General features: G+C 71.7%; 51 protein-coding genes, 1 tRNA gene and 1 pseudogene (2 of these 53 cut by a window edge). 32 read left to right on the top strand and 21 right to left on the bottom strand.

The genetic code is table 11. The annotated features are described in order from the left end of the window. From ACIBAE_RS22620 to ACIBAE_RS22605, 4 genes are all read left to right on the top strand, one after another. Positions 1–656, top strand: partial view of a type II secretion system F family protein gene (locus ACIBAE_RS22620; protein ID WP_399288450.1) — the 3' portion only. The gene continues 139 nt to the left of window position 1, outside the view; 656 of the gene's 795 nt are visible here — the last part of the coding sequence; its start codon lies off the left edge, out of view; its stop codon occupies positions 654–656. Positions 657–753: 97 nt separating this feature from the next. Continuing rightward, on the top strand, positions 754–960 hold the full coding sequence (locus ACIBAE_RS22615) for a DUF4244 domain-containing protein (RefSeq protein WP_399288447.1): 207 nt from the start codon (positions 754–756) through the stop codon (positions 958–960). Continuing rightward, positions 947–1,432 (top strand): TadE family type IV pilus minor pilin, encoded by a 486-nt coding sequence (locus ACIBAE_RS22610; RefSeq protein WP_399288444.1) that lies wholly within the window; start codon positions 947–949, stop codon positions 1,430–1,432. The genes ACIBAE_RS22615 and ACIBAE_RS22610 overlap by 14 nt, the downstream gene beginning before the upstream one ends. Beyond that, entirely contained in the window at positions 1,429–1,848 is a 420-nt protein-coding gene (locus tag ACIBAE_RS22605; RefSeq protein ID WP_399288441.1) for an Rv3654c family TadE-like protein, read from the top strand. Before ACIBAE_RS22610 ends, ACIBAE_RS22605 begins: the two co-directional genes overlap by 4 nt. Here ACIBAE_RS22605 and ACIBAE_RS22600 read toward each other — a convergent pair. Further along, positions 1,814–4,279 carry a DEAD/DEAH box helicase gene (locus tag ACIBAE_RS22600; protein ID WP_399288438.1) on the bottom strand — a complete coding sequence of 822 codons (2,466 nt, stop codon included), beginning with the start codon at positions 4,277–4,279 and terminating at the stop codon, positions 1,814–1,816. The two genes, ACIBAE_RS22605 and ACIBAE_RS22600, sit on opposite strands and share 35 nt — an antisense overlap. A gap of 79 nt (positions 4,280–4,358) precedes the next feature. On the opposite strand from ACIBAE_RS22600, the gene ACIBAE_RS22595 reads away from it, so the two are divergent. From ACIBAE_RS22595 to ACIBAE_RS22550, 10 genes are all read left to right on the top strand, one after another. Further along, positions 4,359–4,712, top strand: coding sequence for an STAS domain-containing protein (locus tag ACIBAE_RS22595; RefSeq protein ID WP_003967428.1), 354 nt, complete (start codon positions 4,359–4,361; stop codon positions 4,710–4,712). Between the two features lie 104 nt (positions 4,713–4,816). Further along, a complete protein-coding gene (locus ACIBAE_RS22590; RefSeq protein ID WP_399288436.1) occupies positions 4,817–5,263 on the top strand; it encodes an ATP-binding protein in 447 nt (148 codons plus the stop codon). Positions 5,264–5,591: 328 nt separating this feature from the next. Then, positions 5,592–6,191 carry a small secreted protein gene (locus tag ACIBAE_RS22585; RefSeq protein WP_399288433.1) on the top strand — a complete coding sequence of 200 codons (600 nt, stop codon included), beginning with the start codon at positions 5,592–5,594 and terminating at the stop codon, positions 6,189–6,191. Between the two features lie 224 nt (positions 6,192–6,415). Continuing rightward, positions 6,416–7,921, top strand: a complete 1,506-nt coding sequence (locus ACIBAE_RS22580; RefSeq protein WP_399288430.1) for a methyltransferase — start codon at positions 6,416–6,418, stop codon at positions 7,919–7,921. Positions 7,922–8,179: 258 nt separating this feature from the next. Next, on the top strand, positions 8,180–8,377 hold the full coding sequence (locus ACIBAE_RS22575) for a hypothetical protein (protein WP_399288427.1): 198 nt from the start codon (positions 8,180–8,182) through the stop codon (positions 8,375–8,377). A gap of 375 nt (positions 8,378–8,752) precedes the next feature. Then, positions 8,753–11,590 carry a type I DNA topoisomerase gene (topA, locus tag ACIBAE_RS22570; RefSeq protein WP_399288424.1) on the top strand — a complete coding sequence of 946 codons (2,838 nt, stop codon included), beginning with the start codon at positions 8,753–8,755 and terminating at the stop codon, positions 11,588–11,590. A 294-nt stretch (positions 11,591–11,884) separates the two neighbouring features. Further along, positions 11,885–15,301: a dTMP kinase gene (gene tmk / locus ACIBAE_RS22565; protein ID WP_399288421.1), complete on the top strand. Its 3,417-nt coding sequence runs from the start codon at positions 11,885–11,887 to the stop codon at positions 15,299–15,301. 226 nt (positions 15,302–15,527) lie between these two features. Then, entirely contained in the window at positions 15,528–16,733 is a 1,206-nt protein-coding gene (locus tag ACIBAE_RS22560; protein WP_399288418.1) for a DNA polymerase III subunit delta', read from the top strand. Positions 16,734–16,849: 116 nt separating this feature from the next. Then, positions 16,850–18,379, top strand: coding sequence for an alpha/beta hydrolase (locus tag ACIBAE_RS22555; protein ID WP_399288415.1), 1,530 nt, complete (start codon positions 16,850–16,852; stop codon positions 18,377–18,379). Positions 18,380–18,478: 99 nt separating this feature from the next. After that, positions 18,479–18,552: transfer RNA gene (locus ACIBAE_RS22550), tRNA-Thr, on the top strand. A 214-nt stretch (positions 18,553–18,766) separates the two neighbouring features. Here ACIBAE_RS22550 and ACIBAE_RS22545 read toward each other — a convergent pair. From ACIBAE_RS22545 to ACIBAE_RS22505, 9 genes are all read right to left on the bottom strand, one after another. Further along, complete coding sequence (locus tag ACIBAE_RS22545) at positions 18,767–19,183, bottom strand: hypothetical protein (RefSeq protein WP_399288412.1); 417 nt, start codon at positions 19,181–19,183, stop codon at positions 18,767–18,769. Between the two features lie 5 nt (positions 19,184–19,188). Then, positions 19,189–20,454: an amidase domain-containing protein gene (locus ACIBAE_RS22540; protein WP_399288409.1), complete on the bottom strand. Its 1,266-nt coding sequence runs from the start codon at positions 20,452–20,454 to the stop codon at positions 19,189–19,191. Between the two features lie 2 nt (positions 20,455–20,456). Further along, complete coding sequence (locus ACIBAE_RS22535; RefSeq protein WP_399288406.1) at positions 20,457–20,780, bottom strand: hypothetical protein; 324 nt, start codon at positions 20,778–20,780, stop codon at positions 20,457–20,459. A 201-nt stretch (positions 20,781–20,981) separates the two neighbouring features. Beyond that, complete coding sequence (locus ACIBAE_RS22530; protein WP_399288403.1) at positions 20,982–21,650, bottom strand: response regulator; 669 nt, start codon at positions 21,648–21,650, stop codon at positions 20,982–20,984. A 12-nt stretch (positions 21,651–21,662) separates the two neighbouring features. Beyond that, complete coding sequence (locus ACIBAE_RS22525) at positions 21,663–22,910, bottom strand: sensor histidine kinase (RefSeq protein ID WP_399288400.1); 1,248 nt, start codon at positions 22,908–22,910, stop codon at positions 21,663–21,665. Further along, positions 22,907–24,028: an acyltransferase family protein gene (locus ACIBAE_RS22520; protein WP_399288397.1), complete on the bottom strand. Its 1,122-nt coding sequence runs from the start codon at positions 24,026–24,028 to the stop codon at positions 22,907–22,909. Before ACIBAE_RS22520 ends, ACIBAE_RS22525 begins: the two co-directional genes overlap by 4 nt. Beyond that, positions 24,025–25,050 carry a D-alanine--D-alanine ligase gene (locus ACIBAE_RS22515; RefSeq protein ID WP_399288394.1) on the bottom strand — a complete coding sequence of 342 codons (1,026 nt, stop codon included), beginning with the start codon at positions 25,048–25,050 and terminating at the stop codon, positions 24,025–24,027. Before ACIBAE_RS22515 ends, ACIBAE_RS22520 begins: the two co-directional genes overlap by 4 nt. Beyond that, positions 25,050–26,264, bottom strand: coding sequence for an alanine racemase (gene alr, locus ACIBAE_RS22510; RefSeq protein WP_399288391.1), 1,215 nt, complete (start codon positions 26,262–26,264; stop codon positions 25,050–25,052). Before alr ends, ACIBAE_RS22515 begins: the two co-directional genes overlap by 1 nt. Next, positions 26,261–26,899 (bottom strand): M15 family metallopeptidase, encoded by a 639-nt coding sequence (locus ACIBAE_RS22505; protein WP_399288388.1) that lies wholly within the window; start codon positions 26,897–26,899, stop codon positions 26,261–26,263. Before ACIBAE_RS22505 ends, alr begins: the two co-directional genes overlap by 4 nt. Before the next feature lie 361 nt (positions 26,900–27,260). Between ACIBAE_RS22505 and ACIBAE_RS22500 the strand changes: the two genes are divergently transcribed. The 5 genes from ACIBAE_RS22500 to ACIBAE_RS22480 all read left to right on the top strand — a co-directional run bounded on the left by ACIBAE_RS22500 (position 27,261) and on the right by ACIBAE_RS22480 (position 31,944). Next, positions 27,261–27,707, top strand: coding sequence for an ATP-binding cassette domain-containing protein (locus tag ACIBAE_RS22500; RefSeq protein ID WP_399288543.1), 447 nt, complete (start codon positions 27,261–27,263; stop codon positions 27,705–27,707). Beyond that, complete coding sequence (locus tag ACIBAE_RS22495) at positions 27,704–29,230, top strand: phytoene desaturase family protein (protein ID WP_399288386.1); 1,527 nt, start codon at positions 27,704–27,706, stop codon at positions 29,228–29,230. The genes ACIBAE_RS22500 and ACIBAE_RS22495 overlap by 4 nt, the downstream gene beginning before the upstream one ends. A 5-nt stretch (positions 29,231–29,235) precedes the next feature. Beyond that, positions 29,236–29,898: a GPP34 family phosphoprotein gene (locus ACIBAE_RS22490; RefSeq protein WP_399288383.1), complete on the top strand. Its 663-nt coding sequence runs from the start codon at positions 29,236–29,238 to the stop codon at positions 29,896–29,898. A gap of 246 nt (positions 29,899–30,144) precedes the next feature. Further along, a complete protein-coding gene (locus ACIBAE_RS22485; protein ID WP_399288380.1) occupies positions 30,145–30,654 on the top strand; it encodes a SigE family RNA polymerase sigma factor in 510 nt (169 codons plus the stop codon). 42 nt (positions 30,655–30,696) lie between these two features. Continuing rightward, positions 30,697–31,944: a hypothetical protein gene (locus ACIBAE_RS22480; protein ID WP_399288377.1), complete on the top strand. Its 1,248-nt coding sequence runs from the start codon at positions 30,697–30,699 to the stop codon at positions 31,942–31,944. A gap of 14 nt (positions 31,945–31,958) precedes the next feature. Here ACIBAE_RS22480 and ACIBAE_RS22475 read toward each other — a convergent pair whose 3' ends face one another. Then, positions 31,959–33,689, bottom strand: coding sequence for a bifunctional 3'-5' exonuclease/DNA polymerase (locus tag ACIBAE_RS22475; RefSeq protein WP_399288374.1), 1,731 nt, complete (start codon positions 33,687–33,689; stop codon positions 31,959–31,961). 178 nt (positions 33,690–33,867) lie between these two features. Here ACIBAE_RS22475 and ACIBAE_RS22470 point away from each other — a divergent pair, with 178 nt between their 5' ends. Beyond that, positions 33,868–34,782, top strand: coding sequence for an NADP-dependent oxidoreductase (locus tag ACIBAE_RS22470; protein ID WP_399288371.1), 915 nt, complete (start codon positions 33,868–33,870; stop codon positions 34,780–34,782). Between the two features lie 237 nt (positions 34,783–35,019). After that, entirely contained in the window at positions 35,020–36,237 is a 1,218-nt protein-coding gene (locus ACIBAE_RS22465; protein WP_399288368.1) for a DUF2786 domain-containing protein, read from the top strand. Positions 36,238–36,384: 147 nt separating this feature from the next. Here the strand turns inward: ACIBAE_RS22465 and ACIBAE_RS22460 are convergent, their stop codons facing one another. Further along, entirely contained in the window at positions 36,385–36,882 is a 498-nt protein-coding gene (locus ACIBAE_RS22460) for a hypothetical protein (protein ID WP_399288365.1), read from the bottom strand. Positions 36,883–37,139: 257 nt separating this feature from the next. On the opposite strand from ACIBAE_RS22460, the gene ACIBAE_RS22455 reads away from it, so the two are divergent. After that, a complete protein-coding gene (locus ACIBAE_RS22455; protein WP_399288362.1) occupies positions 37,140–37,421 on the top strand; it encodes a DUF397 domain-containing protein in 282 nt (93 codons plus the stop codon). Between the two features lie 99 nt (positions 37,422–37,520). On the opposite strand, the gene ACIBAE_RS22450 is transcribed toward ACIBAE_RS22455, so the two are convergent. Continuing rightward, a complete protein-coding gene (locus ACIBAE_RS22450) occupies positions 37,521–38,015 on the bottom strand; it encodes an ATP-binding protein (protein WP_399288359.1) in 495 nt (164 codons plus the stop codon). Positions 38,016–38,348: 333 nt separating this feature from the next. Here ACIBAE_RS22450 and ACIBAE_RS22445 point away from each other — a divergent pair, with 333 nt between their 5' ends. The 3 genes and pseudogenes from ACIBAE_RS22445 to ACIBAE_RS22435 all read left to right on the top strand — a co-directional run. Next, the gene (locus tag ACIBAE_RS22445; RefSeq protein ID WP_399288356.1) at positions 38,349–39,212 is read left to right on the top strand and encodes a helix-turn-helix domain-containing protein; all 864 of its coding nucleotides are present in this window, start codon (positions 38,349–38,351) and stop codon (positions 39,210–39,212) included. Positions 39,213–39,284: 72 nt separating this feature from the next. Further along, positions 39,285–40,751: an aldehyde dehydrogenase family protein gene (locus ACIBAE_RS22440; protein ID WP_399288353.1), complete on the top strand. Its 1,467-nt coding sequence runs from the start codon at positions 39,285–39,287 to the stop codon at positions 40,749–40,751. Between the two features lie 24 nt (positions 40,752–40,775). Next, a pseudogene (locus tag ACIBAE_RS22435) lies at positions 40,776–40,919 on the top strand (DUF664 domain-containing protein); the annotation flags it as partial. An 81-nt stretch (positions 40,920–41,000) separates the two neighbouring features. Here ACIBAE_RS22435 and ACIBAE_RS22430 read toward each other — a convergent pair. The 4 genes from ACIBAE_RS22430 to ACIBAE_RS22415 all read right to left on the bottom strand — a co-directional run bounded on the left by ACIBAE_RS22430 (position 41,001) and on the right by ACIBAE_RS22415 (position 45,094). Next, a complete protein-coding gene (locus ACIBAE_RS22430) occupies positions 41,001–42,467 on the bottom strand; it encodes a glutamate decarboxylase (RefSeq protein ID WP_399288350.1) in 1,467 nt (488 codons plus the stop codon). Positions 42,468–42,572: 105 nt separating this feature from the next. Beyond that, positions 42,573–43,196 carry an NAD(P)H:quinone oxidoreductase gene (gene wrbA, locus ACIBAE_RS22425; protein WP_399288347.1) on the bottom strand — a complete coding sequence of 208 codons (624 nt, stop codon included), beginning with the start codon at positions 43,194–43,196 and terminating at the stop codon, positions 42,573–42,575. 142 nt (positions 43,197–43,338) lie between these two features. Beyond that, positions 43,339–44,625 carry an ion channel protein gene (locus ACIBAE_RS22420; RefSeq protein ID WP_399288344.1) on the bottom strand — a complete coding sequence of 429 codons (1,287 nt, stop codon included), beginning with the start codon at positions 44,623–44,625 and terminating at the stop codon, positions 43,339–43,341. A gap of 103 nt (positions 44,626–44,728) precedes the next feature. After that, the gene (locus tag ACIBAE_RS22415; RefSeq protein WP_399288341.1) at positions 44,729–45,094 is read right to left on the bottom strand and encodes a YbjQ family protein; all 366 of its coding nucleotides are present in this window, start codon (positions 45,092–45,094) and stop codon (positions 44,729–44,731) included. 186 nt (positions 45,095–45,280) lie between these two features. On the opposite strand from ACIBAE_RS22415, the gene ACIBAE_RS22410 reads away from it, so the two are divergent. Next, entirely contained in the window at positions 45,281–46,009 is a 729-nt protein-coding gene (locus ACIBAE_RS22410; RefSeq protein ID WP_399288338.1) for a DedA family protein, read from the top strand. A 28-nt stretch (positions 46,010–46,037) separates the two neighbouring features. On the opposite strand, the gene ACIBAE_RS22405 is transcribed toward ACIBAE_RS22410, so the two are convergent. After that, complete coding sequence (locus ACIBAE_RS22405; protein ID WP_399288335.1) at positions 46,038–47,738, bottom strand: threonine/serine exporter family protein; 1,701 nt, start codon at positions 47,736–47,738, stop codon at positions 46,038–46,040. A 172-nt stretch (positions 47,739–47,910) separates the two neighbouring features. Continuing rightward, positions 47,911–48,405, bottom strand: coding sequence for an inorganic diphosphatase (locus ACIBAE_RS22400; RefSeq protein ID WP_399288332.1), 495 nt, complete (start codon positions 48,403–48,405; stop codon positions 47,911–47,913). 174 nt (positions 48,406–48,579) lie between these two features. On the opposite strand from ACIBAE_RS22400, the gene dacB reads away from it, so the two are divergent. The 6 genes from dacB to folE all read left to right on the top strand — a co-directional run bounded on the left by dacB (position 48,580) and on the right by folE (position 56,052). Continuing rightward, positions 48,580–49,968 (top strand): D-alanyl-D-alanine carboxypeptidase/D-alanyl-D-alanine-endopeptidase, encoded by a 1,389-nt coding sequence (dacB, locus tag ACIBAE_RS22395; RefSeq protein WP_399288329.1) that lies wholly within the window; start codon positions 48,580–48,582, stop codon positions 49,966–49,968. A 167-nt stretch (positions 49,969–50,135) separates the two neighbouring features. Next, entirely contained in the window at positions 50,136–51,263 is a 1,128-nt protein-coding gene (locus ACIBAE_RS22390; protein ID WP_399288326.1) for a zinc-dependent metalloprotease, read from the top strand. 186 nt (positions 51,264–51,449) lie between these two features. Further along, on the top strand, positions 51,450–52,466 hold the full coding sequence (gene tilS, locus ACIBAE_RS22385) for a tRNA lysidine(34) synthetase TilS (RefSeq protein WP_399288323.1): 1,017 nt from the start codon (positions 51,450–51,452) through the stop codon (positions 52,464–52,466). Between the two features lie 67 nt (positions 52,467–52,533). Continuing rightward, positions 52,534–53,094 (top strand): hypoxanthine phosphoribosyltransferase, encoded by a 561-nt coding sequence (gene hpt, locus ACIBAE_RS22380; protein ID WP_399288320.1) that lies wholly within the window; start codon positions 52,534–52,536, stop codon positions 53,092–53,094. A 211-nt stretch (positions 53,095–53,305) separates the two neighbouring features. Beyond that, positions 53,306–55,336: an ATP-dependent zinc metalloprotease FtsH gene (gene ftsH, locus ACIBAE_RS22375; protein WP_399288317.1), complete on the top strand. Its 2,031-nt coding sequence runs from the start codon at positions 53,306–53,308 to the stop codon at positions 55,334–55,336. A gap of 110 nt (positions 55,337–55,446) precedes the next feature. Then, positions 55,447–56,052: a GTP cyclohydrolase I FolE gene (folE, locus tag ACIBAE_RS22370; RefSeq protein WP_399288315.1), complete on the top strand. Its 606-nt coding sequence runs from the start codon at positions 55,447–55,449 to the stop codon at positions 56,050–56,052. A gap of 6 nt (positions 56,053–56,058) precedes the next feature. Here folE and ACIBAE_RS22365 read toward each other — a convergent pair whose 3' ends face one another. Further along, the gene (locus ACIBAE_RS22365; protein WP_399288312.1) at positions 56,059–56,556 is read right to left on the bottom strand and encodes a DUF3180 domain-containing protein; all 498 of its coding nucleotides are present in this window, start codon (positions 56,554–56,556) and stop codon (positions 56,059–56,061) included. A 79-nt stretch (positions 56,557–56,635) separates the two neighbouring features. Beyond that, positions 56,636–56,869: the final stretch of a 2-amino-4-hydroxy-6-hydroxymethyldihydropteridine diphosphokinase gene (gene folK, locus ACIBAE_RS22360; protein WP_399288310.1), read on the bottom strand. It continues 378 nt past the right edge of the window; the window shows 234 of its 612 coding nt (coding positions 379–612); its start codon lies beyond the right edge, outside the window; it ends in the stop codon at positions 56,636–56,638.

Here is a 56,869-nt window from a genome sequence, read left to right as displayed (position 1 = left end):
CGGCGGAGAGCCGGCCGCGTCCTCGGCGGTGGGGCGGGGAGCAGCGGGCGACGAGGGTGTGGGCGCGGAAATGGGGGCCACCTCTCGGTGCGGTTATCACCGGTTGGGTCCTGGTCGGCGGGGTGCCCGGCTGGGTGGTGGGGCTGGCCGGGGCTTGCTGGCTCCGGAGATGGCTGCGGACGAGGAGGCCCGTCGACCGCACCCGGGGGGACGAGGTGGAGCGGCAGCTCCCGCTCGCCGCGGATCTGCTGGCCGCGTGTATCGCGGCGGGGGCGGGACCGCGCGAGGCGGCGGAGGCGGTCGGTGAGTCGCTGGGCGGGCCGGTCGGCGCCCGGCTGGCAGCGACGGCGGCCGAGCTACGGCTCGGCGGGGAACCGGCCGCGGCATGGGGGCGGTTCGGCGAGATACCGGGCGCGGCGGGGCTGGCCCGCTGTCTGCGGCGGGCCGGGGAGACGGGAGCGCCGGCGGCGGAGCCGGTGTCCCGGCTGGCCGAAGGCCTGCGGGCACAACGCTCGCGCGGCGCCGTGGCCAGGGCCCAGCGCGCCCAGGTGCTGATCACCGCTCCGGTGGGGCTGTGCTTCCTGCCCGCCTTCCTGACGGTGGGAGTGGCGCCGGTGCTCATCGGGTTGGCGGGCGGGCTGCTGCAGGGCGACTGAGCCTCTCGGCCCGGCTTTTCACTCGGCTCTTTTCAGTCGATTCACTCGGCTTTTTTCGTTCGGCGGTTTCTACGGGGAGGCGGATATCGGGATGAGGATGCGACGTATGCGGTATGTGCGACGGCTGTGTCAGGCGCGGCTGCGCCGTTCGCGCACCGACGCGGGGATGACCACGTCCGAGTACGCGGTGGGGACGATCGCCGCCTGTGCGTTCGCGGCCGTGCTCTACAAGATCGTCACGAGCGCGCCCGTCTCGGACGCGTTGGAGTCGGTGATCGGGAGGGCGCTCCATGCGCAGTTCTGAGGCGGACCTGGGGCCCCCGCGCCGTACAGGCCGGCGGCCCGGCGGCGACCGGGGGACGGTGACGGCGGAGGCAGCCGTGGCGGTGCCGGCGCTGCTGGTGTTCGCCCTGGCCCTGATCTGGGCGCTGACGGCGGCTTCCGCGCAGATCCGGTGCGTGGACGCGGCGCGGGCGGGGGCGCGGGCGGCCGCCAGGTCCGAGCCGCGGGCCGGGGTCCTTGCCGCCGCCCGTTCGGCCGCCCCCGAGGACGCCAGGATCACGCTGGGGCGTACGGGCGACCTGTGGCAGGTGCGGGTGGAGGCTCCCACGCCGGGGCCGGGTGCGCTGGCCCTGACGCTCACCGCGGAGGCGGCGGCGTCGGCGGAGGACGTCTTGGATCCCGCAGGCCCCGCAGCCCCTGCGGACGCTGTGGGCCCCGCCGATACCGTCGCGGACGGCACGGCGGACCCCGGGGCCGGAGAGGCGGGGCCATGACCAGGGACCGGGGGTCGGCGACGGTGTGGGTGGCCATGGCGGCGACCACGCTGTGTGTGGTGTTCGCCGCGGTGCTCGCGCTGGGGCAGGCGGTCGTCGCCCGGCACCGGGCGGGTGGGGCCGCGGACCTGGCGGCCCTCGCCGCCGCGGACCGCGCGCTGTGGGGGCCGACGGATGCCTGCGGCAGAGCGGCCGAGGTGGCGGCCGCGCAGGGGGCGGAGGTGGTGCGGTGCGGGCTGAACGGGGAGATCGCTGATGTGACGGCACGGGCGCGCTTCGGGCCGTATGCCCCGACGGTCAGGGCCCGTGCGGGCCCTCCGCCCGCGACGCCCCCGCCCGGCTCCCCGCAGGCTCCCGCGCAGGCTCCCTCGGAGGCGGCGGCTATGCCACGGGAGGCGCGTCCGGCGCAGCCCTGAGCAGCTCGGTCAGGAGCCGTACGGCGCCCCGCTTGTGCAAGGGCTCGTTGCCGTTGCCGCACTTGGGGGACTGGATGCAGGAGGGGCACCCGGCCTCGCACTCGCAGGACGCGATGGCCTCGCGGGTGGCGGTGAGCCACTCACGGGCCGTCTGGAAGGCGCGCTCGGCGAATCCCGCGCCGCCGGGATGACCGTCGTACACGAAGACGGTCGGCAGCAGGGTGTCCGGGTGGAGCGGTACGGAGACCCCGCCGATGTCCCAGCGGTCGCAGGTGGCGAAGAGGGGGAGCATGCCGATGGACGCGTGTTCGGCGGCGTGCAGCGCGCCGCCCAGCTGCTCCGGGTTGACCCGGGCCGCGTCCAGCTGGCCCTCCGTGACCGTCCACCACACGGCCCGCGTACGCAGCGTCCGCGGGGGCAGGTCGAGCTTGCTCTCGCCGAGGACCTCGCCGGTGATGAGCCGGCGTCGCAGGAAGGAGACGACCTGGTTGGTGACTTCGACGGAGCCGTAGCACAGGCGTCCCTCGCCCCACGGGATCGTGGTGTCGGTTTCCAGGACGGAGATGGCGGTGGTGTCGCGGGCGGTGGTGGAGTACGGCGGGGCGGCCTCCTCGACCAGGGCGACGGAGTCCGCGAGATCCAGTCGCTTGACCAGGTAGGTGCGGCCCTGGTGGAGATGGACGGCGCCGTCGTGGACAGCGGTGTGCGAGGCCGGTTCGTCGACCGTGCCCAGCAGCCGGCCGGTCGCCGCCTCGACGATCTGGACCGGACGGCCGCCCTCGCCCCGGATATCGGTCAGGTCGGCGGCCCGTTCGCGGCGGGTCCAGTACCAGCCGGAGGTACGGCGGCGCAGCAGGCCCGCGGCTTCCAGCTGCGGGAGCAGGCCGGGGACGGCCGGGCCGAAGAGCGGCAGATCGGCTTCGGTGAGGGGGAGTTCGGCGGCGGCGGCGCACAGATGGGGAGCCAGGACGTACGGGTTGTCCGGGTCGAGGACGGTGGACTCGACGGGCTGCTGGAACAGCGCCTCGGGGTGGTGGACGAGGAACGTGTCCAGCGGATCGTCCCGGGCGACCAGGATGGCCAGCGCCCCCTGCCCGGAGCGGCCGGCCCGGCCTGCCTGCTGCCACAGGGAGGCGCGGGTGCCCGGATAACCGGCGATGACGACGGCGTCCAGGCCCGAGACGTCGATCCCCAGCTCCAGGGCCGTGGTCGCGGCGAGGCCGAGGAGTTCGCCGGAGTGCAGGGCGTTCTCCAGGGCGCGGCGCTCCTCGGGGAGGTAGCCGCCCCGATAGGCGGCCACCCGGCGGGCCAGGGAGCGGTCCACCTCGGCCAGGCGTTCCTGGGCGATGACGGAGACGAGCTCGGCGCCGCGCCGGGAGCGTACGAAGGCGACCGTCCGGACACCCTGGACGGTCAGATCGGTGAGGAGGTCGGCGGTCTCGGCCGTGGCGGTACGGCGCACCGGCGCGCCCTTCTCGCCCTGGAGTTCGGTGAGCGGGGGCTCCCAGAGGGCGAACACCAGTTCGCCGCGCGGGGAGGCGTCGTCGGCGACCTCCTGGACGGGCAGTCCGGTGAGCCGGCCGGCGGCCAGGGCGGGTTCCGCCGCGGTGGCGGAGGCGAGCAGGAAGACCGGATGCGCACCGTAGCGGGCGCATACGCGGCGGAGCCGGCGCAGCACCTGGGCGACGTGTGAGCCGAAGACACCCCGGTAGGTGTGGCACTCGTCGATGACGACATAGCGCAGGGAACGCAGGAAGGAGGCCCAGCGAGGGTGGGAGGGGAGGATCCCCCGGTGCAGCATGTCCGGGTTGGTCAGCACGTAATTGGCGTACTGCCTGACCCATTCGCGCTCCTCGACGGGCGTGTCGCCGTCGTAGACGGCAGGGCGCACGCGGTTGCCGAGCGGGGCGGCGAGCGCCTTGACGGCGCGGCGCTGGTCGGCCGCGAGGGCCTTGGTCGGGGCGAGATAGAGCGCGGTCGTGCCCCGGCCGTTGGCGGCCTCGGCGCCGTCGAGGAGGGTCGTCAGCACCGGAGCGAGGTAGGCGAGGGACTTGCCGGACGCGGTACCGGTGGCGATGACGACCGATTCGCCGTCCAGGGCGTGCTCGGCGGCGGCCGCCTGGTGGGCCCAGGGATGGTCGATTCCGGCCTGCTGGATGGCATGGACGACTTCGGCGCGGATGCGATCGGGCCAGACCGCATGACGACCGGCACGAGGGGGCAGGTGCTCCGTATGGGTGATGCGCGCAGCACGGCCCGCCCCCGCGGCGAGCCGGTCGAGGACCGTATCGGGGGAGGGGCGGTTGTCCCCGCTCTCGGGGAGTCCATGGGGGCGGCGATTCCTGGCCATCGGCATCGAGTGTGTCACCGGCTTGACGGACAATGGTCCCAAGGCGTCGTGTACGGCCGCCGGTAAGTGATTGAATGCCATGGCGGCTGGCGATACGTCCCCTGGCTCCGTCGGGGAGACCCGAGGGGCGACCGCTCGATAGCAAGGTGCTGGAGGATCCGTGGACCTGTCCCTGTCGACTCGCAATGTGTCCGGCCCTGGTGGCGACCGTACGGTCGTCGAGGTCGGTGGCGAGATTGATGTGTATACCGCGCCCAAGCTGCGCGAGCAGTTGGTCGAGTTGGTGAACGACGGCAGCTACCACCTGGTTGTCGACATGGAGGGCGTGGACTTCCTGGACTCGACCGGTCTCGGCGTGCTCGTGGGTGGCCTGAAGCGAGTGCGCGCCCATGAGGGCTCGCTGCGTCTGGTCTGCAACCAGGAGCGCATTCTCAAGATCTTCCGGATCACCGGTCTGACCAAGGTGTTCCCGATCCACACCACGGTCGACGAGGCCGTGGCTGCCACCGACTGAGGTCGGCAGCAGCCTTCCGGAGGAACTGGGCGGAGGGCACCGGGCGTCATGCCCGGATGCCCCGCGCTCGTGAGTTTTTACGCTCGTACGTTCGAGGGGATCGCATGGCCACCGTTGAACTCCGCTTCAGCGCCCAGCCCGAACATGTCAGGACGGCCCGTCTGGTGGCGGCCGCCGTGGCACGCCGGGCCGGCGTGGATGAAGCTGTGTTGGACGAGGTCAGGCTGGCCGTCGGTGAGGCGTGCAGCCGGGCGGTCGGGCTGCACCGCAGTCATGGCATCACCGCTCCGGTGCGCGTCGTGCTGATCGAGGGGGAGAAGGCTTTCTCCATCGAGGTCGGTGACGAGGTGCCGGCCGCGGGCGGTGACGCCGGGAACGCGAAGGCGTCCCCGGGTGATCTCCAGGAGAGCGACGCCGAGGGCGAGGACGAAATGGGCCTCGCGGTCATCAGCGGACTCGTCGACGACGTGCAGGTCACCGCCGACGACGACGGCGGCGTCATCCGGATGAGCTGGCCGACGGCGTCAGCCGTCGCGCCCGCCCGATCGTGATCTGATACCCGGTCCGGACCCGCGCCGACTCACCGCACATGCGGCGGGCCGGGTGTCGGGCCGGGTCGATGAGCGGACGGACGGCACGGATTGACGTGCCGTCCGTTTCTCTGTGCCGACGGGCGCACCGGTCTCTGTGCCGACGGGCGCACCGGATGCGCCCGTCCGCCCCGGCTGCCCCGCCCGGCTGTCCGGCCTGCCGGGCGTGAGGTGTCTCTCCCTTGGTGCAAATGGCTTCAAAAGCCCATTGATCGGACGTTCGGCACGTGATGGCCACCCACCTGGCGTGTAAGTTCCGGGGCCGAGAGCCTTGGAAGGGACCAATCCGGTGAACAAGAAGCTTGCGGCCGCGCTGTCCGGCGGTGCGGTACTGCTCATGGCGCTGTCGGGCTGCAGCAGCGACGACAACGACAACAAGGTGAACGACTGGGCCAAGAAGGTCTGCGACCAGGTCCAGCCCCAGCTGCAGAAGATCGCGGCCGCCAACACCTCCATCCAGCAGGCGACCTCGGACAGCACCAAGCCCGCCGAGGTCCGGAAGACCGACGCGGCGGCCTTCCGGTCCATCTCCGGCGCCTACAAGGCGCTGGGCTCCGCCGTGAACAGCGCGGGCGCCCCGCCCGTCAAGGACGGCGAGAAGATCCAGCAGGAGGCTGTCAAGGAGCTCAACTCCACCGCGGCGGCCTATCAGAGCCTGGGGACCGGCGTCGACGCGCTCGACATCAACAATCAGGCGAAGTTCGCCGACGGCCTCAAGGGCGTCGCGGACGAGCTGACCAAGATCAGCCAGAGCGGTGACCAGGCGCTGCAGCAGCTCCAGTCCGGCGAGGTCGGCAAGGCGATGGCGAAGCAGCCCGGCTGTCAGAAGCCGGCGCCGTCCGCCGCCGGGAGCGCTGCCGTGACCCCGTCGGCGGGCAGCGGATCGTGACCGGTACCGCCTTGGCGTAGCCGGCCGCCGGTACGGCCCGGGCACAGCCGCTGACGCCTCCCGGCGCGGCGGCCCACGGCATCCGCCCGGGGTGCTCTCGGCTCATCCCGAACCAGGCCATCCCGAACCACAGGCCATCCCGAACCAGGCCATCGCGGCCCGGTGTCCCCGAACAGGACGCCGGGCCGCGAGCCGTTGTCACGGGGAGCAGCCACAATGGGCGGGTGAGTACGACCAGCCTTCCCGCGCCCGACCGTTCGCCCCGACTCCGCGCCGCCCTGCTCGCCGCGGACTTCACCGCCGACGGCATGCTCGACCTCCTCGGCGCTCCCGCCTATGCCGCGCTGGCCCGCAGCGAGACCGTGCCCGCGCTGCGCGCCACCCGCGGCGACACCCCGCTCGAAACCCTCATTCGGCTCTTCCTGCTCCAGCGGCCCGTCCCGTGGGATCGGGCGCGGGCCGTCCTGCCGCTGGAGGAGGCCCTGGCCGACGGCTGGGTCGTCCAGGAGGGTGAGGAGATCCGTGCGACGGTGGACGTACGGCCGTTCGGCGGACCCGAGGGGCAGGACTGGTTCATCGTCTCCGACCTGGGCTTCGCCGTCGGTGGCGCGGGCGGGGCGAGCGGCCACGACGAGGGGGTGGTGCTCGGCGTCGGCGGCGCTTCGACGACCCTCGCCGGGCTCACCGTGCGGACGCCCGTCGCGACCGCGCTCGACATCGGTACCGGCTCCGGCATCCAGGCGCTGCACGCCGCCCAGTACGCCACGCGGGTCACCGCCACCGATCTGAATCCGCGGGCACTCGCCTTCACCCGGCTGACGCTGGCCCTGTCCGACATGCCCGCCGCCGAGTTGTACCAGGGCTCGCTGTTCGAGCCGGTGGCGGACGCGACGTACGACCTGATCGTCTCCAACCCGCCGTTCGTCATCTCGCCCGGTGCCCGGCTCACCTACCGGGACGGCGGGATGGGCGGGGACGACCTGTGCCGCACGCTCGTTCAGCAGGCCGGGGAGCGGCTCAACCAGGGCGGGTTCGCGCACTTCCTCGCCAACTGGCAGCACGTGGAAGGGGAGGAGTGGCAGGAGCGGCTGCGCTCGTGGGTGCCGCGCGGCTGCGACGCCTGGATCGTGCAGCGCGAAGTCCAGGACGTGACCCAGTACGCCGAGCTGTGGCTGCGCGACAGCGGCGACCACCGCGCTGATCCGGAGGCGTACGCCGCGCGGTACGAGGCGTGGCTGGACGAGTTCGAGGCCCGCAAGACCAAGGCGGTCGGCTTCGGCTGGATCACGCTCAGGAAGTCGGGCACCGAGCAGCCGTCGATCGTCGTCGAGGAATGGCCGCACCCCGTGGAGCAGCCGCTGGGCGACACCGTACGAGCCCACTTCGAACGGCGGGACTATCTGCGGACGCGCGACGACGCGGCTCTCCTCGCCGATCATTTCGTGCTGGCTCCCGAGGTCGTCCAGGAGCAGGTCGGGCTGCCCGGCGCGGAGGATCCCGAGCATGTGGTGCTGCGGCAGCACCGGGGCATGCGGCGGGCCACGAAGGTCGACGCGGTCGGGGCCGGGTTCGCCGGTGTCTGTGACGGGACACTGAGCGCGGGCCGGATCCTGGACGCGATCGCGCAGCTCATGGGGGAGGATCCGGTACTGCTCCGGGACCGTACGCCCCAGGCGATCCGGCTGCTGGTGGAGGAGGGCTTCCTGGAACCGGCGCCCGTCGCGCGCTGACGCCTGTCGGCCCGGCGCCCGCCGCGCGCTGACGCCTCCTGTCGCCCAAGCGCCCGCCCGTCCGGCAGTCTGCGGGCGGTGCTGGCCGGGCGGGCGGTGCTGGCCGGGCGCCCCGGTGCGGGGCGGGCGGCGCGGGGCGGGGCGGTCGCGCGCGGCGTTCATCCGGAATTCGCGCCAGTGACGTCCCGGGGTGCCAGCCTCAGCCTGCTGCATTCTCGGCGCCCCGCGACAGGTGCCACGGCGGAACGGGGTACGGGCATGGAGAGCGGGCCGGCGATCTTCGCGGGGACGGCGTTCACGCTGTTCGGGGCCGGACTGCTGCTGTGGACGGGAGCGCGGGTCCTGCACCGGGCACCGGTGGCCCACGGAGTGCGGCCCGCGGCGTCCATCGCGCTCGCGACACTCTCGGGCGTGGTCTTTCTCGCTCTCGGCCTCTGGTGCTTCGGTCGTATGTGATCCGATCCCTCCCCCGTGCCCGACCGGAACCTCCCGGTTCATGATCGTCCCGGGGCCCGAAGGGCCCCGGCAGGCCGCCGGACCTGCACCGGACGTACCGCGAGAGCCCCCGCGTATCGCGTCGGCGCCGCTGGGCGGAACCGTCGGCCGTGCCGTCCGACGTGGCGGGCGCAGGGGTCCGGGCGGCAGGAATGCCTGGAGTCGGGTTACCGTTCGAGTGGCCGTTGCGGGCTTTTGCCGTTTGACACAGGGGCGGGTTGTACCGTCACACTCCGCAGCGAAGCAGCGTCACCGCTGGGCCGTACCGTGCCCTGCCGTGCCGTTCTCCGTACCCCGTACGGGCCCACCGAGCGTCGACCGGAGAGAAGAGCGAAGTTGTCCCCGACCAGCGAGACCGCAGACGGCGGCCGCCGACTCGTCATCGTCGAGTCGCCCGCCAAGGCGAAGACGATCAAGGGCTACCTCGGCCCTGGCTATGTCGTCGAGGCGAGCGTCGGGCACATCCGCGACCTGCCGAGCGGCGCCGCCGAGGTGCCCGAGAAGTACACGGGCGAGGTGCGCCGGCTCGGCGTGGACGTCGAGAACGACTTCCAGCCGATCTACGTCGTGAACGCCGACAAGAAGGCCCAGGTCAGAAAGCTCAAGGAGCTGCTGGCCGAGTCCGACGAGCTCTACCTCGCCACCGATGAGGACCGCGAGGGCGAAGCCATCGCGTGGCACCTGCAGGAAGTCCTCAAGCCCAAGGTCCCCGTCCACCGGATGGTCTTCCACGAGATCACCAAGGACGCGATCCGCGCCGCCGTCGCCAACCCGCGCGAACTGAACACGCGCTTGGTCGACGCGCAGGAGACCCGCCGTATCCTCGACCGGCTGTACGGGTACGAGGTCTCGCCGGTCCTGTGGAAAAAGGTCATGCGGGGGCTCTCCGCCGGCCGCGTCCAGTCCGTGGCCACCCGGCTCGTCGTCGAGCGGGAGCGCGAGCGCATCGCCTTCCGCTCCGCCGAGTACTGGGACCTGACCGGCACGTTCTCCACCGGCCGCGCCGGTGACGCCTCCGACCCGTCCTCGCTGGTCGCCCGGCTGAACTCGGTCGACGGCCGGCGTGTCGCGCAGGGCCGCGACTTCGGTTCGGACGGCCGGCTCAAGTCCGACCAGGTGCTGCACCTGGACGAGGCGAACGCCCGGGCCCTGGCCACGGCTCTGGAGAGCGCCTCCTTCTCCGTCCGCTCGGTCGAGTCCAAGCCGTACCGCCGCTCCCCGTACGCCCCGTTCCGCACGACGACCCTCCAGCAGGAGGCGTCGCGGAAGCTCGGCTTCGGTGCGAAGTCCACGATGCAGGTCGCGCAGAAGCTGTACGAGAACGGCTTCATCACCTATATGCGTACCGACTCGACGACCCTCTCGGACACCGCTGTCTCGGCGGCCCGGGCGCAGGTCACGCAGTTGTACGGGGCTGACTACCTGCCGGACAAGCCGCGCACGTACGCCGGCAAGGTCAAGAACGCCCAGGAGGCGCACGAGGCGATCCGTCCCTCGGGTGATCGTTTCCGCACTCCGGCGGAGACCGGCCTGACCGGCGACCAGTTCAGGCTCTACGAGCTGATCTGGAAGCGGACCGTCGCCTCCCAGATGAAGGACGCCGTCGGCAACAGCGTCACCGTCAGGATCGGCGGCCGTGCCTCCGACGGGCGGGACGCGGAATTCTCCGCCTCGGGCAAGACGATCACCTTCCACGGCTTCATGAAGGCGTACGTCGAAGGCGCGGACGACCCGAACGCGGAACTGGACGACCGCGAGCGCCGGCTGCCGCAGGTCGCCGAGGGCGACGCGCTGTCCGCCGAGGAGGTCTCGGTCGACGGCCACGCCACCAAACCGCCGGCCCGCTACACCGAAGCCTCGCTGGTCAAGGAGCTGGAAGAGCGCGAGATCGGCCGCCCGTCGACCTACGCCTCGATCATCGGCACCATCCTCGACCGCGGCTACGTCTTCAAGAAGGGCACGGCACTCGTCCCCTCCTTCCTCTCCTTCGCCGTGGTGAACCTGCTGGAGAAGCACTTCGGCAGACTGGTCGACTACGACTTCACGGCCAGGATGGAAGACGACCTCGACCGCATCTCGCGCGGTGAGGCCAAGGCCGTGCCGTGGCTCAAGCGGTTCTACTTCGGCGAGGGCGACGACAACGCGGGCGCCGCCTCGGGCGCGGGCAACGGCGACGGGGACCACCTCGGCGGCCTGAAGGAGCTCGTCACGGACCTCGGCGCGATCGACGCCCGCGAGATCTCCTCCTTCCCCGTCGGCGACGGCATCATGCTGCGCGTCGGCCGCTACGGCCCGTACGTGGAACGCGGCGAGAAGGACGAAGAGGGCCACCAGCGCGCGGACGTGCCGGAGGACATCGCGCCCGACGAGCTGACGGTCGGGTACGCGGAGGAACTGCTGGCCAAGCCGAGCGGCGACTTCGAGCTGGGCGCGGACCCGGAGAGCGGCAACCAGATCGTCGCGAAGGACGGCCGGTACGGCCCGTACGTCACCGAGATCCTCCCGGACGGCACCCCGAAGACCGGCAAGAACGCGGTCAAGCCGCGTACCGCCTCCCTCTTCAAGTCCATGGCCCTGGACACGGTCACCCTGGCCGACGCCCTCAAGCTGATGTCGCTGCCCCGGGTGGTCGGCGCGGACGCCGAAGGTGTCGAGATCACCGCGCAGAACGGCCGGTACGGCCCGTACCTCAAGAAGGGCACGGACTCGCGGTCCCTGACGACCGAGGACCAGCTCTTCGACATCACGCTCGACGAGGCGCTGGCGATCTACGCCCAGCCGAAGCAGCGGGGGCGGGCCGCGGCCAAGCCGCCGCTGAAGGAGCTGGGCACCGACCCGGTGAGCGAGCGTCCCGTCGTGGTGAAGGACGGCCGGTTCGGGCCGTACGTCACGGACGGCGAGACGAACGCGACCCTGCGGAGCGACGACAGCGTCGAGGCGATCACGCCCGAGCGCGGCTACGAGCTGCTGGCGGAGAAGCGCGCCAAGGGGCCGGCCAAGAAGACGGCGAAGAAGGCTCCGGCGAAGAAGGCCCCGGCGAAGAAGGCGACGACGGCCAAGAAGACCGCCGCCAAGAAGACGACGACGGCCAAGAAGACGACGGCCGCGAAGACGACCGCGGCCAAGAAGACGACCGCGAAGAAGACGGCGGCGTCGGCGAAGTCCGACGAATAGAAGTCCGACGATCGGACGAAGAGAAGTCCGACGATCGGACGAACAGAAGTTGGACGAGCGGAAGTCGCACGCGTAGTAGCCGTCGGCAGGGGTAGGCGGCTCCGCGCCGCACCCGTACGGGATGGGTGTGGCGCGGGTTGCTCCTGTGGGGGCGCGGGGGGTGTCTCATACGCCGCTCTTCGCCGTCCCGGACACCCCGCTTCCAAGACACCGCCCCACTCGGCACAGGCGTCAGGCGCCCGTATGTTCGGATGGGGCCTCCAGGGAGCCAATAGCTCCGGATAGGCTGGGCGGATGACGCGAGCCGAGCAGCCAACGGTCGTGAGCCCCACCTCCGACTCCGACGCCCTTGCCGCAGACTCACGAGAGCGTGCCGTGCGATCTTTGCTGCGCCTTCCCCCGCTCAGGCGGTTGTGGGGCGCCCAGCTCGTCGGTGGGACCGGCGACGCACTCGCCGTTCTCGTGCTTCTGCTGCTGTCGTTGCAGGCGGCGATCGCCGAGGGCTCGTTCGGTGCTGGATACCGGGGGGTGGCGTTCGCCGTCGCCGCCGTGTTCGGTGCCCGGGTCCTCGCGACGCTGTTGTTCGGAGGCGTTCTCCTGCGTCCGCTCTCGACGCTGCTGGCGCCGGGCACCGGGATGAGGAAGACGCCACCCGTGAACGGCGCCGGGGAGCAGGACTCCTCGGCGGGCGGCAGCACGCCCGCCCTCGACGTGCCCCGGCCCGCCGGGAAGGCCAGGAAGCCCAGGAAGCCCAAGGCCGCCCGACCGGCCCGGGACGGCGGACCGCTGGACCGTCGCTGGACGATGATCGGCGCGGATGTGATCCGCCTCGTCCTGCTCATCATCGCCCCGCTCTGGATCACCTGGACTCCCGGCCGCGCGCTGCCGATCCTGCTGAGCACCGTCTTCGTCGCCGGTGTCGCCGAGCGGTTCTGGACGGTCGCCAAGGAGAGCGCCGCTCCGGCCCTGCTCCCGGCCCCACCGCTGGAGGGCGCGGCCGTGCGCCCGCTGCCCGATCACCTCGACGCGCTGCGGCGTCTCTCGCTGCGTACGTCCTTCGTCGCCGTACCGGCCGCTGCCGCGGTCCTGCTTGTCGCCACGCTGATCGGCAACCTGCTGGGCACGGGCATCGAGTGGTTCTCACTGCACCAGGCGGCGCTCGGCTCCTACGTCGCGGCCGGACTGTTCTCCGCGTCCGTGTCCGCCCTGTACTTCCTCGAACTGCCGGACGGCCGTACGCCGCGACCGCGCTCCCTGTTCGAAGGACTGCGCCGGCCGTCGGCGCGGGGCACCGGCAACGGCGCCGGCACCGATGCGGGAACAGGCGGTGGTTCGGACAAGGGCCGCACGGGCGCCGTGCCTCTGCTCGTTCTCGCCTGCGCCGCGATCGCGGCGGCCGTCGCGGCCGCCGTCGCCGTCTCCGTACTCCACGCCAAGGATCTCGGCGGCGGCCCCGTCACCTTCGCACTGCTCGTACTCGCCCTGACCGGCGGCACGGGACTCGGTATCCGCGGTGCCGTGAAGGTACTGCCCGCCCTGTCCCGACGCCGTCTGCTCGCACTGGCGATCGCGGTCACCGGTATCGCGCTGCTGGCCATGGGCCTCGTACCCGACACGGCGACCGTGCTGTTCCTCGCGCTGTTCACCGGCTTCACGGCCGGTGTCGCGGCGAGTACCGGCCACACCCTTCTCGACCTGGAGACCGAGGAGTACGGTCGACGTGCAGTCACCGAACACCTCCACGCGGTGGTACGGGTCTTCATCGGACTCGGCGTGGTCGTCGCCCCCCTCGTCGCCGCCGCCATCGGTCCGCACCGCCTCACCAACGGCGACTTCGTCTTCGCCCACGACGGAGCCGCTTACACGCTGATGCTGGTCGGCGCGCTGCTGCTGCCCGTAGCGGCCGTCGTTCTCGCCAAGACGGACGACCGTTCCGGTGTTCCGCTGCGCCGGGATCTCCTGGACGCACTGCGTGGCGGCGCCGATCCTGCGCAGGCCCCGGCCGCGACCGGCTTCTTCCTCGCGATCGAGGGCGGAGACGGTGCTGGCAAGTCCACCCAGGTGGAGGCGCTGGCGGACTGGATCCGGGCCAAGGGCCACGAAGTCGTGGTCACCCGCGAGCCGGGCGCCACCCCGGTCGGCAAGCGGCTCCGCTCGATCCTGCTGGACGTGTCGAGCGCGGGCCTGTCGAACCGCGCCGAGGCACTGCTGTACGCCGCCGACCGTGCCGAGCACGTGGACTCGGTCGTACGCCCCGCTCTGGAGCGCGGCGCGATCGTCATCTCCGACCGTTACATCGATTCGTCCGTCGCCTACCAGGGCGCGGGCCGTGATCTCTCGCCGACCGAGATCGCCCGTATCTCCCGCTGGGCGACCGACGGTCTCGTACCGCACCTCACGGTGCTGCTCGACGTCTCCCCGGAGACGGCGCGGGAGCGCTTCACCGAGGCCCCGGACCGGCTGGAGTCCGAGCCCGCCGACTTCCACCGGCGGGTACGGTCCGGCTTCCTGACGCTCGCCGCCGCCGACCCGGCCCGGTATCTCGTCGTGGACGCCGGCCAGGAGCCGGCGTCGGTCACCACGGTCGTACGGCACCGGCTCGACCAGCTGCTGCCGCTCTCCGAGGCCGAGGTGAAGGCCCAGGAAGAGGCACGGAAGGCCGCCATCGAGGAAGCCCGCCGCAGGGCTGAGGAAGAGGCGGCGCGGAAGGCCGAGCAGGAGCGGCTGGAGCGCGAGCGCGAGGCGCAGCTCGCCAAGCTCCGGGCCGAGGTGGAGGAGCGCAAGCGCCGCGAGCTGGAAGAGGCCCGGCAGCGCGAGGCCGAACGGCAGGAGGAGGAGGCCAGGCAGCGCGCCGAGGAGGAACGCCGGCGGGCCGAGGAGGAGCGCAGGCGGCGCGAGGCGGAGGAGAAGGCGTACGAGGCGGAGCAGGCGCGCCTCAGGCGGCAGGCCCAGGAAGAGGCCAGGCTTCGCGCGGAGGCGGAGGAGCGGCGCCGCGAGAAGCAGCGCAAGGCGGAGGAGGCGCTGCTCAGGGCCGAGGAGGCCCGGCGGCTCGCCGAAGAGGCGGCCGCTGCGGCGGCCGCTGCGGAGCCCTCGACTCCTGCGGCGCCCCCGACTCCTTCGGTCTCCTCGACCCCGACGGTCTCGCCGAACGAGGTCACGGTCGCCACGCCGGTCGTCCTGCGGAAGCCGAAGTTCGCCCCGGACGAGGTGACGCAGGAGGTCCCGCAGGTCAAGGACCGGGCCGCCGACGAGACGGCGGTGCTTCCCCAGGTGCGGGACGAACCGCGTGACACACGGGAACCCCGCGACACACGGGAACCCCGGGATGCGAGTGACCCGCGTGAGGCGTGGGGTCCGCGAGGAACGACGGACCCGCGTGAGGCGAGTGCGGCCGAGGAGACCGCCGTACTCCCGCCCGTACGGAACGCCGATCCGGCCGACCGTGTGCCTCGGGGCTTCTTCCGTGAGGACGCCCCGGCTCCGCCCGTGCCCCCGGAAGGCAGCAACGACCGCACCAGGGAACTGCCGATCCACCCGGACGCGAGCGCGGAGCGCGAACCGGTCCGTGGCCAGGAGCAGGGCCAGGAGCGCCCGCGCCGTCGCTCGGACTGGGCGGAGGAGACGCCGCTGGACGACCTTCCGACCCTGGCGGACGAACTGCTGGGCCCGCACGACGACGATGACGACAGCAACGGTCGGCGCCGCCGCTAGGTCCTGTCCGGCGGACAGGACCTGGTGCCGCGAGCGGCACGGGTTCCACCGGCGTGGCGTGTTCGCGCCGGTGGGGCCGGAATGTCAGACCCCGGCCCCACAATGGAATCCAGGCGCGCGACACTCGTGGCCTGGCAGCGCCGCACGGCGAACAACGCACGGCGAACAACGAGCGGCGACACACCGCACGGCGGGACGACAAGCGGCACGGAGGTGGTGACAGCGCATGACCGTATGGGATGACCTGGTCGGACAGGACCGGGTTCAGGCGACGCTCGCCGCCGCCGCTCGTGACGCCGACGCGCGCGTCACCGCCGAGTCCTCGGGCGTCGCCCCGCCCGAGGCGTCGAAGATGACACACGCCTGGCTGTTCACCGGTCCGCCGGGCTCCGGCCGGTCCACCGCCGCCCGCGCTTTCGCCGCCGCCCTCCAGTGCACCAGCCCGGACCGGGCGCTCGGCGGAGAACCGGGCTGCGGGTTCTGCGACGGCTGCCATACGACCCTGATCGGTACGCACGCGGACGTCGATGTCATCCGCACCGATCTGCTCTCCATCGGCGTCAAGGACACCCGTGAGCTGGTGCGCCGTTCCCAGCTGTCGCCGGCCGGCGGCCGCTGGCAGGTCAACGTGCTGGAGGACGCCGACCGCCTCACCGAGGGCGCCGGCAACGTCCTGCTGAAGGCGGTGGAGGAGCCCGCGCCCCGGACGGTCTGGCTGCTCTGCGCGCCGTCTCTGGAGGACGTCCTGCCGACGATCCGCTCCCGCTGCCGGCACCTCGTCCTGCGTACCCCGCCCGTGGAGGCCGTCGCCGATGTCCTGATCCGGCGGGACGGGATCGAGCCGGAGGCCGCGCACGCCGCCGCCCGCGCCACCCAGGGGCACATCGGCAGGGCTCGCCGTCTCGCCACCGATGAGAGAGCCAGGGCCCGGCGGGCCACGGTCCTCAAGATGCCGCTGCGTGTCGACGACATCGGGGGCTGCCTCAAGGCGGCGCAGGAGCTGGTCGACGCCGCCACGGAGGACGCCAAGCAGGTCGCCGAGGACGTCGACGTCAAGGAGACCGAGGACATGAAGGCCGCCCTCGGCGCCTCGGCCGGTGGCCGGATGCCCCGAGGGACGGCAGGCGTGATGAAGGAGCTGGCCGACCGTCAGAAGCGCCGCTCCACCCGTACCCAGCGGGACAGCCTCGATCTCGCCCTCACCGACCTGACCGGCTTCTACCGCGACGTACTGGCCATCCAGCTCGGCTCTCGGGTCGCGCTCGCCAACGGGGACGTACGGGACGCGCTCGACCGGATCGCCCGTGCCTCGACACCGGAACGGACGCTGCGCCGGATAGAGGCGATCGTCGCCTGCCGCCAGGCACTGGACCGCAATGTGGCGCCGCTGCTGGCGGTGGAGGCGATGGCGGTGTCGTTGCGGGCGGGCTGACCGTACCGTCCTGCGGGGGGCTGCCCAGCTCCGCCCGTGAGGCCCGGCCGGGACCGGACTCACCCGTACGAGTGCGGAACGGCGGTCACGCGCCGCCCGGCCGCTAGGCTCCCCGAATGGACATCAGGCGCCTCTTCCGTATCTCCGCCACCGCGTTCGTCGCGGCCGGTCTGCTGATCTCCGGCTGCAGCTCGGGCGGTTCCTCGTCCGAGGCAGCGGGTTCGGTGGCCGCGGATCCGGCCGCCCTGAAGAAGTTCTACGGCCAGAAGATCACGTGGCGCGCGTGCGGCGTCACCGGCTTCGAGTGCGCCACGATGAAGGCCCCGCTCGACTACGCGAAGCCGGGTGGGACCCAGATCGACCTGGCGGTCGCCCGCAAGAAGGCCACGGGCCCCGGCAAGCGGCTCGGCTCCCTGCTCGTCAATCCGGGCGGACCCGGCGGCTCCGCCATCGGCTACCTCCAGGGGTACGCGGCCATCGCGTACCCGGAGGCGGTACGCGCCCGGTACGACATGGTGGCCGTCGACCCGCGTGGTGTCGCCCGCAGCGAGCCTGTCGAGTGCCTCACCGGCAAGGAGATGGACGCCTACACCCAGGTCGACCAGACCCCCGACGACCCGACCGAGACGAAGCTGCTGACGGAGTCCTTCAAGAAGTTCGCGCAGGGGTGTGAGAAGCGCTCCCGCGAGATCCTTCCGCACGTGTCCACGGTCGAGGCGGCTCGCGACATGGACATCACCCGTGCGGTTCTGGGGGACAGGAAGCTGTCGTACGTCGGCGCCTCGTACGGCACCTTCCTCGGTGCGACGTACGCCGAGCTGTTCCCCGGGAACACCGGCCGTCTCGTCCTGGACGGTGCGATGGACCCGTCCCTCCCGGCCCGCGAGCTCAACCGCGACCAGACCGCCGGCTTCGAGACCGCCTTCGGGTCCTTCGCCGCGGACTGCGTCAAGCAGACCGACTGCCCCCTCGGCACGAAGTCCGCCGCCGACGTCGCCACCCGCATGAAGGCGTTCTTCAAGGCCGTGGACGCCAAGCCCGTCCCGACCGGTGGGAGCAGGGCCCTCGGCGAGTCCCTGGCCACCACCGGCGTGATCGACGCGATGTACGACGAATCCGCCTGGCCGCAGCTCCGGCAGGCCCTCGCCAGTGCCATGCACGGCAACGGAGCCGCCCTCCTCGGCCTCGCCGACTCGTATTACGAGCGCGACAGCGAGGGAAAGTACGCGAACCTGATGTTCGCCAACTCCGCCGTGAACTGCCTGGACCTCCCGCCGGCCTTCACCGGCCCCGGCGAGGTCACCGGCGCCCTCCCCTCCTTCGAGAAGGCTTCCTCGGTCTTCGGCGAAGGGCTCGCCTGGGCCTCCCTGAACTGCGCGTACTGGCCCACCAAGGCCACCGGGTCCCCGCACCGGATCGAGGCGAAGGGCGCGGCACCGATCGTCGTGGTCGGCACCACCCGCGACCCGGCGACCCCGTACAAGTGGGCCCAGTCACTGGCCGGCCAGCTCACCTCCGGCACTCTCCTCACCTACGACGGCGACGGCCATACGGCATATCTGCGCGGCAGCGACTGCATCGACACGGCGATCAACACCTACCTCCTGGAGGGCACGCCCCCCAGCGCCGGCAAGAAGTGCTCCTGACCTGCGCAAAGCCGCCCAAGCCCGGGGTGTGCGGAGCACCCCCGGAAACTGTGTAGACTTGGCCGCGCCGCTGATCGCACCATGAGGTGCACACGGCATGCCGCCTTAGCTCAGCTGGCCAGAGCAACGCACTCGTAATGCGTAGGTCTCGGGTTCGAATCCCGAAGGCGGCTCTGTAGAAGCCCCAGGACTCACTCGCCGTGACCTGGGGCTTTTGCTTGTCCGCGATCTTCGTGGTGGCGAGGGCCGTGCATGGGCGACTCGTCGTGCGTAGCTCGTCGAACGACCTGCGGAACGCACACACCGGGGAACGGGACGTCCGGCAGGTGTTCCCCGCTCCGGCGGTGGGGCCGCGCGCGTGTGTGGTGCGCGCGGCCCCGGTCGAGCTCAGAGGGTCAGCAGTGCCGCCCCCGAACAGCCCGTACCGCCCGCCGGGTCCGGCGCCAGGGTCCAGTACAGGAAAGCCAGCTGGGCCAGGAGCAGGACGGGTGTGACGCAGGCCGCCACCGCGGCGACGCGGCCCTGCCACCCCATCGTCAGGCGGCCGCCTCGGGAGCGAATCCCGCGGGAGAGCCCCGCGAGGAGCAGCAGGGCCAGCACGCCGCAGGCCGGTGCCGCCCAGGCGGTCACGTACATACGCGTCGACGGGCCCAGGTAGTGGCAGTCCTGGAAGGTGTCCCCGCCGAAGGTCAGACGGGCGGCCAGCAGCGCCAGGGAGAGCGCCGCCAGCAGCGGAACCACCAGTGACCAGCGGTGCCATGCCGGGGAGAGCTTGCCGGCGGCGGGACTCGGGTCGGTGCTCACGGCTCTCAGTACCAATCCGGCCGGGGACGGACGATGCGCACGTTCTGCTGTCCTTCCGCCTTCTCGGTGGCGTTGATACGGCCCTCCAGGCTCACGTTCTGGTAGGAGTCGCTGTGTTGGGTGTACTTGATCTCACCGTCCGGCATGACCGCCGTGACGATCGCCGCGTGGTGGGTGTTGCCCTTCTCTATGGAGTCGTTCTCCCCGGCCTGCTCGTAATAGATGATGTCGCCCGGTTTCGCCTCGGTCCGGGACACTTCTTCGCCGCCGTGTCTGAGCATGAAGTTCTGCTGGTTCTCGGCCGCTGCCCAGGTGTCCGAGTAGGCGAGGCGTTTGTCGACCTCGTCGGAGCCCGTCCGATTGCCGATCATCCAGGTGTCCTCCCCCGACGTGCCTTCCCAGAAGCTGGTCTTCTCCCGCATGCCCGCGTGGTGCAGGGCGTTGGAGACGAAGTTGGTGCAGTTGTTGCCGAAGTCGGTCGGGTCGTCCTCGTCCCAGTTGTCGAGCGCGTACTCGACCATCTTGACCCGGTCGTACTTCCCGTCCGTGCCCCGCAGTTCGCGCTGCGTCTGCTCCGGGATGCCGTCCAGGCCGGCGATCGCGACCGGCTGGGCGAGCATCATGTCCTTGCGCTGCTCCGCGCTCAGCCCCTGCCACCAGCGGCGGACCGTTTCCGGCGACTCGCCCGTCGGGATGTCGGCGGCCAGCATCTGCATCTGGACGTGCGAGGCGTGCGTCTGGAGGTCGTTGAGCGCCTTGGCGGGGTCGCTGACATTCGTCCGGTCGCCCAGTTCGGCGAATTCTGTCGCGGCCAGTTGGTCGGCCAGCGTGACCTGCTCGATCGCCTGGTCGACGAGGGCCTGTACCTGCGTGCGGTAGGGGCCGATCTCCTCGGCCTGCAGGCGGTTGTGCAGGGGCGGCCCGGTGACCGTGCCGGCGGCGCCGATCTCCATGTTGTACCGGGTCGCGAGTTCCCGCGCTTCGCGGAGCGTGCTGTGCGCGGTCTCGATGGTGGTGGTCATGCCGTCCGCGACCATGTTGACGGAGAGCAGAATGTCGTACGCCGCTTCCAGTTGATCGGACAGCTTCTCGAATTCCGCCGCGGCGGCGGCTCCGACCTCGTCCGTCCAGTTCTCGGCGAGCGGCTTGGTGCCGTATTCGCGCAGGTCCTTCGAGGCGTTCAACGTGTAGTCCGCGAGGAACTGGAACTCCTCGGCCGCGTTCGCCCACGTGGATGGGCGGGCGTTGACGACTCCCTCGTAGTCGACCACGGTCACACCTTCCCGAGGTCGTTGAGGCCGGTGCGCAGCCGCGCGTCCGCCTCGGCGTCCGTGGCGTCGTAGCTGTCGGCCGATTCGTTGAGCTTGCGGCTCAGGTCGCCCATCTGCCTGGCCAGCGCCACGATGTGGTCCTCCCACTTCTCGGCGCAGACCTTGAGGTGTGCCGGGCTGGTCCAGCCGTTTCCGTAGTGGGCTCCGAACACGTCGCCGCTGCCGTCGAGGGCGTTCGCCAGTCGCTTCGCCACCTGCCGCGACAGCGCTTCGGTGTCGGTGGCCGCGCCGCGCACCCCCGCGGAGTTGATCCTGATGTCCCCCATGTATGGCTCCCCTGTTCGCCAGGCCCGTTCGGTACGCGTCACGCGCCCGCCCGCCCCACCGGCCGGCGATCCGCTCGACACGGGCACGGTAGCGACGGCGACCCTCCGCGTGGCGTGGTGTGCACGAGGTCGCCGCCGTTCCGGCCGGATCCTCACAACAGCGGCATTCGGGCGGGAACTCCGGCCTGGATGTGGGGTGGCTCAGTTTCCGCGGAGGCCGTGGTCGTGGGCGAAAACCACGATCTGTACGCGGTCGCGCAGACGCAGTTTCCGCAGGATGCCCCCGACGTGCGTCTTCACCGTCGATTCGCTGAGGAAGATCTCGTCGGCGATCTCGGTGTTGCTCAGGCCGCGCGCGACGGCGCCGAGTATCTCGCGTTCCTTCTCGCTGAGCGTGAGGTACTGCGGAGGCACCGGGCGGCGGCGGCCGAGTCCGCCGTTCAGGAGTGACTGCAGGTCGTCGGGGAGCAGTACCGCGTTGCCCGCGTACACGGTGCGGATGGCCGCGCGCAGGAATTCCGGGGTGGCGTCCTTGAGGAGGAAGCCGCTGGCGCCGTGCCGGATCGCCGTGGCGGCCCGGTCGTCGAGGTTGAAGGTGGTCAGCACGATGACCCGGACGGGTCGGGTGCGGCGGGCGACAGCCTCGGGCGCGAAGATCCGGCGGGTCGCCTCGACGCCGTCCATCTCGGGCATCCGGATGTCCATGAGGACGACGTCGGGCTGGGTCTCCTCGACCATCCGTACCGCCTGGAGGCCGTTGCCCGCCTGGCCGACGACATCGAGGTCGGGCTGGGTGTCGACACTGATGGCGACGCCTGACCGGAAGAGCTCCTGGTCGTCGACGAGCAGCACGCGGATCGGGTCTGCCATGAGGATTCCTTCCTACCGGCCGGTGGGTATGCGCGCGGTCGCCGTGAAGAGCGAGGGGCCGTTCTTGTTTTCCCGCTGGACGGTGTGGAGGGTCCCGCCGGCGGTCCGCAGGCGCTGTCGCATACCGGACAGTCCGAGTCCCTGAGCCGGTTCGGAGGCGCGGCCGACGACAGTGTTGCAGACCTGTATGCGCAGCTCGTCCGCTCCCCAGGTGCGGACCACGGTGACGGGTGTGGAGCGCTCCCCGTGTTTGAGGGCGTTGGTGAGCATCTCCTGCAGCACCCGGTAGGCGACCAGGTCGAGGTCCGGGGGCAGGTGGCGGGGGGCGCCCACGACGTCGTCGCGTACGGCGTACCCGGCGCCGCGCACACCGTCGACGAGGCTCTCCAGGGTGCCGGTCGTTCCTGTCGACACGGCGCGCTCCCCGGCGGACGACAGGACCTGCCGTACGTCTCCGAGGGAGCGCCGCGCGGTCGCCGAGATGGTGGCCATGGCCTCGCGGATGCGGTCGAGATCGTGGTCGCCGAGGGACTGGGCGGAGTCGGCCTGGGCCACGATGACGGCCAGGGAGTGGCCCACGACGTCGTGCACGTCGTGGGCGAGCCGGGTCTGTTCGGCGCGCAGCCGGGCGATCTCCTCGGCTCGCAGGGCGTGGGCCTCGGCCTGCTCGCGACGTGTCGTCGACACGTTGTAGCGCTCCGCGACGCGGAGCAGCAGTCCGATCGTGAACGGGACCAGGAGCGGGGCCAGTGCGAACGCGTACCCCGTGAAGATCCCCAGGGAGGACCTGTACGGGATGAGACCGACGAGGCCGATGACGCCCGGCGACTCGGTGCCGCCCCGCTGGATCAGGTAGCTGATCGCCAGGAACGTACCGGTCGGGATCGAGATCCCGGCGGCCCACACGGTGCGGACGCGGCCGTGCCGGGCGGTGCCGTACGCGACGACGAGTACGCCGCCCAGCTGCACCAGCGCGATGTCGAGGTCGTCCGCCACCTGGATGACCGCGGTCAGCCAGACGAGGGCAAGGGCCCAGGCGGGGCGTATCCGGTAGAGGGAGACGGCGGCGCCTACGCCGAGGGCGATGACGGCCTCGGCATAGAACGGGAGCGTCCCGGCGCTGTTCTCCGACGCGTCGGCGTAGAGGCCGAGCACGGCCACGACGCCTCCCGGGATCGCGGCCAGCCAGGGCAGCTCGTGGCGGCGGCGCAGGAGGTGGCCGAGGAGGTCGGGGAAGCCCGCGAGGCGGGGTGCTCTCACGGTGACACCCCGGTCCTTCGGCGAACCGCCGCTGGGGGGACGGGGACGGGTGCCGTCGCGGGTGCCGTCGCGGGTGCGGGTGCGGGCCCGGGTGCCGTCGCGGGGGGTGCGGGGGCGGGGCGGGGTGCCCATCGCCGTAGCGCCGGACGTTCCACCAGCCGCCAGCTCAGGGCGGCGGCGACCAGTGTCAGCGCCGCCGCGAGAACGCCTGCCGCCGGTCCCGGGAGAACGGGGCGCAGCCAGAGCGTCAGCGGGTAGTTCCACAGATACGCGCCGTAGGAGACGATGCCGAGCGCGGCCATCGCGCGCAGCGGCCGGGAATCGATGACGCGCCGGTCCCGCCAGGCGAGCAGCACGATCGACGTGAGGGCGGCGATGGCTGGGCCTCCGACAGGGTAGGTGAGGGCGAAGCTCCGCCAGGGGACCAGGGTGGAGACCAGCAGCGTGGTCAGCGCCCAGGGGGCCGCGCGGCGCAGCACCCGGTCCCGTGACGCGCTCGGCCGGTCCGCCACCACACGCGCGGCGGCTCCGATGACCAGGCTGGTGACCCAGGAGGTCGGCAGCGTGTAGGCGACATCCGGGTGCGGAGCGACGTGCGTCCATACTGCCACGCACGCCACGGTGCCCAGGGTGCCCGACGCGATGAGCAGCGCCGGGACGCCTCGGCGCCTGGACCAGGCGATGATCAGCAGCACCGGCCACAGGAGGTAGAACTGCTCCTCCACGGCCAGGGTCCACAGGTGGAAGGTGGCGTCGCCGCCGTGCGCGAAAGGCAGGTCGGAGGTGTACGTCAGGGCGACCGCCAGGGTCCGGGGCAGCTCGGCCCGGTCCCCGAGCGGGTCGGACAGGAGCGTCACGACGGCGACCCCGGCGGCCATCGCCGCCAGAGCGGGCAGCAGACGCGCGGCCCGGCGGCGGTAGAACCTCCGCAGGTCGAGCCGGCCGTTCCGGCGCAGTTCGGACGTGAGTGTGCCGGTGATCAGATAGCCGCTCAGCGCGAAGAACATCACCACGCCCACGACGCCCCCGCCGGAGAACGGCTGCGGGAAGGCGTGCCTGAGCATCACCAGGGCGACGGCCACCCCGCGCAGCAGGTCCAGTCCCTGTACGCGTCTCACCGGGGGCCGCGCAGTGCGGCGGTGACGAGCGCGTCGAGCAGGTCGGGGTAGGCCAGGCCGGTGGAGGCGAACATCCGGGGGACCTGCGACTGGCCGGTCATTCCGGGCATCGTGTTCACTTCGTTGAGTACGAGGCCGGCCGGGGTGAGGAAGAAGTCGAAGCGGGCGACGCCCGCGCAGCCGAGCGCGTCGAAGAGGGCGAGGGACGCCGAGGTGAGCCGGCGGTGCTCGTCCTCGGACACCTGGGCCGGCAGGCGGAAGTCGGCGGTGCCGTCGTACTTGCTGTCCGTGTCGAAGAGCGCGCCGGCCTCGACGACGATCTCCAGCGGCGGTCCGACCCGCCGGTCGCCGTCGGCGGTGCCGAGTACGGCGACGTCGATCTCGCGTCCGGCGACGAACTCCTCCACCAGCACCCGGCTGTCGTGCAGCAGGGCCTCCTCGACGGCGCCGGCCAGCAGCGCGGGATCGGCGACCCGGGTGACGCCGTGGCTCGATCCCGCGGCCACCGGCTTGACCACGACGGGCATCGGCAGCGCCACCGTGTCGGTCGGGGCGGTGACGAGCACGGCCCGTGCGGTACGGATGCCCAGGGCCTCGGCCACCAGCTTGGTGGCCCATTTGTCCATGGCGAGCGCGCCGGCGCCGATGCCGGAGCCGACGTACGGCACACCGGCCAGCTCGCACAGCGCGGCGAGCGCGCCGTCCTCACCACGCGGTCCGTGAACGGCCGGGAAGACGACGTCGCAGCCGGAGATGACGGCGACCGCGTCGGCCAGGCCGCCCGGGAAGGCGTGTCCTGCGGCGTCGGACCAGTGGCCGTCGCGGCCGATGGTCAGGCGTACGGCGTCGTACGTACGGGGGTCCAGGGAGGCGGCGACCGACGCGGCCGTGGCGAGCCCGACCTCGTGCTCGCTGTTCTGGCCGCCGCCGATGACCGCGACGCGGGTCCGGTGGGAAGCTTCGACGCGGGGCGAGCGGGAAGTTGCGACGCGGGTCCGGCGGGAGGAAGGAGTCGTCGTCATCACGCGCTCACCGCCAGAGTCTGCCGCTGTACGCCGTGTTCGCTGTACGTGTCGTACGTGCCATGCGTGCTATATGTGGCGGATGTGGCGGATGTGGCGGGTACGGCGCGGCGGTCGACCCGCGCGCCGATGCCGGTCACGATCTCGTGCTCGATGGTCCCCGACCACCGTGCCCACTCGGCGGCGGTCGGCTCCCCGTCGTCGCCGGGACCGAACACGGTGACGATCTCGCCGGGCTCGACGTTCTCCTCGCCGACGTCGATGACCGTCTGGTCCATCGAGACCTGGCCGGCCACCGGGTGACGGCGGTCGCGCAGCTGTACGCGGGCGCCAGGGGCGGCCGACCGGGGGATGCCGTCGGCGTACCCGACCGGGATCAGCGCGAGCCGCGTCGGGCGGGCGGTGACGTGGGCGTGGCCGTAGCCGACCGCCGTGCCCGCCGGGACGTCGCGCACGCTCACGACCGGCGCCGTGAGGGTGAGCGCGGGACGCAGCCGGGTCGTCGCCGACGGGTCGACGCCGATGAGTCCGGCGCCGATCCGGCAGAGGTCGAAGTGGCTCGCGGGGTCCGTCAGGGTGGCCGCCGTGGCGGCCAGGTGCCGGTGGCGGGGCCGCAGGCCGTACCGGCGGGTCGTGGTCACCGCGTCGCGGAAGATCCGCCGCCCCTCCGCGTTGTGCGGATCATCCGGGTCGGCGGCGCAGCCCAGGTGGCCCATGACGCCGACGACGTCGAGGAGGCCCCGCTGCTCCGCGCGCTTCGCTTCCGCGCACAGCTCCGCCCACGCGGCCGGCTCGGCGCCGTCCCTGGCCATGCCGACATCGGCGTGCAGGTGGACCCTGGCGCGCCGCCCGGTGACCGTGGCGGCGGCGACGATCCGTGCGAGGTGCCGCGCGCCGGGCACGGCCAGTTCGAGGTCCGCGACGAGGGCCGCCTCGACATCGGCGTGGACGGGATTGAGCCAGCTCAGGACCGGGGCGGTCAGTCCGGCGCTCCGCAGCCGCAGTCCTTCGGCGATCGACGTCACGCCGAGGCGGGAGGCTCCGTGGGCGAGGGCGGTGCGCGCCACGTCGGTGCTTCCGTGGCCGAAGCCGTCCGCCTTGACCACCGCCATCAGCGCGGCTCCGGTACGGGCCCGGAACAGCTCGGTGTTGGCGGCGACGGCCGCCAGGTCGACGGTGAGCAGCGGACCCCGCCGCTCTTCGAGGAGGTTCACGATGCCACCCCGACCGGCCCGTAGTGTGCCTGCCGGGCGCCGGTCATCAGCGCCCAATAGCGGTCTCCGTAGCTCCAGTGCCACCACTCGGTGGGATAGTTCACCAGCCCCGCCCCCGACAGCGCGGCGGCCATCAGGTCGCGGTGGGCGCGCGCCTCCGCGCTGATTCCCGGCGCGGCGAAGGCGCACGCGCCCTCGCTCTCCTCCGGTGTCGCGTCGACCTCGGTGCCCATCCACAGGCGCCGGCCGCGCGCGTCGGTCAGGGCCAGGTCCACGGCGGCCCCCGCCACATGCGGGGCGTACGCGGTCGGGGCGACGTAGCGGGTGCTGAGCCGCTGGATCTCGTCCTCCGCGGACCGGGGGAAGGCGGCACGCAGGTCCCGCTGGTAGCCCTCGACGATCCGTGTCTGGTCCGCTGCCGACCGCGCGCCCTCCACCACCAGCAGGTGGATACCGGCGGGCAGGGCGGCTTCGGCGGCCAGCAGGCGCGCGGCGACGCCGGCCCGCACCCGGCGGCCCGGGCTGCCGGGGGCCGCCTGGCAGGCGAGGCCCGCTTCGGCCAGATCGATGAGGGGCTCGCCGCTGTCCACGACGGGCAGGGCGACCACGTCGGGGTCGGCAATCAGAACGGTCATATAAGGAATGTACGAATCCGTCCCGCGTCGCCGCCTCATCCTCCGGTGCCGACGTCCGGTACCGGAGGACCGATCCTCGTGTACCACCCCGGATGGTCACCGGGGTCACGATCGCCGTCACCGGAGCCATCGCCCTCCGGATGCCGCCGGCCGTGCGAGATCGCCGGGACGGAGCGGTGCGCGGAGGGTGAGGTGTTCCTGGCCGGCAGTCCGGGTCGGCCGGGCATGCCGGCCGATGTCGTCACGCCGGGCGTCGATATCGATCTCGACCGCCCGTGCGGCGGCGACCACCAGGGCAAGCCTGTAGCGGACGTACGGGCGAGGCGGCGGGCGGGCGGACCGGCCGCCGACCGCTTCACGGCTGGCCAACCTCACGGAGCTGATCGCGGACCTGCCGCACGGGCTCGGCACACCGCTCGGCGAGCGCGGCGCGGGGCTCTCCGGCGGCCAGCGGCAGCGCCTGGCCATCGCCCGCACGCTGTTGCAGCGACCACGGCTCGTGCTCCTCGACGAAGCCACGTTCCACCTCGACGCCGAGGCGGAGGCCGCTTTTCGCCGGACCATCGCCGGGGTCTCCCGGCAGTGCGCCGTGGTCGCGATCGCCCACCGGATGTCCACCGTCGTCGACGCGGACCACATCATCGTCCTCGACGGCGGTACGGTGCGCGTCACCGGAACCCACGGCGAACTGGCGGCGGGCGACGAGCTGTACCGCCGGCTCGCCGCACGGCAGTTGCGGGGCGAGCGGGTGCCGGACCCGCCGTTCGACCGCCGGCCGGTACCGGCCGGGCGCGGAGGCGGCCGGTGAGCCGGGCCGATGTCGCGATCGTCGGTACCGGCCCCAACGGGCTCGCCGCCGGAGTGACCATGGCCCGGGCCGGCCTCCGGGTCGAACTCCACGAAGCCGCCGATCAGCTCGGCGGAGGCCTGCGCAGCGCACCGCTCTTCGACGACGGGGTCGTGCACGACATCTGCTCGGCCGTGCATCCGATGGCCGCCGCGTCCCGCCTCTTCCGGGAGTTCGATCTGGCCGCGCGTGGAGTGGAGTTGCTGCACCCCGAGATCAGTTACGCGCACCCGCTGGACGGCGGCCGGGCCGGCCTGGCCCACCGTGACCGCGACACCGCCTGCGACCTCCTCGGACCCGACGGCGAGCGGTGGCGCCGGCTGATGCGGCCTCTGCTCGCGCACAGCGAGGGCGTCGTCGATCTGATTCTGTCCGGGCAGCGGGGCATCCCCCCGGACCTGGCCGCCCCTCTCCTGCCGGCAGACCGGACGCTCGCCCACGGAACGGCCCTGGCCCGGGGGCGCTTCGCCACCGAGGAGGCCAACTCCCCGCTGACCGCGGTCGCGGCGCACGCCCTGGGCAAGCTGCCCAGCCTCGCGTCCGGAGTGGTGGCACTGCTCCTCGGACACCTCGCCCACGGCACCGGATGGCCGCTGCCGCGCGGCGGCAGCGGCCGGATCGCCGGGGCGATGGCCGCCGACATCACCGACCACGGCGGGGTCGTGCACACCGGCCGGAAGATCGATGACCTGCGGGAACTCGCCGCCAGGGTGGTGCTCCTCGATACGAGCCCGAACGGATTCGCACGGATCGCGGGGGACCGGCTGCCCAGCCGCTACGCACGCCAACTGGCCGCGTTCCGCTACGGTCCCGCCGCCAAGGTCGACTTCCTGGTCTCGGAGCCGATCCCCTGGGCGAACCCGGCCGTCGCGCGGGCCGGTACCGTCCATCTCGGCGGCACCCAGGCCGAGATGGACCGGCAGGAATCACGGACCGCGCGCGGTATCGCCTCCGACGAGCCCTTCGTCCTGCTCGTCGACCCGGCGGTCGCCGACCCGGAGCGCGCGCTGCCCGGCAAACGGCCGGTCTGGGCGTACGCCCACGTACCGAACGGTGACGGCAGGGACCCGGTGCGCATGCTCAGCGCCCGCATCGAACGCTACGCACCGGGCTTCACCGACACCGTGATCGCGCGGCGCGGTATCAGCGGGCTCCAGTACGAGGCGTACAACCCCAACTACGTCGGGGGAGACATCAGCGGCGGCGCCATGACGCTCACCCAGAGCATCCTGCGCCCTCCCCCCCCGCCTCGATCCCTACCGCACCCCCCTGCCCGGGGTCTACCTCTGCTCGGCCTCCACCCCACCCGGGCCCAGCGTGCACGGCATGTCCGGCTATCTCGCCGCCCTGTCAGCGCTGCGCCGCGAATTCGGCGTCCGTACGGCGCCCACGCTGGCGCCCCGTCCGGGGCCGGACCACGTATCCGCACCGCGACCTGGTGCGCTGACCCGGGGGGTTTACCCGCACGGCGCACGGAGAGGTGACGGGCATGGAAACCACGCTGGGTGAAGAGCTGTTGCTGCTGTCACTGGACGACAAATCCGGGGCCGGGAAGGAATCGACGAAGACCGCCTCGGCGATCGCCGCCGCGTCCCTGGTGGAGCTGGCGCTGGCCGGCCGCATCGAAGTGACCGGCGACCTGGTCATCGTCCGCGACCCGGCGCCGGTCGGCGTGGAGTGCCTCGACGCCGCGCTCGCCGCCGTCGTCGCGCGGGACAAGCCCCGCAAGGTCGCCGACTGGATGTACCAGCTGAAGCGGGAAGCGGTGGCCGGCGCGACCCAGGGCCTCCAGGCCAAGGGGCTGATCCGGGAAGAGACCAAGAAGGTGCTGGGACTCTTCCCCGTACGCCGCTATCCGGAGGCGGACGGTTCGGTGGAGGCGGCGGTACGGCGCCGGCTCGACGCGGCCGTGCTCCAGGGAGAGACCCCGGACGAGCGCACGGCCTGCCTGGTGGCGCTGCTCCACGGGGCGAAGCTGCACCGGCTGGCCTTCCCGGCCACCGGCGCGCGGGCGGTCGAGAAGCGCATGGCGGCGATCGCGCGGGGCCAGTGGGCGGCGCCCGCTGTCCGCCGTGTCGTCGACGCGGCGGAGGCCGCGCTGACCGTGATCATCACGTCGGCGGCGACCAGCGCGGTCATCGCGGGCGGCTGAGACCGGGGCCTGAGGGACCCGAGGGGTCAGGGGGCCCAGGGGCCGGGGCTGGGGGCCTCAGCCCTGGACCCGACCGCGTGGGTTTCACGTGAAACGGCCGCCCGCCCACGCGGGTGCCCGGCAACCGCGAGGCCGTTGAAACATTTCCGGTGGTCCGTCGCGTCAGAGAGGTGTCAGGGCGGGGAGCCGAGACGGCGGGGCGGGGACACGGTGCGGGTAGCGATGGGACGTATCGGCAGGGAGAGTGTGCGACTGTCGCGCGCGGATGAGTTCAGGGAGTTCGCGGGCGCCCGGACGAACCAGCTCTTCCGCTCCGCGTGCCTGCTGACCAGTGGCGATACGCATCTCGCCGAAGACCTGGTGCAGGAGACGCTCGGACGGATGTACGCGGTGTGGGGGCGCGTCTCCCGGATCGACAATCCCGCCGGGTACGCGCATACCGTCCTTGTCCGCACCTTCCTCACCCATCAGCGGCGGCGCTCCGCCACCGAGCGGCCTGTCGGCGAACTTCCTGAATCCGCGCAGTACTCGGGCGGTGATCCCGCCCTGCGGATAGCCCTGCTCGCCGCGCTCGGGCAGCTGGCCCCCAAGGACCGCGCGGTGGTGGTGCTGCGGTACTGGGAGGACCGCAGCGTCGAGGAGACCGCCGGCGCGATGAACGTCAGCTCCGCCGCCGTACGTACCCGCTCCGTGCGGGCGCTTGCGAAGCTCCGGGAGCACATGGGCGGCAGATTCGCCGAGTTCGCCGGTCACTGACACCTGACCCATCCGGAAATCGAGCAGGAAGCGGGATCAACCATGCCCTCCGGGAGCCCCTTCGAGGGGACATTCGAGGACGAATTCGGCGCGGAACTACGCCGCACCGGTGACGCGTTCGCCCCCACAGACCTGAGCGCTCTGGTGGACGGCGCTCTGATCCGCGGCCGCCGCCGGATGGTTCTCCGGCGGACGGTCACGGTGACCGTGAGCGTGCTGGCGCTGGCGGCGGTGGGACTCGGCGGAGCAGTCGGAAGTGGACAGCTGGGTGGTCCGGTACGCGACGGAGTAGCGGTGGCCGCGTCCGGCGGCCCGGTCCCCGCCCCGGACAGCCCCCTGGTCCCGATCCTCGAAAAGCTGCTCGCCGCAGGGGAATTGAGCGACGTCCGGGCGGGCGAGGGGGGCCGCGAGAGGGGGTGGAGCGTGTCGGGGGTCTTCGACGACGGTCAAGGCGCGGCCGCGATCTCCGTGAGCCTGACGCGAGTGGGAGCGGGGCAGGGACTGAACGCGGTGAAGTGCCCCGACCAGGTCATCGTCGACTTCGACGACTGCACCAGCACCGAGCTGGCCGATGGTTCCCGGCTCCTGATTTTCCAGGGGTACGAGTATCCGGATCGGCGCGAGCCGACCAAACTCTGGCGGGGCGTGCTGCTCACCGCCGACGGATTCCTCGTGGACCTCAGTGAGTACAACGCTCCTGCGGAGAAGGGCGCCAAGGTCTCCCGTATCGATCCGCCCCTGGATCCGGCGCGGTTGAAGGCCCTGGTCACCTCCGACGAGTGGCGCGGACCGCTCGGCCTGCTGCCGACGCCGCCCCCGGGAGAGATCATCCCTACGGCGGGACCCGGCAGCCCCGCTGATGACAACGGCAAGGACGCCGCGGCCGACCGTAAGACGCTCGTCTCGCTGCTCCCGGACGGCCTCACGGTGACGGACCAGGGGGGCGAGGACGGATACGCCTACGTGGTCGTTGACGACGGCAGAGGCCGGAGCTTCGTCCAGGTCAACGTGCAGCCTCGCATGACGGACGTGAAGGACGAACTCTTCGGCGAGGCCGAGCGGCTGCCGGACGGTATGTGGCTGAACACGAAGAAGGACCAGGGCGAGAAGGGCGTCGAGGGAGTGGTGATGTGGACCGCCGACACCCTCCGGCCGGACGGGCTGCGGGTCGTGATCTCCGCCTTCAACGCGGGCGACCAGCACTCGCCCGCGACCCGCGAGACGCCCGCGCTCACCATGCGTCAGCTCACCGAGATCGCGACCAGCGGGAAGTGGCTGCCCGGTCCGTAGTGCCGTACCGGGTGTCACTTCGCGTCCGAGTACCGCTCCACCGTCGCCGTCGTGAACGAGAACCGCACCGGCGTCTCACCGAAGGTGATCCGCCCGGCCAGCTCTCCGGCCGCGCGGATCGCTTCCGCCACCTCCTCGGCCTCCTCCTCCGGGCAGTGCACGATCACCTCGTCGTGCTGGAAGAAGACCAGCTCGGCGCGCATCCCCGCCGTCGCACGCCGCAGCGCGGCCAGCATCAGCAAGGCCCAGTCGGCCGCACTGCCCTGGACGACGAAATTCCGCGTGAAGCGGCCCCGCGCGCGGTCCTCCGACGACGTGCGGCCCCCGCCCGGCGTGAACTCGCCGTCGTCGGAGGAGGAGAAGGAGGAGGAGGAAGAGAAAGAGGCGGTGGCATCGCCCGGCTCCTGCGGGAGCCCGCCCTCGTCGTCGTCCTCCGTGAGGGCCGCCCGGGGCGGACTGGTCCGGCCCAGCCAGGTCCGTACGAGCCGGCCTTCCTGGCCCGCCCGCGCCGCGTCGTCCACATACGCGATGGCCAGGGGGAAACGGCGGCGCAGCGCCGCCAGGTTCTTCAGCCCGTCGCCGGACGTCTGGCCGTAGATCGCGCCCAGCAGGGCGAGCTTCGCGTGGGCGCGGTCCCCGGAGAAGGCGCGGTCGGACAGCGCCGTGTAGAGGTCGCCGTCGTGCCCGGCCACCTCCATCAGCCCCGGGTCGCGGGAGATCGCGGCCAGCACGCGCGGCTCCATCTGATCGGCGTCGGCCACCACCAGCCGCCAGCCCTCGTCGGCGACGACCGCCCGCCGGATCACCCGGGGGATCTGCAGGGCGCCGCCCCCGTTGGTCGTCCACCGCCCGGAGACCGTACCGCCCGGCAGGTACTCCGGCCGGAAGCGTCCCTCCCGCACCCAGTCCTGCAGCCAGCTCCAGCCGTGCGCCGTCCAGATCCGGTACAGCTTCTTGTACTGGATGAGCGGCTCCACCGCCGGATGATCGATCTCCTCCAGCTCCCAGCGCCGGGTCGATCTCACCTTGATACCGGTCTGGGCGAAGGCCTTCATGACATCGGCCGGCAGATCCGGCCGCACCCGCCGGCCGAACGCCTCCGACACCTGGTCCGCCAGCTCCGCGAGCCGGCGTGGTTCGCCCCCGCCCGCGTACCGCTCGCCGAGCAGCTCACGCAGCATCTCCCGGTGTACATCCGCCCGCCACGGCAGCCCCGCCCGGTGCATCTCGGCGGCCACCAGCATCGCCGCCGACTCGGAGGCGGTGAGCAGCCGCATCCGCCCGGGATGCTCGGCGTCCTGGTGGCGCCGCAACTGCTCCGCGTACACCTCCAGCAACCCCTCGAACGGCACGTCCCGCCCCGCGTGCGGCTCGAACAGGGAGGACTGCGAGCCCGGCACGGCCGAACGCGCGGGCGGGTCGGGGGGCACCGCTCCGCGCCGCAGCCGGGCCCAGGCGGCCGCCGCCGACCGGGGCTCCCCGAGCCGCCCCTCGTGGCCGAGCAGCAGCAGCTCCGCCGCCTCGATGTCGTAACACCGCTCGATCCGCACGCCCGCGGCGAGCAGCCGTGGATACAGCTCGGCGGTGGAACGCCACACCCACCGCCCGACCTCCGGCAGCCGCGCCCTGACCGCCGCCACCAGATCGGGCTCCCGGAGGACGGGCCCGGCCGGCCGCCCGTCCGCGCCCAGCGGAACGAGCAGCGCGCCGCCGCCGTCCGCCGCCAGAGCCCATCGTTCGGTCATGGAAGCGAGTCTCGCAGGCGGGTCTGACATCGGCTCGAAAGGCGGGACGGGCCCGATACCGGGAAAATCGATGGCGGGGTCACGGCCGGAGGCCCGGCCGCAGGGCGTACGCGGTACGCGCGGTACGTGACGTACGCGACGCACACAACGCACCTACCTATCGCATGTGGAGGCCGATATGAAGGCGATCACTTTCGAGGAGTTCGGCGGTCCCGAGGTCCTGCACGTCAAGGACATGGAAGAACCACACGCGGGTCCCGGCGAGGTCCGGGTGGCGGTGCGGGCGGCGGGCGTCAACCCGATGGACTTCAAGATCCGCCGGGGGACGATGGAGCAGGTCTTCCCCACACCGCTGCCGGCCGTCCCCGGTCTGGAGTTCGCCGGTGTGGTCGACGAGATAGGCGCCGGGGTCACCGAGGTCGCCGTCGGCGACGACGTGCTGGGCTGGAGCGCCGGCGGTGCCTACGCCCGGTACGCGCTGGCCGACACCATCGTCCGCAAGCCAGCCGACCTGGCGTGGACGGAGGCGGCGGCGCTGCCGGTCGCGGCGGAGACGTCCGAGCGGGTGCTCGACCTGCTCGCGCTGCGGAACGGCGAGACGCTCCTGCTGCACGGCGCGGCGGGCGCGGTCGGGTCGGTCGCGGTCCAGCTCGCGGTGGCGCGCGGTGCGACGGTGATCGGCACGGCCTCCCCGGCCAACCACGGCTACCTGCGGTCGCTGGGCGCGATCCCGGTGGCGTACGGCGACGGCCTCGTCGAACGCGTCCGCGCGGTCGCCCCCCAGGGCATCGACGCGGTCTTCGACGTGGCCGGAAAGGGGGCGCTGCCCGACTCGATCGAACTGCGCGGCGGCACGACCGACCGGATCGTCACCATCGCCGACGCGGGCGCCGCCGGGCTCGGGGTCACCTTCTCGGGCGGCGGCGGATCGCCGGAGGCGAAGCGCGCCGCCCTCGCCGAGGGCGTCCGTCTGGCGGCCGACGGCACGCTGCGGCTGCGGGTCGCGCAGGCGTTCCCCCTGGCGGACGCGGCGAAGGCGCAGGCGGAGAGCGAGCGGGGCCACGCGGCCGGAAAGCTCGTGGTCACGCCCTGACCCGCGCCGGGTCTCCTCCCGCCGGCAGACCCGCCGACAGGCTCGTCATCAGGCCCGTCAGCTGGCCCGGCGCGAGGTCCTTCCTCCGCGCGGGCCGCCTGTGGACAGAGGGACTCCTGCGCAGGTAGCGCAAGTGTTCGATATCCACAGCCTGTGGACAAGTTCATCCGGCCGGACCTGGGATCATCGAGGGATGCGCGCACGGCCACGGATGGACAACAGGGAGGCGGCGGCGTCATGAGTACCGCTGTGGGTACCGTCGAGCGGGCCCTTGCCGCCGCGCTCTCCACCGATCGCGGCGAGGGTGTCGACACCGGCGCCTCCCTGATCGCCGCCGACCCGTCGGCGGACGCCGAAGTGCGGCGGCGCGGCGAGCAGTTCGTCCGCCTCGCCTGGGAGCGCGGCTGGCAACCCGCCGATGTCGTACGCCTTGTCCGCCGCGACCTCGACGAGCCGCACGTCCGGCTCGTCGCCGGGCTGATCGAGGGGGAGGGGCGGCGCTACGAGCGGCAGGCACCGCGCTGGGCTGCCCAGCTCGCGGAGCTGAAGCTGGAGCAGGAGGCGCGGCCGGAGGCGTACCGGGCCGACCGCTTCTCGTACGCCACCACCGTCCTGGAGCTGTACCTGCTGCTGATCCGGCTGCCCGCCGTAGAGCCGGTGGGGCCGGTGCCCGGCGCCCCCGTGCACCTGGCCCCCGTGGACGGCGAGCCGCGCATGCTCACCCGTATCCGGGCCCTGCTCGCCAAGGCGGAGGCGACCGGCTATCCGCAGGAGGCCGAGGCACTCACCGCCAAGGCGCAGGAGTTGATGGCACGCCACAGCATCGACGAGGCGCTGCTCGCCGACCGGACCCACCGGGGCGATGTGCCCGGTGCCTGCCGGATCGGGGTCGACGCGCCGTACGAGACGGCGAAGGCGATCCTGCTCGACGCCGTCGCCTCCGCGAACCGCTGCCGCGCGGTGTGGAACTCCGCGTACGGCTTCTCGACGGTCGTCGGCTTCGAGCCCGACCTGGAGGCCGTCGAGCTCCTCCACACCTCCCTGCTGGTGCAGGGCACGGCGGCGATGACCCGCGCCGAGGCGGCTCAGCGCGCGGCCGGACGCAAGCGGACGAAGACGTTCCGGCAGTCGTTCCTGATGGCTTACGCGCACCGCTTGGGCGAGCGCCTGGCCATGGCGACCGAACAGGCCACGGAGGAGGCGGCGGGAGCGGCGGACGGGCAGGCCGACGCCGGTGGCGGCGCACTGCTGCCCGTCCTCGCGGCGCGGGACGTGGCGGTGGCCGACCGCGCGGACCGGATGTTCCCGGAGACGGTGTCGACACGGGTCCGGGGCATCACGGACGAGGCGGGCTGGCACGACGGGACGTCGGCGGCCGACCGGGCGCATGTGCCGGGCGGTACGCGGACCGGTGCCGGCCGGAGCCGGCCCGGCCGGATCCGGCCGGCGGGCTGAGCACGCGAACGGCGGAGGGTGCCCGGCGTCACGGCCGGGATCCCGGGCCGGGGTCTCGGGCCGGGGTCTCGGCCCGGGGTCTCGGGCCGGGCTCAGGCCGGGCTCAGGCCGGGCTCAGGCCGGCCGGACCGGGCCGGGCGGGCGGTCTCACGGGCTCGGCGAGCTGAGGTCGATCTTCGCCAGCGTGTCCTTCCTGTCGCCGCCCCAGGAGATCACCAGGGTCTTGCCGTCGTTGGACTCGATCGTCCCCATGGCGCGGTCGGTGGCGCCGTCCTCGCAGGTGAGGGTGAGCATGGGCTCGCCCATGTCCTGCACCGAGCCCTGACAGATGCTCTGGTCGGCGACGAGCGCCACCTTGCCGGACTTGACGGACAGCGCGACGGCCTTGCCGTCGGTCCGCCCGGTCCACGTGCCCTCGATGTCGGCGCCCGCCGCGTTCGAGCCGGAGCCGGAGCCCGAACCGGCATCGGCCGCGGGGCTGCCGCCCGATCCGCCCGGTGCGGCGCCGGCGGCGCCCTTGTCCTTGCCGGAGCCGCCGGCCGAGCCGCCGCCGGTGTCCCCGCCGCCGTCGCATCCGCCGAGGGTGAGGGTGAGCGCGGCGACGAGCCCGGCCGCCGTGATGCCCGCCCGTACGAGCCTCTGCACGTTCCGCTCCCCCTGTCGATGTGCTGGACCGCGCCAAGTTACCAGGATGCTTTTCCCACGAACGGGGAGCCGGAAGGCCGTGGGATGCGTCTCTTCACAGAGTGCGGGTAGTCGAGTCCGAACGGTGCAGCTCAGCCAGGTGTCTGTAACCAAGGGAACACCCCGCGTGCACGTGCATCTGCTCATGCGTATGCACATGAACAGAGCTATGATCCGAGAAAGTTGACACCTGCACCTTGCGACTCGGGGAGCGACCTGTGCACCACGTGTACAACGGCATAACGGCCACAGAGCTTCACGGAGTCGTCTGGCAGAAGAGCAGGCACAGCAACTCCCAGGGCTCCTGTGTGGAGTTCGCCAAGCTGCCTGACGGGGATGTGGCGGTACGGAACTCACGCCACCCCGACGGACCCGCGCTCGTGTACACCACGGCCGAGATCGAGTCCATGCTGCTGGGCGCCAAGGCCGGCGAATTCGACCACCTGACGGGCACGCCAGGCATGGCTGACACGGCCGACTCGACCGGCACGGCGGCATAACGGAATCCCCGATCGCGCCCGCCGCGCTGGACCGGTCAGTACAAGGCTGGACCGGTCAGTACAAGCCAACTGAAGCGGTCGGCCCACCGGCCGGCCGCGTCACTCGTTCCGCAGCTGGAACAGGGCCCAGACCACCTTGCCGTGCAGCGTCCCCGCCAGCGGATGCCAGCCCCAGGTATCGCTGAACGAGTCCACGAGGAACAGCCCCCGGCCGGACTCCGCCGCGCAGTCCTCGTCCGTCTGCCGCGCCAGCGGGCTCGCATGGCTGGGGTCCCGTACCGCGCACACCAGCCGGGACGTCCACCGCATCAGATGCAGGCGTACGGGATGGTCGTACGGCTCTCGCTGGCCGTCGGCGGGCAGGGCGTGCCGCAGCGCGTTGGTGACGAGTTCGGAGACGACCAGCGCGACATCGTCGAAGCGGTCGTTCAGATCCCACTGCCCCAGCGTGGTCCGGGTGAACTGCCGTGCCCCGCGCACCGCCTCATAGCGAGGCGGCAGAGCACACGACGCCGAGCTGGCGCCCCCCGCGGGATCGATGGGGGGAAGGCCCTGCCTTAACGGCTGGAGCATGGTCGATCCATTCGTCCCCATGCGAGGCACTCCCGGGATTCGCGGCCGTGGCGATACTGCGGTGGTTCAACGTCCATCACGTCAAGCACGAACGAGCACGCAGGTGCGCGGGGACCATGCTTCCGAATGCGCAGGGCAGATGCAAGGGCAGATGCACGTGCACGAGCCTGGCCTGTCCCCGCATGTGCTGGTTCCTTACCGTTTCTTCTCGTGACTACTTTCGACTCCCCCGCAAAGCATTCTTATTTCCGTAATCGAACGAGTACGGGCTGAAGCGTTTTGGTGGCAGAATCCGGCTCTTGGGGTTCGGGGGTGCTCCAGGAAGAACCACATGTGATGGGGAGGGTTGGAGACGTGACCGCAGCCGAATCGGGCGGTTCCGTGGTGCGGCGCATCCTGCTGGGCTCACAGCTGAGGCGGCTGCGCGAGACGCGCGGCATCACACGCGAAGCCGCCGGCTACTCGATCCGCGCATCCGAGTCCAAGATCAGCCGTATGGAGTTGGGACGGGTGAGCTTCAAGGCCAGGGACATCGAGGACCTGCTGACCCTCTACGGGGTCGCCGACGAGGGCGAGCGCGGCGCCCTCCTCGGCCTCGCACGCGAGGCCAATGTCGCGGGTTGGTGGCACAGCTTCGGCGATGTGCTGCCCGGCTGGTTCCAGACGTACATCGGTCTGGAAGGCGCCGCCTCACTCATCCGTATCTATGAAGTGCAGTTCGTCCACGGCCTGTTGCAGACCGAGGCGTACGCGCACGCGGTCGTCAGCCGGGGCATGCAGGGCGCACCCTCCTCCGACATCGACCGCCGGGTCGCCCTGCGGCTGGAGCGGCAGAAGGCTCTCGTCTCCGAGCGGGCGCCACGCTTCCACGCCGTCCTCGACGAGGCCGCGCTGCGCCGCCCGTACGGTGACCGTGCCGTGATGCAGGGCCAGTTGAGGCATCTGATAGAGGTCTCGGAGCAGGCGAACATCACCCTGCAGGTGATGCCGTTCAGCTTCGGCGGGCACGCCGGCGAGAGCGGCGCGTTCACCATGCTGAGCTTCCCCGAGTCGGATCTCTCCGATGTCGTCTTCCTGGAACAGCTGACCAGCGCGCTGTATCTGGACAAGCGCGAGGAAGTCGCCCAGTACGAACGGGTGATGGAACGGCTGAAGGAGGACAGTCCGGGCCCCGAGGAGAGCCGGGACGTCCTGCGCGGACTGCTCCAACTGATCTGAGGCATCAGTACGATGACCGTGACGACGCCACAGGCGTCACACCAGGAGTTTGCACCTGCAGTGAGGGATCGCATGTCCTACTTCACCGACCTGGCCCATCAGTACATCGACGGCGAGTGGCGGGCCGGCAGCGGCTCGTGGGACATCATCGACTTCAACCCGTACAACGGGGAGAAGCTCGCCGCCATCACGGTCGCGACGGCCCTGGAGGTCGACCAGGCGTACCGTGCCGCCGAGCGCGCGCAGCGGGCCTGGGCCGAGACCAATCCGTACGCCCGCCGACGGGTCATCGACCGTGTGCTCAGGCTGGTCGAGGAGCGCGAGGACGACATCGTCGAGGCGATCATCGACGAGCTGGGCGGTACGCGGCTCAAGGCGGAGTACGAGGTCGGGGCCGCGCGGGACTTCCTGCGCGAGGCCGGCCACCTGGCGCTGCGCCCCGAGGGCCGGATCCTGCCGTCCCTGGTCGACGGCAAGGAGAACCGCGTCTACCGGCTGCCGGTCGGGGTCATCGGCGTGATCAGCCCCTTCAACTACCCGTTCCTGGTGACGATCAAGGCGGTGGCGCCCGCGCTGGCGCTCGGCAACGCCGTCGTGCTCAAGCCCAACCAGAACGCGCCCGTCGTCGGCGGCGGCCTCATAGCCAAGCTCTTCGAGGACGCGGAACTCCCCGCCGGACTGCTCAACGTCCTGATCACGGACAGCGCGGAGATCGGTGACACGCTGATCGCGCACCCCGTCCCGAAGGTGATCTCGTTCTCCGGCTCCGACCGGGTCGGCAGCCACGTCGGAGCCGTCGCGGGCGCCCATTTCAAGCGGACCATTCTCGAACTGAGCGGCAACAGCGCGCTGGTCGTCCTCGACGACCTGGACGAGGCGGGCATCGACTACGCGGTGGACGCGGCGGTGGCCAGCCGGTTCGTCTTCCAGGGCCAGGTCTGCATGGCCGCCAACCGGATCCTGGTGGACCGCTGTGTCGAGCGGGAGTTCACCGAGAAGTTCGTGGCGAAGGTGGCGGCGCTCAGGACCGGCGACCCGCGTGACCCCGAGACCCATATCGGCCCGGTCATCAACACCTTCCAGGCGGACGCGCTGACGGCGCTGGTGGACCAGGCCCTCGCGGATGGGGCGACGGCGCTGCTGCGAGGCCGGACGCGCGGCAATCTCGTGGAGCCGACGGTGCTGGCGGGGCTGCCGGACGACTCGCCGCTGATGCGGCAGGAGATCTTCGGGCCCGTGGTGCTGCTGGTCCCGTTCGACGGGGAGGAAGAGGCGGTACGGCTCGCGAACGACACCCCGTACGGGCTGAGCGGGGCCGTGCACACGTCGAACGTGGAGCGGGGCGTCCGGTTCGCCAAGCGGATCGTGACCGGCATGATGCACGTCAACGACTCGACCATTCAGGACGATCCGCTGGTGCCGTTCGGCGGGGAGAAGTGCTCGGGGATCGGCCGGCTCAACGGCGACGCGACGGTGGAGGCGTTCACCACGCAGAAGTGGATCTCGGTGCAGCACAGCCGTACGGGGTTCCCCTTCTGAGCGCTCGTGCCCGCTGATCGGGTACCGCCGCCGCTCGTACCGCCGCACCGGCTGCTGCTGCGGCTGATCATGGAGATGTCCCGGCACGCCGGCCACGCCGACATCATCCGCGAGACGCTCGACGGGAGGACGGCCTTCGAGCTGGTGGCGATGGAGTCGCGCCGCTGACGGGGTGACAGGGCTGGGGCGCCGGGAACGTCACCAGGACCTCTCGTCTGGATCTTGCCGGGCTGATCCAGACGAAAGTCGCTAGTGATGGAAGGACGTGGCGGTCGCCCTGTCCCGCTCCGGCGGACACTCCTGGTCCCTCAGTTCGGGCAGCAGCTGCCGCAGGTCGGCGCAGAGCAGCGCGGCGAGGTCGGCGGAGAAGCCGTTGCGGCAGACCACGCGCAGGACGGACAGATCCTCGCGGTTGGCCGGGAAGGTGTACGCGGGGACCAGCCAGCCGCGTTCGCGCAGCCGGCGCGAGACGTCGAACACATCGAAGTTCCGTACGTGCGGAGCGGTGGTGAAGGCGAACACGGGCAGTTCGTCGCCCCGCGTGAGCAGCCGGAAATCGCCCATGGACTCGATCTCCGCGGACAGCTTCATGGCGATGTCCCGCGCCGTTTGCTGCACTGCCCGGAAGCCGTCCCGGCCCAGCCGCAGAAACGTGTAGTACTGCGCGACGACCTGCGCGCCCGGCCGGGAGAAGTTCAGCGCGAAGGTGGGCATGTCACCGCCCAGGTAGTTCACCCGGAAGACCAGCTCCTTCGGGAGTTCGGCGGACGAACGCCACAGCGCCCAGCCGACGCCCGGGTAGACCAGCCCGTACTTGTGCCCGGAGGTGTTGATGGAGGAGACGCGCGGCAGCCGGAAGTCCCAGACCAGATCCTCGTCGAGGAAGGGCGCGATCATGGCGCCGGACGCCCCGTCGACATGGACGGGGATGTCGAGGCCCGTACGTTCCTGGAGTGCGTCCAGCGCCTCGCACAGCTCGGCGACCGGTTCGTAACTGCCGTCGAAGGTGGACCCCAGCACGGCCACCACGCCGATGGTGTTCTCGTCGCAGAGGTCGGCGGCGGCCCCCGGGTCGATGTGGAACCGGTCCCCGTCCATGGGCACCAGCCGCGCCTCGACCTCCCAGAAATTGCAGAACTTCTCCCAGCAGACCTGGACGTTGACGCCCATGACGAGATTCGGTCGCGCGGTCGCCGGATAGCGCGCCGTGTTGCGGGCGGTCCAGCGGCGCTTGAGCGCCATCCCGGCGAGCATGCAGGCCTCGCTGGAACCGGTGGTCGAGCAGCCGACGGCCGTCGCCGGGTCGGGGGCGTTCCAGAGATCGGCGAGCATCGCCACGCACCGCCGCTCCAGTTCGGCGGTGCGCGGGTACTCGTCCTTGTCGATCATGTTCTTGTCCCGGCACTCCTCCATCAGCACCGAGGCCTGCGGTTCCATCCAGGTGGTGACGAAGGTGGCGAGGTTGAGCCGGGAGTTGCCGTCGAGCATCAGCTCGTCGTGGACCAGCTGATACGCGGTCTCGGGCGGGATCGGGCCGTCGGGAAGCCGGTGCGTGGGCGGGGCCGAGGTCATGTCGCCGGTCGGATCGGCCGCCGCGTAGAAGGGGTTGATCGACAGCCTGCGCAGCTCGGCGAGCTCCTTCGCGTCGGGCGGCTCGCCCGCCGGTCCGGCCCCTGTGCGGCTGGCTGGGCGGTATCCGCCTCGGTGGAGTGGCATCGGCTTTCCCCGTCTTCCGTCGGTGCTCGTCGGCTGCTGGTCCGGTGGTGGTCCGGTGCTCGTCGGCTGCTTGTCCGCCGCTTGTCCGCCGCTCTTCGGTACGGGTCAGCTCTCGGCGGCCAGGCCGGCCTTGATGGCGCGGGTGAACTTCACGACCCGCTCGGCCTGGACCTTGGCGGCCTGGAGGGTCTTCTCGTCCACCGGGATGTCGCCCATGCCGCCGACGTGCGAGGTGCCGTACGGATTGCCGTCGACGAACTTCGACTCGTGGGTGTAGCCGGGGGCGACGAGGATGCCGCCGAAGTGGTGAATCGTGTTGTAGAGCGCCAGCAGGGTGGATTCCTGGCCGCCGTGCGTGGTGGCCGAGGCGGTGAAGCCGCTGTACACCTTGTCGGCGAGCGCGCCCTGCTGCCACAGCCCGCCCAGGGTGTCGATGAACTGCTTGAGCTGGGACGAGATGTTGCCGTACCGGGTGGGGGAGCCGAAGATCACGGCGTCCGCCCAGATCATGTCGTCGGGCGAGACCTCCGGGACGTGGGAGGTCGCCTCGGCGTTGGCGGCCCAGGCGGGGGTGGCGTCGATCACCGCTCGCGGGGCGAGTTCCGCCGTCTTGCGGAGCCGGACGGCCGCGCCGGCCCGTTCCGCGTCGTCGGCGATGGCCTTGGCCATCCTGGCGATGGTCCCGGTGGAGGAGTAGTAGATGACGGCGACGTTCACGGACGTGGGCATGTGACTACCTCGGTGCTCGGCCGGGTGCGGGTGCTGGTGCGGGGGCAGCGCGCCTTCCGGCGTTGACAATACGGACAAATCGCGTGATCGGCTCGCCGGAACGTGCGGTGGCCGGCGCCGGTGACGGGGGCGGCCGTGCCAGTCACCGCAGCGACGTGCCGTCCTCGCGGAGCTGCATCTGGGGGCGGCCGGTGACCAGCAGCCAGGCGGGGACGATGGCCACGCAGAGCAGCGGGAGGATGTTCGGGTCGGAGACCATGACGGCCGCGGTGAACAGGCTGAGCCAGCCCTGCCGGGTGACCGCGAGCAGCACGCCCAGCACTCCGCAGACCACGCCCAGGGCGGGCGGGACGGCCGGGACGAGCGCGTGGGCGCACAGCCCGAGCGCGACCCCCACGAAGACGGCCGGGAAGATCCGGCCGCCCCGGAATCCGCAGGCCGCGGCGACCGTCATCGCGGCCAGTTTCACCACCGTCATCAGCGCGAACGACCCTGCCGACCAGCCGTCCGGATGCGCCGCCAGGGTCTTCACCTCGTCCAGGCCCTTGAAGAGCGTCAGCTTGCCGCCGAGCGCCCCGAGCAGGCCGAGTGCCAGCCCGCCCGCCGTCAGCGCCAGGACGGGGTGTCCGAGGCGCCGGAAGAGCGCGTGGACGTACGGGAACGCGTACACCGCCGCCATGCCCAGTGCCGTCGCCAGCGGGGCGATGATCAGGGCCGCCAGAAGCTCGCTCCCGTGGGTGCCCGGATACGGCGGCAGGTCGAGGTCGAAGGTCGGGTGGTCGATCAGTACGGTCGTCAGCCCGCCCGCCCCGGCCGCGACCAGCGGGCCGAACAGCTTGTCCCAGAGCGACCCGGGGGCCGGCCTGGCGGCGAACGTCTCGGTGAGGATCAGCGCGGCCGCCACCGGCGTGCCGAAGAGCGCCCCGATCGTGCCCGCGGCGGCGAGCGGGAGCCAGATCGCGGCCGGGGCCTTCGGCGCCGCTTTCCGGCCCAGCCAGTAGGTCAGCGCGATGTTGGACGCGGTGATCGGGTTCTCCGGACCGAGGCTCACCCCTCCCGCCAGGGCGAGGCCGGTGACCACCAGCAGCCCCGGCACCACCCCGACGGGCAGTGGCTTGTCGACCAGCCCGGTGGTGGCCGGGTCGGGCCCGGCATGGCCGTGCACCTGGCGGGCGACGATCCCGACCGCCAGCCCGGTGGCCGTGAGCATCACGATCATCCAGAGGGACGAGTACGGGCCGACGCCGAGGGCGTCGGGCAGGGTGCCCCAGAGCACGTCCTTGAGCTGGCCCGCGACCTCGCTCACCCCGAGCAGGACCAGAGCGGCCATGACGCCGACCGCCAGCGAGGGGAGGACCAGGGGCAGCAGGGTGCGCGCGGACACGGGTGGGGCGGTGGACTGAGCAGCGGACGGAGCGTCGTTGGCCACGCGCTCACCGTATCCGCACAAAAGCCGCGAAGTGGCCGTATGAAAGCCATGAGCCGGGCCGCTGTCCGCGGCGGTCGCCCGGACGGGACCCAGGCGTCCCGTCCTACTCCTCGACGATCACGACGGCCGTGCCGTACGCGCAGACCTCCGCCCCCACGCCCGCCGCCTCGGTCACGTCGAAACGCATCGCCAGCACGGCGTTGGCCCCCCGCGAGTGAGCCTGCTCGACCAGGCGTTCCATCGCCTGGTTGCGGGTCTCCACGAGCGTCTTCGTGAGCCCCCTGAGCTCGCCGCCGACCATCGACTTGAATCCGGCGCCCACCTGGCTCCCCAGGTGCCGGGAGCGCACGGTGAGGCCGAAGACCTCGCCGATCACCTTCCGCACCTGATGGCCGGGGACGTCGTTCGTGGTGACGACCAGGACGTCGGCCCCGGGGCCCTGTCCACCGCTGTAATCGTCGATGCCCATGTGGGTCCGCCTTCCTCAGGAGTGCCCGGAGGCTTGTCAGGCCCAGCTTTATGCCGGTATGACCGGAGTGCATGTCGAACGACCGGGTGGAACCCGGGGCGACGGACAGGCGTTGATAGTTTGTGAGCGGCCGACCATGCCGAGAATCGACGATCGACCGACTGATGACACAGGAGTCCGGAACCCGTGACCACCCTTGCGCTCGGACCCAGCTGGCTGGACCCGGACTATCTGATCAGCACCTTCGGGCTCATCGGCGTCCTGGCCATCGTCTTCGCCGAATCCGGCCTGCTCATCGGGTTCTTCCTGCCGGGCGACTCGCTGCTCTTCACCACCGGCCTGCTGGTGACGGCCGGCAGTCTGGACCAGCCGCTGTGGCTCGTCTGCGTCCTGGTGGCCCTCGCCGCGATCATCGGTGACCAGGTCGGCTACCTCTTCGGCCGCAAGGTCGGCCCCTCGCTGTTCAAGCGCCCGGACTCCAAACTCTTCAAGCAGGAGAACGTCGAGAAGGCGCACGAGTTCTTCGAGAAGTACGGCCCCAAGTCGCTCGTCCTGGCCCGCTTCGTGCCCGTCGTCCGTACGTTCACGCCGATCATCGCCGGTGTGAGCCGGATGAACTACCGCTCGTTCATCACCTACAACATCGTCGGCGGCACGCTCTGGGGGGCGGGCGTCACGCTGCTGGGGGCGGCGCTCGGCAAGATCCAGTTCGTGCGCGACAACGTCGAGACGATGCTCATCCTGATCGTGCTGCTCTCGGTGGTGCCGATCGCGATCGAATACCTGCGGGCACGCTCGAAGTCGAAGAAGTCCGCCGGGACGGACGGCGGCGGCACCGGCACGGCGGCGCCGGAGGGGCCCGGCGGACCGGGCACCCCGGGGGGATCCCAGCGCGGACGGCACGCCAGGCGCTGACGCGGCCCGTCCCGGGCTCCGTCCGGTGTCAGAAGCCGCGCGTCCGCTTGGCCGCGCGGCGGCCCGACGCCCGGCCCGCTCCCGGCACCCTGAGGAACAGCCGTGAGATCTCGCCACCGAGGTTCACCCCGATCGCGATCGCCAGCGCCAGCGCCGCCGCCTTGGACAGCGACGCGAAGCCCCGGTCCAGATGGTTCTGCGCGATGCCCAGCAGCCCGAAGTACGTCGCGGAACCGGGCAGCAGCGGGCCGATCGCGGCGGTGACGTACGGCAGCGCCGAGGCGAACTGGTAGCGCGAGAAGAGCTGCCCGAACAGGCCCACCAGACCGGCCGCGACCGCCGTCGCCGCCACCGGCGAGATCCCCGCCGTGTCGTGCATCGCCGCGTAGACGACCCACGCGACGCCGCCGTTCAGGGCCACCATCAGCACGGTCGAACGTTCCTGCTGGAGCAGGATCGCGAAGGCCAGGCTCAGCACCACCGACGCGAGGATCTGCACCACCGGACGTTCGGCGGTGTGCAGCGCCGCGTCCGGGTTCAGCTGGGCGTCCAGCTGCACCCCGAGATAGAGCACCAACAGCACGCCGATGACGATCGCGATGAAGAAGTACATGACTTCGAGCAGCCGCGCCGACGCGGTGATGTAGTAGCCCGTCAGCCCGTCCTGCACCCCCGCGACCAGCGCCCGCCCCGGCAGCAGCGCGAAGAGCCCACCGGTGATGACGGCCGAGGGCCGGATCTCCCAGTGCGCGGCCGAGCCCAGCACCGTCAGCGCCACCCCGACCGCGGCGGGCGGCATCGCCGCCACCACGAACTGGTAGAACTCCGGCAGCCCGCGCCCCGCGAGCAGCCACGCCAGCCGGTCCCCGAGCATCGCGCCCAGCGCCGCCGCCACGAAGACCACGAAACCGCCGCCGACCAGCACGGAGGCGGCGCCGGCCAGCACCCCGCTCGCCACGGTCAGCGCCCAGCCCGGGTAGGGGTGCCGGTTGCGCCGGATCTCCGCGAGCCGCCGGTACGCCTCCTCCAGCGTGACGTCCGTGTCCGGGGTGGTGATGTCGCCGATGAGCGTGTAGACGGCGGCCAGCCGCGTGTAGTCGGTGCCCCGCCGCCGCACCGTCCGACTGGCCGTCACCGGGTCCTCCACCAGCGACGGCTGATGGGAGATCGACAGCAGGGTGAAGGTGACGTTCGGCTCGCAGCGGTCGAGGCCGTACGCGCGGCAGACCGCGAACATCGCGGCCTCGACGTCCTCGGCGCCCTCACCGCCCGCCAGCAGCAGCTCACCGATACGCAGCGTCAGGTCCAGCACGCGCGGCACCGCGGGCCCGCTGTCGTCGTGCCGCTGCACCGTCTCCGGTACGGGCCGGTCGCCGACCGGCATCCGCAGCAGGGTGCGCATCTGGTCCTGCCAGGGCGCCTCCTTGGCCAGGGTGACCATGGGGACGCCGTACGCGGGGGTGAACGCGGGCGGCGAGTGCCGGGCGCTGTAGGTGCTCGGACCGCTGCCGGGGGCGCCGCCCGAGGTACCGGGAGGGGTGTCGAAGGCGGATCCCCCGGGCTCGGCCGGCGCTTCTGTGCTCAGGCCCTCCGGAAGCGCGAACTCCGACGTGGGCTGGTCGTCCTCGGGAGCCGGCGGCCGCCCCACCCCGGCCGGCGGGGTGAAAGCGCTGCGCGCCTCGTCCGACTGCGGCTTGCGGTCCTCAGGACCGTCCGGCTCGGCCACCACTGTCCACGCCCTCGCTCCCTGTCGTGCCCGCCCTGTCGTTCTGGTCGTCCCGGCCCGCGTCTGCCCAGTATGGGCACGTACATGGGTGGTCACACGCCGACGGGCGGCGCACCCCGAAGGGTGCGCCGCCCGTCGGTCCGGCTTCGCGCCGGTCACACGGTGAGGTGCCCGGTCAGTGCTTGTCGCCCTGGTCGGCCAGCCGCTTGTACGAAGCCTCGATCTCGGCCTCGGCCTCGGCGCGGCCCACCCAGTCGGCGCCCTCGACGGACTTGCCCGGCTCCAGGTCCTTGTAGACCTCGAAGAAGTGCTGGATCTCCAGGCGGTCGAACTCGGAGACGTGCTGGATGTCCTGCAGGTGCTCCACCCGGGGGTCGGAGGCCGGGACGCACAGCAGCTTGTCGTCGCCGCCGGCCTCGTCGGTCATCCGGAACATGCCGATGGCGCGGCACCGGATGAGGCAGCCGGGGAAGGTCGGCTCGTCCAGGATGACCAGCGCGTCGAGCGGGTCGCCGTCGTCGGCGAGGGTGTTCTCGACGAAGCCGTAGTCGGCCGGGTAGCTGGTCGAGGTGAAGAGACGACGGTCAAGGCGGATCCGACCGGTCTCGTGGTCGACCTCGTACTTGTTTCGCGAACCCTTAGGGATCTCGATGGTGACGTCGAACTCCACGGGAGGCTCCTCCATGATCAACACAAATGTCCGGTGATGCTGCGACTTCGCGGAGGAGACCCCCGGACCCCGGCCTGACGGGCCGCCACTGGCCGGGGTGCCATGCTCGTGGCAAGGCGCAGTGGTTAAGTGTCCCCCACGCAGCTGTGTGATCGCGAAAGGGGCTGGTCAGCCGTGCTTGAACCGAAAGCGTTGCAGGTCACGGCCGGTTCCGTGGTGCTCGGCCTGGTGCTCGCCGCCGGTGTGGTGGCGGCGGCGGGGCCCTGGGACTCCGGCCAGCGGACGGCCGAGCGGGAGTGGGCCGCCGCCCGCAGCCGTACGAGTGGCGCACATCACGGGGCGGGCGGCGCCGGACCGGCCGCGCCCCCCGCGCCCGCCCCCAGCGCCCCCGGCGTACTCACCGCGCTCAGCGCCTCCGGCAAGGCGCCCGAGGACCTCAGGGGGACGCTCGGACCGCTGCTGAAGGACCCCGCGCTCGGGAAGACGCGTACCGGAGCCGTCATCGACGTCGCGACGGGCGAGCGGCTGTACGGGCAGAGCGCGGACCGCCCCATGACCCCGGCCTCCACCGTCAAGATCGCGACGATGGTCGCCGCGCTCTCCGCGCTCGGCCCCGACCACCGCATCGCCACGACGGTCGTGGCCGCCCCCGACGCCCGCCGGCTCACCCTGGTCGGCGGCGGGGACGCCACCCTCGACGGGGCGCGGCTGCGCGCGCTGGCCGACGACACCGTCCGCGCCCTGCGCGAGCGCGGTGTCACCTCGGTCGCGCTCGGCTACGACGTCTCCCTCTACACGGGTCCCCGCGACCACCCCATCGGCCCCAACGACAACATCGCCCCCGTCGTCGCGCTGATGGCCGGGCAGGGCCGCCTCGACGCGTCCACCAGCGGGCCCGCGCCGCGCACCGACGACCCCGCCGGTGACGCCGCCGACGCGTTCGCCGGGCTGCTGCGCGACCGGGGCGTCAAGGCGTCCGTCGCGGGCGCCCCCGGCAAGGCCGCCCAGGACGGGAAGACCCTCGCCGCGACCTACTCCGTACCGCTCTCCGGGCTGGTGGAGCGGGCCCTGACCGAGAGCGACAACGACATCGCGGAGTCGCTGGCCCGGCAGACCGCGATCGCGGCGGGCCGGCCGGCGAGCTTCGCGGGCGCCGGACAGGCCGTCCAAGACCAGCTGGGAAAGCTCGAACTGCCGCTCACCGGAGCCCGGTTCGCCGACGGCAGCGGCCTGAACCGGCAGGACAGGGTCAGCGCGTCCCTGCTCGCCTCCCTGCTCGCCCGCGCCGCGGACCCGGCCCGCCCGGAGCTGCGGTCCGTCCTCACCGGCCTGCCCGTCGCCGGGTTCAGCGGCACCCTGCGCGGCCGGTACACGGACGCCGCGCCCGCCGCCGGACTGATCCGCGCCAAGACCGGCACGCTCACCGGCGTCAACGCCCTGGCCGGCACCGTCGTCGACGCCGAGGGCCGGCTGCTGGCCTTCGCCTTCCTGGCGGGCTCCACCCCCGCCGCCGACCCCGCCCAGGCGGCCCTGGACCGGCTTTCCGCCGCCCTCGTCCCCTGACCGGCCCAACCGCGCCCCGGGCCGCTGTCCCGGCCGGGTCCCCGGCCTGAGCAGGGCGGCCGGCCGCCCTCCTCCGGCCGACTGCCGTCCCCCAAGGGGCGGTACGGGGAAAGAACCGGGCCGCCGACGCCTCACCGCACCCCGGGCCGAGCACGTACGGTTGACGCATGACGAGCATCGGTGGTGCCGAGATGGTCGACTGGAATCTCGCGGTGGCGACCGCGACCCGACTCGTACGGCCGGGGCCCGAAGTGACCCGGGACGAGGCCCGCGAGATCGTCGCCGAGCTGCGGCGGCATGCGAAGGCGTCCGAGGAGCACGTCCGCGCGTACACCCGGATGATCCCCGAAGGACACGAGCCACCCGACACCCCCGTCCTGGTCGTCGACCGGGCCGGCTGGGTGAAGGCGAACGTCGCGGGATTCCGCGAACTGCTCAAGCCCCTCTTCACGAAGATGAGTGAACGCCGCTCGACCGGTCCCGGCGGGGCCGTGCTCGGCGCGGTCGGCGGCAAGGTGACCGGCGTGGAGCTGGGCATGCTGCTGTCGTTCATGGCGTCCCGGGTCCTCGGCCAGTACGAGACGTTCGCTCCCGCGAGCCGCGACCTCCCGGCGGCCGCGGCCGGCGGCCGGCTGCTGCTCGTCGCCCCCAACATCGTGCACGTCGAACGCGAACTGGACGTCGACCCGCACGACTTCAGGCTCTGGGTCACCCTCCACGAGGAGACCCACCGCACCCAGTTCACCGGCGTGCCCTGGCTGCGGGACCACCTCCAGGGGGAGATCCAGTCCTTCCTCGACCAGACCGACGTCGACCCGATGACCGTCGTCGAACGGCTCCGCGAGGCCGCGCAGTCGCTCAGCGGGGGCCGCCCCGAGGGCGAGGAGAACGAGGACGGCAGGAGCATCGTCGAACTCGTCCAGACGCCCGGCCAGCGCGAGGTCCTGGGCCGGCTCACCGCCGTGATGTCCCTCCTCGAAGGCCACGCCGACTTCGTGATGGACGGTGTCGGACCGCAGGTCGTGCCCTCCGTCGCGGAGATCCGCGAGAAGTTCCAGCAGCGCAGGGCGCGCGGCGCCAGCCGGCTCGACCAGGCGCTGCGCAAGCTGCTCGGGCTCGACGCCAAGCTGCGCCAGTACCGGGACGGGGAGCGTTTCGTACGGGCCGTGGTCGACGAGGTCGGCATGGAGGGCTTCAACCGGGTCTGGACCTCGCCCAACACCCTTCCCACGAAGGCGGAGATCGCGCGGCCCGCCGACTGGGTGGCGCGGGTGCACCGTAAGGCAGATTCCTGAGCCGAATCCGGCTCAGGGCAGAAGAACGCCTCAGTTATCACCCATCCGAGGGACCGTGGGGGAGGGATAGGCGTGCAATGCTCGGGTAATGGCTCGGATCTGTCACCATCGACGCACTCTGCGTGACGGTCGCCGGCCTGACACCGACCGTGGCACCCCCGAAAAACATCACGAAGGGCACCGGACATGGGTCCCCATCCTGCGGTCGCGGCGATACGCCTGGCGGTCCGCCGCGTACTTCACGACGTCCTCACCGACGGCTCCGACATCTCTCCCACCACCACCGGCGAACCGCCGCTCGTGCTCGTCGCCTGCTCCGGCGGCGCCGACTCCATGGCACTCGCCTCCGCCCTCGCCTTCGAGGCTCCCAAACTCTCCGTCCGGGCCGGCGCCATCACCGTCGACCACGGCCTGCAGACCGGCTCCGACCTCCGCGCCGCCGAAGTCGTCGCCCGGCTCGGCGCCATGCGGCTCGACCCCGTCGAAGCCGTCGCCGTGAACGTGGGCCGCGCGGGCGGGCCCGAAGCCGCCGCCCGGGACGCCCGCTACGCGGCCCTCGACGCCGTCGCGGAACGACATCGCGCCGCCGCCGTCCTGCTCGGCCACACCCGCGACGACCAGGCCGAGACCGTGCTGCTGGGCCTCGCCCGCGGCTCGGGCACCCGCTCCCTGTCCGGAATGGCGGCCGTCTCGGGGGCGGCCGGCCGCTACCGCCGCCCCTTCCTCCAACTCGACCGGCAGACCGCCCGCAAGGCCTGCCTCGTGCAGGCGATCCCGGTCTGGGACGACCCGCACAACACGGATCCCGCGTACACCCGCTCACGGCTGCGCCACGAGGGCCTTCCCGCTCTGGAGAAGGCCCTCGGCAAAGGCGTGGTCGAGGCCCTGGCCCGTACGGCCCAGCTCTCCCGTGACGACGCCGACGCCCTGGACGCCTGGGCCGCCGACGCGGCGCGGTCCGTACGGGACGACTCGGGGCAGCTGGAATGCGCCAAGTTGTACGCGCTGCCGCCCGCCGTCCGCCGCCGGGTGCTGCGCCAGGCGGTCATCGCGGCGGGCGCCCCGGCCGGTTCGCTGTTCGCCCGGCACGTCGAGGAGGTGGACCGCCTGATCACGGGCTGGCGCGGCCAGGGGGGCATCAACCTGCCCGGCCGGGTGGAGGTCCGGAGGCAGGGTGGCAGACTGGTGGTCCGGCAGGGCTGAAACGCTGAGGCGATACGGCTGTGTCTCCCGGGCCACCGATCCCGGACCCTGGCCGACAACGAAAGTGATGCGGGTGGACGACAAGGACATGGGCACCGACCTCCAGTCGGTGCTCATCACCAAGCAAGAGATCGACGCGAAGCTGGCCGAGCTGGCCGCGAAGATCGACGCGGAGTACGCAGGCAAGGACCTGCTCCTCGTGGGTGTGCTCAAGGGCGCCGTGATGGTCATGGCGGACCTGGCGCGCGCCCTGTCCACCCCCGTGACGATGGACTGGATGGCCGTCTCCTCCTACGGGGCGGGCACCCAGTCCTCCGGTGTGGTCCGGATCCTCAAGGACCTGGACACCGACATCAAGGGCAAGCACGTCCTGATCGTCGAGGACATCATCGACTCGGGGCTGACGCTCTCGTGGCTGCTTTCCAACCTCGGATCCCGGGAGCCGGCCTCGCTGGAGGTCGTCACCCTGCTCCGTAAGCCGGATGCCGCAAAGGTCGCGATCGACGTGAAGTGGATCGGCTTCGACATTCCGAATGAGTTCGTCGTCGGATACGGCCTGGATTACGCGGAGAAGTACCGCAACATGCCTTTCGTCGGCACGCTGGCGCCGCACGTCTACGGCGGCTGAGAGCGACGAGGAGCGGCGAAGCTCACGAAAGGCTTCGCCGCTGCGGGGAACCCCGGACCGCCTCGCGGCGTTGGAGCATGGGAAGACGGGTTTACCGGTCCTCCCGTGAGGTCGCGGGTCATGATGCTGGGGTACCGTCCGAAGAACAGTCTTTTCTCGCAGCAGCATTTACCTACGGGCAGGAGGGACGGGGCGAATTCGCTCCGTATGGATGGACGTGAAGCGATACTTCCGTGGGCCGGTCATGTGGATCGTGCTGGCTGTCCTCGCCGTGGTCGTGCTGATCCAGGTCGTCGGTTCTTCTGGCGGCTACAAGACGGTGGACACCGGCAAGGTCGTCCAGGCGATCAGCAAGAACCAGGTCGAAGAGGCCAAACTCACCACCGGCGACGACCAGATCATCAAGGTCCAGCTCAAGTCCGGCCAGAAGATCGAGGGCAGCGACAAGCTCCAGGCCAGCTACATCGGGAACCAAGGCGTTTCCCTGGCCAAGACGCTGCAGACGAAGTTCGACAACGGCGACATCAAGAAGGGCTACACGGTCTCGCCGTCCAAGCAGAGCCCGTTCCTCTCGGTGCTGTTCTCGCTGCTGCCCTTCGTCGTGATCGTCGTCATCTTCCTGTTCCTGATGAATCAGATGCAGGGCGGCGGCTCCCGGGTCATGCAGTTCGGGAAGTCCAAGGCCAAGCTCATCACCAAGGACACCCCCAAGACGACCTTCGCCGATGTGGCCGGGTCCGACGAGGCGGTCGAGGAGCTCCACGAGATCAAGGAGTTCCTCCAGGAGCCGGCGAAGTTCCAGGCCGTCGGCGCCAAGATCCCGAAGGGTGTGCTGCTGTACGGCCCGCCCGGTACGGGTAAGACGCTGCTCGCCCGCGCTGTCGCGGGTGAGGCCGGGGTGCCCTTCTACTCGATCTCCGGTTCCGACTTCGTCGAGATGTTCGTCGGTGTCGGCGCCTCCCGCGTACGTGACCTCTTCGAGCAGGCCAAGGCGAACGCCCCGGCGATCGTCTTCGTCGACGAGATCGACGCCGTCGGCCGGCACCGCGGTGCGGGTCTCGGCGGTGGCCACGACGAGCGCGAGCAGACGCTGAACCAGCTGCTCGTCGAGATGGACGGCTTCGACGTGAAGGGCGGCGTCATCCTGATCGCCGCCACGAACCGGCCGGACATCCTCGACCCGGCGCTGCTGCGCCCGGGACGCTTCGACCGGCAGATCGCCGTCGACCGCCCGGACATGCAGGGCCGGCTGGAGATCCTCAAGGTCCACCAGAAGGGCAAGCCGGTCGCCCCGGATGTCGACCTGGGCGCGGTGGCCCGTCGTACGCCCGGCTTCACCGGTGCGGACCTGGCGAACGTGCTGAACGAAGCCGCGCTCCTGACGGCGCGCGGCGACAAGAAGCTCGTCGACAACCACGCGCTGGACGAGGCGATCGACCGCGTCGTGGCGGGCCCGCAGAAGCGGACCCGGATCATGTCCGAGAAGGAAAAGAAGATCACCGCGTACCACGAGGGCGGACACGCCCTGGTCGCCGCGGCGTCTCCGAACTCCGACCCGGTCCACAAGATCACGATCCTGTCGCGCGGCCGGGCCCTCGGTTACACCATGGTCCTGCCCGACGAGGACAAGTACTCGACCACGCGCAACGAGATGCTCGACCAGCTGGCGTACATGCTGGGCGGGCGCGCGGCCGAGGAACTCGTCTTCCACGACCCGACCACGGGTGCGGCCAACGACATCGAGAAGGCCACGGCCACGGCCCGCGCCATGGTCACGCAGTACGGCATGACGGAGCGGCTCGGCGCGATCAAGTTCGGTGGCGACAACTCCGAACCGTTCCTCGGCCGCGAGATGGGGCATCAGCGCGACTACTCGGAAGAGGTCGCGGCGCTGGTCGACGAAGAGGTCAAGAAGCTCATCGAGACCGCGCACAACGAGGCCTGGGAGATCCTCGTCGAGAACCGCGACGTTCTCGACAACCTGGTCCTCGCGCTCCTGGAGAAGGAGACGCTGAACAAGGAGCAGATCGCCGAGATCTTCTCGACCATCGTGAAGCGTCCCTCCCGCCCGGCGTGGACCGGCTCCTCGCGTCGTACGCCCTCGACGCGGCCGCCGGTGCTCTCTCCCAAGGAGCTGGCGCTGACCACCAACGGCACGGCCGCTCAGAACGGCGGCCTGCCCGCCGGGACGAACGGGGACACGCCTACCGAGCAGATCCCCGAGGACCGTTCCGACAGCTGATCCCGGCGCCTGCCCGGCCCGGAATGGATGCCGCGCCCCCCAGGTTTTAGCCTGTGGGTGCGCGGCATTCGTATGCCCGCACACAGGACGGCACAGGAACGAGGCACAACATGACCGACCCGGTGGCGCTGGACGGGAAGAACCCGATCCGCGAGTTCGACGAGAAGCGGGCCGAGAATGCCGTGCGTGAACTGCTGATCGCGGTCGGGGAGGACCCGGACCGCGAAGGTCTGCGGGCGACCCCCGGCCGGGTGGCGCGGGCGTACCGGGAGATATTCGCCGGGCTGTGGCAGAGCCCCGAGGACGTCCTGACGACGACGTTCGACCTCGGCCACGACGAGATGGTCCTGGTGAAGGACATCGAAGTGATGAGCTCCTGCGAACACCACCTGGTGCCGTTCGTCGGCGTCGCCCATGTCGGCTACATCCCGTCCGTGGACGGCAAGATCACCGGCCTGTCGAAGCTCGCCCGGCTCGTGGACGTCTACGCCCGCCGGCCGCAGGTCCAGGAGCGGCTGACCACCCAGATCGCCGACTCACTGATGGAGATCCTGGAGCCGCGCGGGGTGATCGTGGTCGTCGAGTGCGAGCACATGTGCATGACGATGCGCGGGGTGCGCAAGCCCGGTGCCAAGACGATCACTTCGGCGGTCCGGGGTCAGCTCCGCGATCCCGCGACCCGCGCCGAGGCGATGAGCCTGATCATCGGCCGCTGACGGGGCTCATCGGCCGCTGACGGGGCCCGCCGGTCCCGGCCGGTCGTCGTCCGGCCCTTCGGGGAGCTTGCAGACCCGCTCCAGGAAGAAGGCCGCGGCGATCACGGCGAAGCCCGCCAGGACGGCGAAGCCCGCGTAGATGGCCTGGTCCCGGCGGGCCGGGACGTCCAGGGAGCTGAGCAGCACGATGCCCACCCCGCCGTACAGACCGGAGATCAGCGCGGCGACCAGGGCGCTGGCCTGGCCGAAGACCACCGCGCGGGCCGCCATCAGCGGATCGACGCCCTTCGCCTCCGGGCGGCGCTCCCGCTGGGCCCGCAGCTGGGCGCGGAGCGAGAGGGCCGTCGCGGTGAGGACGACGGCGATCACCGCGAGGACGATGGGCGCGGGCAGCGGGACGGCCGGCAGGGTGCCCACCGAACTCCAGATCCTGGCACCGGCCCACGACAGCACACCGGCCACGACGAACAGGCCGGCCAGGAAGCCGATCCGCAACTGCTTCACCGAGAAAGCCGCCCTTCGCCTCGCTCTTCCGGTCCGCGTCCTGGCGGCCGGTCCCCTGTGGACTCGCTGAGCCTAACGACTATTCGGGCAGCCGCAGTTCCAGGTCGGCCCGGGACCGCACGCCGGTCCGGCCGACGTCCGCCAGCAGCTCGGCCACCGGGCCGTGGCCCGGCACCTGGGCCTCCGGCTCCACGTCGTGCCACGGGGCGAGCACGAAGGCGCGCTGGTGGGCCCGGGGGTGGGGGAGGGTGAGCAGCGGGTCCTCGGAGACGACATCCGCGTACGCCAGGATGTCCACGTCGATGGTGCGCGC

The organism is Streptomyces sp. NPDC051569 (assembly GCF_044454085.1).
Classification (GTDB): Bacteria; Actinomycetota; Actinomycetes; order Streptomycetales; family Streptomycetaceae; genus Streptomyces.
This window is presented reverse-complemented; position numbering and strand designations above follow the sequence as displayed.

Bases quoted from the DNA above. Each gene is read 5' to 3' on its own strand.
- ftsH (WP_399288317.1), top strand. From the start codon at position 53,306: ATGGACGTGAAGCGATACTTCCGTGGGCCGGTCATGTGGATCGTGCTG.
- ACIBAE_RS22475 (WP_399288374.1), bottom strand. From the start codon at position 33,689: ATGACCGAACGATGGGCTCTGGCGGCGGACGGCGGCGGCGCGCTGCTC.
- ACIBAE_RS22480 (WP_399288377.1), top strand. From the start codon at position 30,697: ATGCCCTCCGGGAGCCCCTTCGAGGGGACATTCGAGGACGAATTCGGC.
- ACIBAE_RS22615 (WP_399288447.1), top strand. From the start codon at position 754: ATGCGACGTATGCGGTATGTGCGACGGCTGTGTCAGGCGCGGCTGCGC.
- tmk (WP_399288421.1), top strand. From the start codon at position 11,885: ATGACGCGAGCCGAGCAGCCAACGGTCGTGAGCCCCACCTCCGACTCC.
- ACIBAE_RS22415 (WP_399288341.1), bottom strand. From the start codon at position 45,094: ATGGGCATCGACGATTACAGCGGTGGACAGGGCCCCGGGGCCGACGTC.
- ACIBAE_RS22535 (WP_399288406.1), bottom strand. From the start codon at position 20,780: ATGGGGGACATCAGGATCAACTCCGCGGGGGTGCGCGGCGCGGCCACC.
- ACIBAE_RS22490 (WP_399288383.1), top strand. From the start codon at position 29,236: ATGGAAACCACGCTGGGTGAAGAGCTGTTGCTGCTGTCACTGGACGAC.
- ACIBAE_RS22430 (WP_399288350.1), bottom strand. From the start codon at position 42,467: ATGCCACTCCACCGAGGCGGATACCGCCCAGCCAGCCGCACAGGGGCC.
- ACIBAE_RS22515 (WP_399288394.1), bottom strand. From the start codon at position 25,050: ATGACGACGACTCCTTCCTCCCGCCGGACCCGCGTCGCAACTTCCCGC.
- ACIBAE_RS22590 (WP_399288436.1), top strand. From the start codon at position 4,817: ATGGCCACCGTTGAACTCCGCTTCAGCGCCCAGCCCGAACATGTCAGG.
- ACIBAE_RS22505 (WP_399288388.1), bottom strand. From the start codon at position 26,899: ATGACCGTTCTGATTGCCGACCCCGACGTGGTCGCCCTGCCCGTCGTG.
- ACIBAE_RS22555 (WP_399288415.1), top strand. From the start codon at position 16,850: ATGGACATCAGGCGCCTCTTCCGTATCTCCGCCACCGCGTTCGTCGCG.
- ACIBAE_RS22600 (WP_399288438.1), bottom strand. From the start codon at position 4,279: ATGGCATTCAATCACTTACCGGCGGCCGTACACGACGCCTTGGGACCA.
- ACIBAE_RS22575 (WP_399288427.1), top strand. From the start codon at position 8,180: ATGGAGAGCGGGCCGGCGATCTTCGCGGGGACGGCGTTCACGCTGTTC.
- wrbA (WP_399288347.1), bottom strand. From the start codon at position 43,196: ATGCCCACGTCCGTGAACGTCGCCGTCATCTACTACTCCTCCACCGGG.
- ACIBAE_RS22560 (WP_399288418.1), top strand. From the start codon at position 15,528: ATGACCGTATGGGATGACCTGGTCGGACAGGACCGGGTTCAGGCGACG.
- folE (WP_399288315.1), top strand. From the start codon at position 55,447: ATGACCGACCCGGTGGCGCTGGACGGGAAGAACCCGATCCGCGAGTTC.
- ACIBAE_RS22605 (WP_399288441.1), top strand. From the start codon at position 1,429: ATGACCAGGGACCGGGGGTCGGCGACGGTGTGGGTGGCCATGGCGGCG.
- tilS (WP_399288323.1), top strand. From the start codon at position 51,450: ATGGGTCCCCATCCTGCGGTCGCGGCGATACGCCTGGCGGTCCGCCGC.
- ACIBAE_RS22470 (WP_399288371.1), top strand. From the start codon at position 33,868: ATGAAGGCGATCACTTTCGAGGAGTTCGGCGGTCCCGAGGTCCTGCAC.
- ACIBAE_RS22440 (WP_399288353.1), top strand. From the start codon at position 39,285: ATGTCCTACTTCACCGACCTGGCCCATCAGTACATCGACGGCGAGTGG.
- ACIBAE_RS22465 (WP_399288368.1), top strand. From the start codon at position 35,020: ATGAGTACCGCTGTGGGTACCGTCGAGCGGGCCCTTGCCGCCGCGCTC.
- hpt (WP_399288320.1), top strand. From the start codon at position 52,534: ATGCGGGTGGACGACAAGGACATGGGCACCGACCTCCAGTCGGTGCTC.
- ACIBAE_RS22530 (WP_399288403.1), bottom strand. From the start codon at position 21,650: ATGGCAGACCCGATCCGCGTGCTGCTCGTCGACGACCAGGAGCTCTTC.
- ACIBAE_RS22610 (WP_399288444.1), top strand. From the start codon at position 947: ATGCGCAGTTCTGAGGCGGACCTGGGGCCCCCGCGCCGTACAGGCCGG.
- ACIBAE_RS22390 (WP_399288326.1), top strand. From the start codon at position 50,136: ATGACGAGCATCGGTGGTGCCGAGATGGTCGACTGGAATCTCGCGGTG.
- ACIBAE_RS22450 (WP_399288359.1), bottom strand. From the start codon at position 38,015: ATGGGGACGAATGGATCGACCATGCTCCAGCCGTTAAGGCAGGGCCTT.